Here is a 57671-nt window from a genome sequence, read left to right as displayed (position 1 = left end):
TTCAATATTTAATGCATATAACTCTATTGAAAGAGTTGCAGCTGCAGATGGGTATAATGTTTCAAATCTATTAGATGATGATTTAGATGATATTTTTAATTATGCTGGTGATGCGGGTATTACATTAAGTGGTACTGAAACAAAAGAAGAGTTGCGAACAATTCTAGGAGCTGATGTTACTGAAGCAGAATTGTTAGCTCGTGGCTTAAAAAGAAGTGATTTTAATATGAGAGTTGGGCAATCTAAGGTAAGAGGAGCGCAATTTTTTGCGAACATGGAAATCCCGTTAGGAAATGAAACGTTTATTTATGGTAATGCTGGCTTAAGTTATAAAAATGGTAATGCGGCAGGTTTTTATAGGTTGCCAAATCAATCTAGAGCATACACTCCAGCATATATGAATGGATTCTTACCAGAAATAAATTCTAACATTCAAGACAAATCGTATGCGGTTGGAATAAAAGGAAAGTTAGGTGATTGGAATGTAGATTTTTCAAATACATTTGGTAGAAATGAATTTAACTATTTGATAAGCAATTCAAGTAATGCATCTTTAGGTAATTCAACGCCTTTTGAAGCGAATTCAGGTGGGTTTTATTCATGTGAAAACACAACAAATATTGATCTTAGTAAGTTTTACGAAGACGTAATGTCTGGTTTAAATATAGCTTTTGGTGCTGAATATCGTTTAGAAAATTATGGTATCGTAGCAGGAGAGGAAGCATCCTACGCGCAATACAATACATTAGGTAATGTACATGATCCGACAGACCCTAACTCAATGGTTCCTGAAGATTTTTTTGGTAACTCAAGACCAGGGGGTATTCAAGTGTTTCCCGGATTTAAACCAGAAAATGAAGTAAACTCATTTAGAAATTCTATAGCTGGTTACATAGATGTAGAAGCAGATGTTACAGAGTCTTTTTTATTAAGTGGAGCTGTACGTTATGAGAATTTCTCAGATTTTGGAGGTACTTTAAATGTAAAAGTAGCATCTAGGGTAAAAGCTTCTAAAAACTTTAATTTAAGAGCTAGTTTACAAACAGGGTTTAGAGCACCATCACTACATCAAATATCTTATAGTTCAACCAGTACCTTGTTTGTAGATGGTATACCAAATGAAGTTGGGGTGTTTTCAAACACTTCGAGAGTTGCAAGGATTTTAGGAATAGGTAAATTAAAAGAAGAAACTTCTTTTGGATTTTCGGCAGGATTTACAGCAAAAGTGCCAAGTGCAAACTTAAAGTTTACAGTTGATGGATATATAATAAATATTGATGACAGAGTAATATTAACAGGAAGTTTTGATGATAATGGAGACGCTGAGTTAGAAAGATTGTTCCAACAAGCAAATGCTACACAAGCAGCATTTTTTGCAAATGCTGTAGATACTCAAACAAAAGGAGTAGATATTGTTGTAGATCACAAAGCAGATCTTTCTGATAAGATGAAGTTAACTAATACTTTAGCATTTACATTTTCGAAAACGAATGTAGAAGGAGTGAATATTCCAACTGCTATAGAAAACGCTGGATTGTCTGATGTTTATTTTGACCCAACAAGTAGAATTTATTTAGAGTCCGCAGTTCCTACAACAAAAGGGAATTTATCACATAATTTAAGTGTTAATGATAAATGGAATATCTTTTTAAGAAACAGTTATTTTGGAGAAGTTGAAGAAGCAACTAATAATGACAGTCCTAATGTAGATACAACATTTGGAGGAAAAGTATTAACAGACATTTCTTTTGGGTATAATTTTAATAAGACTCTAAGTTTAACATTAGGAGCAAATAATTTATTTGATGTTTATCCAGATGAGAACGATCCTGCTTTTAGGTCTAGTGGACGTTTTATCTACTCAAGACGTTCTGTACAGTTCGGAACTAATGGTAGGCATTTGTTTGCTAGATTACGTTTTGTATTAGATTAATACTAGGATAAACCATAAAAAAAGCACCTTTTCGAGGTGTTTTTTTATGAGTTATATTTTTTTAAAACTAACTTATCATTCTCAAAAACAGCATAGGTATAATACTGAATCCAATCACCAGTGTTAAGGTAAACACTGTTGTCTTTAAGTTGAATTTCTAGAGGAAGATGCCTGTGTCCAAAAACAAAATAATCGTGGTGTTTAGTTTCTAGTTTGCGCTTACAATACTGTACTAACCACTCATTATCTTCACCTAAAAATTTAGCATCTTCATCACCAGAAATCAGTTTGTTTTTTACGGACATATATTGTCCTAATCGCACACCTAAATCTGGATGCAACCAACGAAACATCCATTGAAATAGCGGAAATGTAAACACTTTTTTCATGCGTTTATATCCTTTATCCCCAGGGCCTAATCCATCACCATGACCAATTAAAAACAATTTATCGTTGATTTTAAATTCTTGAGGAGAATGATACACAGGAATATTTAATTCTTTTTCAAAATAATCACGCATCCATAAGTCGTGGTTCCCAACAAAAAAGTAAATCGGGATACCACTATCTTTTAGTTCAGCAAGTTTACCTAAAACGCGAACAAAGCCTTTAGGAACGACAGTTTTATATTCAAACCAAAAATCGAATAAATCACCTAAAATAAAGATAGCCTCAGCATCTTTTTTAACTTCGTTTAACCATGCAACAAATTTTTGTTCACGAGGAAAACTAGCTTCAGATGTTGGAGCTCCTAAATGTTGATCGGAAGCAAAATAAACTTTTTTATTTTCAGAAGTGTTGATTGAAATCAAATTGTAAATTTTGGTAAAAATAAGTATTTTACTTAGAGTTAGCACAAACAAATTTTGGCTACATTTGTTTAAGAACTTACATGAATCCACATATATGAATCCGTTTGACGACATCTACTTTATGAAAAAAGCCTTACAAGAAGCGGAGATAGCTTTTGATAAAGGAGAAGTTCCTGTGGGAGCGGTCATTGTTTTTAATAACCAGATTATAGCGAGAGCACATAACTTAACGGAGTTATTAAACGATGTTACAGCACATGCCGAAATGCAAGCTTTTACTGCAGCAGCAGACTTTTTAGGTGGAAAATATTTAAAGGACTGTACCTTGTATGTTACATTAGAACCTTGCCAAATGTGTGCAGGAGCGAGTTACTGGACGCAGATAGGGAAGATAGTGTATGGAGCAAGCGAGCCTAAATTAGGATTTTCTGTGTTGCAAACTAAATTGCATCCAAAAACTAAAGTAGTTTCAGGGGTTTTAGAGGAGGAATGTGGATTTTTACTGAAGAAATTTTTTATTGAAAAACGGAACTTAAATTGACGATAATCATTCCGAACTTGTTTCGGAATTTCATTATGAGAAGTTGAAATTAAGTTTAACTAAAGAACTTAAAATAATGTTTGTTGTTTTGCTCCGCTTTCGTGCTCCAATAGCCATTTTTTACGCCAAACACCGCCTGCATACCCTGTTAACGAGCCATCAGAACCTACAACTCTGTGACACGGAATAACGATCCAAATAGGGTTTTTACCGTTAGCAGAAGCTACAGCACGAATTGCTTTTACATCACCTAATTGTTTGGTTTGTTCTAAGTAGGTTCTAGTTCTTCCAAAAGGAATGTTTAATAATTCATTCCAAACCGATTGTTGAAAGCTTGTTCCTTGTGGATTCAATTGTAGATCAAAATCTGTTCTTTTTCCAGCAAAATACTCATCCAATTGCATAACACAATTTTGTAAACATGATGGAGTCTTTTTATGAAAGCTAATTGTAGGCAAAGCATTTTCATCCAATACTGAAATCGACTGGACTCCGTTTTCATCACCTTCAATTTTGGCAATCCCGATAGGAGTTTTATAATATGTGGTTTGTAAGTTAGACACCAAAAACGTCTTTAGAGTTCTGTGTTGTAATTTCCGAAATTTCATCGAAAGTCAATCCATAAATATCTACTAACTTATCCACAACATTAGTAATGTAGCTGCTTTCATTACGTTTTCCTCGGTATGGAGTAGGTGCTAAGTATGGCGAATCGGTTTCTAAGACAATGTGTTTAATGTCTATTTGGTTTAAAAACTTGTCAATTTTTCCATTTTTAAATGTCGCTACACCACCAATTCCTAATTTCATATTGTAGGAAATTGCTTTTTCAGCTTGCTCTAAAGTTCCTGTAAAACAGTGAAAAATTCCATATAAATCATCTCCTTTTTCAGTTTCTAGTACTTCAAAAATCTCATCAAAAGCATCACGACAATGGATAACAATCGGTAGTTTTTTCTCTTTTGCCCACTGAATTTGAGTACGAAAAGCTTCTTGTTGTTGTGGTAAAAATGATTTATCCCAATACAAATCGATACCAATTTCACCAATCGCATAAAAATCACGTTGGTCTAACCATTCTTTTACATGAACTAATTCTTCTTGATAGTTTTCTTTTACTGAAGTTGGATGTAACCCCATCATTAAAAACACATCTTTCGGATAGTTTTTTTCCAAGTCAAACATACGTTCAGTATAAGAACTATCAATCGCAGGAATAAAGAAACGAGAAACTCCAGCTTCTTTAGCACGTTGTATCATTTCATTTCTGTCTTCGTCAAACTGACTTGAATATAAGTGGGTATGTGTATCTGTAATCATTTATTGCCGTATCTTTACGAGACAAAAGTACAAGAAATGGCAAGTTTGAAAAAAGTATTACGAAAAAAGAAATACATTAAAATAAAACTCAAAAAAATGATTACAAATCATTTAGAGTTAGATGCGGAGATAAATGGTGTTAAAGGAAGGTTTATTTTAGATACAGGCGCTTCTAATTCGTGTGTTGGATTAGATTTAATAGAGCGTTTCAAGCTTATTTCTGAAGAAAGTGAAGTAAAAGCTGCAGGAGCAGGAGCGACGGATATGGAAACACATAAGTCAGGAAATAATTCTCTTAAAATAGGAAAGTGGAAAGCGAATGAGTGTGATTTAGTATTGTTTGACTTAACACATGTAAATACAGCTTTAAAACAACACGATGCTGATGAGGTAGACGGAATTATAGGGGCAGATATTTTAGAGGAAGGAAAAGCCTTTATTGATTATAACAAGAAGGCATTGTATTTAAAGAAGCTTAAAAAGAAAAAAGTAAGGAAATTAAAAGTTCCTTTCTAATGTTGTGGCTCTATGTATAAATTTTTATAATGTAAATAGATTCAATACTAGAATGAAAACTATAAAGATATTTTGAATATTTTTATAATAAAATACTGTGATAGCTATGAAAAGAAATAAATTGTTTTTTAACTATTTTGTTTTAGTTTGGGTAATATTTGGTTTGCTTATTTATGTGTGGGAGCTTTCTTCCCTTATCTATAATAAGCAGTATGATGAGTTTTTTACTTATCAGAGATTAAAAACAACATTTTTGCCTTTGTCAATTATTGTTTTATATATTGTTACTTTCTTTAAAAAAAATAAAAACGAAGAATCTAATTAAGAAGTCACTAGGTCTAAGAAATGTGGTTTGGATGTAATGAGGAAAAACAACATTTTTAGTAAAATAATGTTATTCATAAATTATATCAAACTTATATACAGGGTTGTCGCTATCATATTCAAAAACTCTAGCATAATCCATAACGTTAGCTATTTCTTCGAGTTTACATAGTTGTGAAACTACAGCGCATAAACCATTAAATAACCTCTCTTTATCGGTCGGATTTTGAGGTTTTGGATTATAATGACATAAAGGAACAGTAAAACCGCATGCTTCTAAAAACACCCTCTCAATCTGTAGTAATTCAAGTGGAGTGTAACCATTAAATTTTCTACCTAAATTTTGATGAACCCTACCCACATAGCTTAGTTGCAATGAGCCATGATCATTCGTGAGATGTTTCCAACTATCTCGATTGTCTAATATATTTCCAACCGCACATGCTGAGCAACATTCAGGGTTCAATTCATCGTTGTGAAAAGCATTATAAAGCTTTATAAGTGCTTGTTCTAATCGTTTAGGTATTTCCATAATCAAAAAGGATTTACTCCCTTAAATATACAAAATATTGGTTGTACCTTTGCATCAAATTATTGTTAATGACGACTTTTCAAGATTTAGAATTATCAAATCCACTAAGAAATTCAATTGAAGAATTAGGTTTCGTAAATCCAACACCTATTCAAGAACAAGCATTTCCTGTAATTCGTTCAGGAAAAGATGTGGTAGGGATTGCACAAACAGGTACAGGTAAAACTTTTGGGTACTTACTCCCAATATTACGTGATTTAAAGTTTTCAAAACAACAACACCCAAGGGTGATGATATTAGTACCTACACGAGAATTAGTGGTTCAGGTGGTAGAAGAGATAGAAAAGCTAGCTAAATACATCACTTTACGAACTGTAGGTGTATATGGCGGAGTTAATTTAAATCGCCATAATGAAGCAGTAATGCAAGGAGCTGACATTATTGTTGCCACACCAGGACGTTTGTACGATTTAGCGTTAAGTAACGTATTAAAATTAAAGTCTATTCAAAAATTAGTCATTGATGAAGTAGATGTAATGCTTGATTTAGGTTTTCGTTTTCAGTTGTTAAACATCTTTGATTTATTACCTCAAAGACGTCAAAACATCATGTTTTCAGCAACTATGACTGAGGATGTTGAAGCATTAATTGATGATTTTTTTATTGCTCCACATAAAATAGCAATTGCAGTAAGTGGAACACCATTAGATAACATTCAGCAAATAAGCTATGATGTTCCTAATTTTTATACAAAAGTCAACTTATTAAACTATTTATTATTTGATAAATCAGAGTTTAGTAAAGTGTTGGTGTTTGCACCTAATAAAAGAAATGCAGACAGACTATTTGATTGTGTAGTCGAAGAATATCCATCACAAGCCTGTGTAATTCATTCAAATAAAACACAAAACTACCGTTTGCGCTCTATAGAACAATTCAACAAAGGAGAAAAACGAATCTTAATAGCTACCGATGTAATTGCACGTGGATTAGATTTAGAAGAAGTAACACATGTAATCAATTTTGATGTGCCACACTTCCCCGAAAACTATATGCACAGAATTGGTCGTACAGGTCGTGCAGAAAGAGAAGGAAAAGCAATTTTATTCGCTACGGAAAAAGAGCAGGAAGCAAAACAACGAATTGAGGAATTGATGGATTACACAATTCCAAAGGAAGAAATTCCAGAACAAGTTGAAATAACCAAGCAATTAACGGAAGAAGAACGTCCGAAAGAAGAAAGAGAAGTAAATAAAAACAGAACTTCTCAAGAATACATTCCAGGTCCCGCTTTTCACGAGAAAAAGGAAAAGAATAAAAAAACAAACCAAGGAGGTTCTTATAGAAGAGAGCTTGCCAAGAAGTACAAAAAGCCAAAAACAAGAGGAGATAAAAATTATAACAAACGCAATAAGAAACGTAAATAATGCAAGAACTTACTAAGCAAGAACTTCACAATTTAGGAATGAATATTGTGGGTAAAAAACTGCAAGAAATGGGATATGAATTTGTTGCAATAAATAGCGAGTTGAAAAAGCATCCACAGTTTGTGTTGTTTAAAAAAGGAGAGCCTACCATTTTTGTATTAGTAAAAACTACGAACAATATACAGTCACCCCAAGAATATGATGTATTGTGGATGGAAACTTTTAAAAAACACGCAGAAAAACAAAATGCAAAGGTTTGGTATGCAGGTATAGGAATAGCAAATGCTGAAAGTGTAGATTTACCTGTGTTTAAAGATAAACCTTATTATGTTGCTTTTGATGATTTTATAAAGATCTCATAAAAAATCAAAACATTTTTTTAACCTGTTAAAAAATAGGTTTTTAATAGGTTGAAAAGGGCGAAAAACCTATTAGCCATCAAGTAGTTGTATGTTAATTTTACCTAAGGGAAATTAATAAAATATCTAAAAAATGAAAAGACAACTACTAATCAAAAAAGGAAAAAGATTTATGAAAACTATTATGGCATTTTTATCAGATTTAGGTAATGGTGCTAGTTATGCAATTAATAATTAAGGTTTAAATAGTTAGAATCTAAAAAACACTCGTTTTATGATGTAAACGAGTGTTTTTTTATACATAAATAGTAACTTTACAGTGTGGAGAATCTGTTAAACGAAATAAAAAACTGTAAGATTTGTGAGAAATATATAGAACCCAATCCTGTAGTTCTTGCTAGTAAAAAATCCAAAATCATTATTGTAGGTCAAGCACCTGGAACCAAAGTACATCAGTCTGGGATTCCTTGGGATGATGCTAGTGGAAAACAGCTTAGGAAATGGTTGGGTGTTACTGATAAGAAGTTTTATGATACCAATAACTTTGGAATAATACCTATGGGTTTCTGTTATCCAGGAAAAGGAAAATCAGGAGATTTACCACCAAGAAAAGAATGCGCTCCACAGTGGCATCAACCTTTATTAAAAGAAATATCAGAAGTTAAGCTGATTATTTTAATAGGAATGTATGCTCAAAACTATTATTTGAAAGAGAAAGCAAAACGTACACTTACAGAAACAGTAAATACTTTTGGAGAATACTTACCTAAGTATTTTGTATTACCCCATCCATCACCAAGAAATCGATTTTGGTTGACCAAAAACCCATGGTTTGAAAAAGAAGTTTTACCTATGTTAAAAAACACGGTAAAAAAGCTGATATAGTGATTTTAATACTAAAAGAAAGTTAAATACATGCATTGATAAATTTGTATTTTTGCAATGTATGATAGAAACAAGAGAAGCCATATCAGAAAAAGCGGTTTTAATAGGTATTATAACCCAGCATCAAGATGAAAAACAATCAGAAGAATATTTAGATGAGCTAGAGTTTTTAACACTTACAGCAGGAGGAGTAGCTGTAAAAAGGTTTGTTCAAAAATTAGATAAACCCCATCCAAAAACTTTTATTGGAACAGGTAAACTAGAAGATGTAAAAGCGTATATAGATTCCAATGATATTGGAACAGCTATTTTTGATGATGAGCTGTCACCTGCGCAACTTAGAAATGTTGAACGTTTTTTAGATTGTAAAATTTTAGATAGAACCAACTTAATACTTGATATTTTTGCAAGTAGAGCACAAACAAGCTCAGCAAAAGCTCAAGTAGAATTAGCACAATACCAATATTTATTACCTCGATTAACCAGAATGTGGACACACCTTGACAAGCAAAAAGGAGGTATTGGTATGCGTGGTCCTGGAGAAACAGAAATAGAAACTGACCGACGTATTATTCGAGATAAAATTTCGTTGCTAAAAAAGAAATTAGTAACTATTGACAAGCAAATGTCTATACAACGAAAAAATCGTGGAAAAATGGTGCGTGTTGCTTTGGTAGGATATACCAATGTTGGTAAATCTACCTTGATGAATGTTGTTAGTAAAAGTGAGGTTTTTGCAGAGAATAAACTGTTTGCAACATTAGATACTACAGTTAGAAAGGTGGTAATAAAAAATATTCCTTTTTTAATGACAGACACCGTTGGGTTCATTAGAAAATTACCAACACAATTAGTAGAGTCGTTCAAGTCTACTTTAGATGAAGTTCGTGAAGCAGATTTATTATTACATGTCGTAGATATTTCACATCCAAACTTTGAAGATCATATAGCTTCTGTAAATAAAATTTTAGATGAAATAGATAGTAAAGATAAGCCGACAGTTATGGTATTTAATAAAATAGACGCTTATACTCATGAAACTATTGATGAAGATGATTTGATAACAGAAAAAACAAAAGAACATTATACATTAGAGGACTGGAAAAAAACCTGGATGAATGACTTAGAAACGGAAAGTATTTTTATTTCAGCTTTAAATAAAGATAATTTAGAAAATTTTAAAGAGAAAGTATATGAGGAGGTAAAGAAAATACATATTCAACGTTTTCCATATAATGATTTTCTATATCAAGAATATTAGTTTACAGTAAAAAAACGCAAACATAACTTAAAAAGGACTTAAATAATTAAAACTTTAAGTTCTTTTTTGTTATATTTATAATCCCTAATGTTGCTTTTTATATGTTTTATAAAGCATTGTAAATTATATTTTTAACCATTTTATCCCCCTGAAAATGAAAAATAATAAAACTTCACAAACAATATTTAGACGATTCTATTCATATTTATTAACTAACAATAAATTAAAAGCCTTAACGTAATTAATTTTATTAGTATAATGCCATACCTAGTAATTATAATCTTTACTTACAAAGTATGTATAGTTAAATGAAGTGTTTACTCTTTTGAGTTATCATGTATTAACCTGAATAGATCATGATGAAAAAAATAATCCCCCTTTTATTATTGTATTTCAGTATGCAAGCTGTTAGTGCGCAAGAGAAATGTACATCTGAAAGTATTCATTCAGTAGATGTAAATATAGTTCACAAGTGTTTAGCAGAAAAGAAAGTAGAAAGCAATAATACAGAAGCTTCAGTTATAGTAACTACTGTTCCTAGTAGAAGGCACGTAAGAAAACGTATTTATTTTGAGAAAGTAATTAGTTTTGCAGAAGGTATTGAAGCAAAAAGTTTAAAGAGAATAAATACATTAAATGAGCTAGCTGAATGTAGTTTAGGAAATGTTTATCCTATTATAAAAGAAACAACAAAAAAATCAATTTCTTTTGATGTAGTTGAAGAAATTCCTGCATTCTTGTCATGCAAAGAATCATTAAAAGAAAAAGAAGATTGCTTTAATTATAAAATGCAAGACCATATAATGACCACCTTAGTTTATCCAGAAGAAGCTATAGAAAAAGGGTTAGAAGGAGAAGTTTTAGTGAGTTTTGTTATAAATGAAATGGGTAAGGTGACTGAGGTTAAGACAGAAGGAATTAATGTGCCTAAAATATTAAAAAAAGAAGCAAAAAGAATTGTACTACTATTGCCTGATTTTATTCCAGGAAAACAACAAAGCAAAAATGCTAGAGTGTTATATCGCTTTCCTATGATTTTTAGTTTAAACAGTTCTGATTATTAGAGTGTTAAAATAGTTTATTTTATGTAAAAAAAAGAATACCTTTGCATGCCAAATTTTCATGAGTAACAAGTGTAATTGTTTGATTGGAAAAATGTTAAACCTTTAAGGCATGAGAAAAATTATTTTATTAATTACGTTAGTTTGCTTTTATGTAACCAATGTAATGTCGCAACGAGAAGTATGTGAGACGCCAGAAGAGTCTTTAGTAGATTTAAATAGTATAACAAAATGTACTATTGCTCCAAAAGACAAAAAAAATAAAGGAACAAGACAAATCTCTGTAAAAGTATCTGCCAATAGAAGGTATTTAAAAAAGAGAGAAATTTCGAAAAAGAAAGTAGTTTCAAATGCTACAAATTTGTCAGGAGCAGGAACGGCAGCAATAAAAAGTACAACTTCGCAAACAGAGTTAAGTAAACCTTTAACTTTTAAAAGTAACCTTGAAAACTTAACAAGTAAATTATCAGCAGAAGAAGTACGAAAAGCAGAAAAGTTCTCTACTGTAGACAAAATACCTCTGTTTACTGCATGTAAAAAAGCAAAAAAGAACGAAAGGTTAGATTGCTTTAATATGGAAATGGTAAAACACATTCAAAAACATTTTAGATATCCTAGTCAAGCAGTAAAAGAATCTATACAAGGAGAAGTTTGGGTGCGTTTTATTATTGATAAAAATGGTCAGGTTAAGAATATTAAAACTTTAGGACCTAAAAATGGAGAATTATTAAATAATGAAGCTGTTCGAGTGGTATCTCAATTGCCACAATTTATTCCAGCAAAAAAATCAGGAGGAGAAACATCTGTAAAATATGGTTTCCCAATCATGTTCGCTCTTGATGAATAACATAAGTAACTCAATACAAAAATAATTAAAATAAACAATATGTTTAAAAAACTACTAACCATGTTTTTGGTAATTTGTAGTGTGTCAATATATGCGCAAACTACAATAAACGGAAAGGTTTACGATGAATATTTAGAGCCGTTTTCCAATGCAGTAGTGCTAATAGGAAGTGATAGAACTACTTCGAGTTCTGATGGAACTTTCATATTAGCTACAAAATCAAATTACCCTTTTATAATTCAAGTTTCAGCTTTCGGCTACAAAACAGAATTAATTGAAGTAACTTCTAAAGAGCAAGAAATAAATATAATTTTAAAAGAAAATACAGCATTAGATGAAGTTGTAATCTCTGCATCTCGATCTCCAGAACGAGTTATTGAATCGCCAGTAACTATTGAAAGAATAGGTATAAATGATATAAAAAAGAATACTTCTGTAACCTATTATGATGGAATGGCAAACTTAAAAGGAATAGACCTTAGAGAAAGTGGTTATGGTTTCAAGTCAATTAATACAAGAGGTTTTTCTTCATTTGAAAATACACGTTTTGTACAGTTGGTTGATGGAATGGATACTGCGGTTCCTGCATTAACTTTCTCTATGGGGAATTTAGCAGGTACGTCTGATTTAGATGTAGAAAGCGTTGAAGTCTTACCAGGTGCAGCATCTGCTTTATATGGAGCAAATGCATTTAATGGAATTATGCTTCTTAAAAGCAAGAACCCGTTTAAACATTCAGGAATTAGCACTTATTTTAAAACAGGATTCACATCACAAGATGCGGCAGGAAATAATCCTTTTTATGATTTTGGTATTCGTATGGCCTATAAATTTAATGAGAAGATAGCAGGTAAGGTTAATTTAACCTATTATAAGTCAGAAGAATGGCATGCGAATAATACAGGGAACTCTACAGGAATAGGTGGAGTTGCTATTGGAGGAGATAGAACTTTACCTGGATATGACGGTATAAACGTGTATGGAGACGAAGTAGGAGCTACTTTAAAACAAATTGCAACTGAGGCAAGTAAAACAAACCCTTTAATTACCCCGGCAATCATAAACAGTTTACCTGATGAAAAAATAACAAGAACAGGTTATGATGAATCAAGTTTAGTAGATTATGACTCAAATGGTTTAAAGTTTGATGCTTCTTTGCATTACCGTCCTTGGGAGAATGAAAATTTAGAAATTATTTGGAATTCAAGATTTGCAAGAGGAAAAAATATTTATCAAGGAGCTAATAGATATGTTCAAGACGGATTTTCGTTTGAGCAACATAGATTAGAGTTCTTAGGAAAGAACTTTTTCTTAAGAGGATACTATTCAGCAAATGATTCAGGAGACTATTTTGATTCTCGTTTTAAAGCAATTAATATTAACAGGGCTTGGAAGAGTGATAAAGATTGGTTTGGAGATTACCTAAATGCTTATCTAACACAAGGAAGGAGCCATGGAAAAGCTAGAGACTTTGCTAATATAGGACGTTTTGAACCTGGTTCAGTAGAGTTTAATGCAGCGGCTAATGATGTAGCTTCTAAAACAGTTCCTGAAGGAGGAGCGAAATTAACAGACCAAACGTCATATTACCATGCAGATGGTAACTATAATTTCCGTGATATAATTAAGTTTGGTGAAATCCAAATTGGTGGTTCATATAGAAAAATTAATTTAAATTCTCAAGGTTCTGTTTTTACAGACGCAAATTCTAAAATTTCTTTTGATGAATTTGGTGTTTATACTCAGTTACAGAAGAAGTTTTTAGAAGAAAGACTGAAGTTTACAGGTTCGATTCGTTATGATAAATCGACAAACTTTAAAGGTAATTATTCTCCAAGGGTGTCTTTAAATTATGCCTTAGGTGAAAATAAAGATCATGTAATTAGAGCCTCTTATCAAACAGGATTTAGAAACCCAACATTACAAGAGCAGTACTTTGGACTTCCAATTGGTACAGGTCATTTAATAGGAGGAGTTGATGAAAACTTAGATCGTTACATTGTTAATATTGGAGGAGGTAATACCTTAACAGGTAGAGATGCTTTTGAAAATTCATTCTCAAGAGCTGAATTAGACAGAGGAAACCTTGTAAAATCTCAGTTAACCACAATCAAACCCGAGAAGGTAATTTCATATGAATTAGGGTATAGAAGTATTGTTAATTTAAGCTCCAATAAAATTTTAGAATTAGATGTAAATGGGTATTATAACAATTATGAATCTTTTACAGCAATTAAAGATGTTCTTGTTCCTCATTATGGAGGGTTTAATGCAGATGGAACTCCAAATGCTCAAGCCTTATTAGCGCTTCAAAATAATGATGTAACAGCTTTCTCAGTAAACACAAACTCTAAGGCAGATGTTACCTCGTATGGTGTAGGTGTAGGAATGTCAACTAAGGTTTTTAAAGGCTTTGATTTAGGTTTGAGCTATAACTATGCAAAATTTGATTTTGAAAAAACTTCTGATCCAGATTTTGAGCCGGCATTTAACACACCGGAACATAAGGTTAAAGTTCAATTTGGTCATCCAAATTTATTTAAAAACTTTGGGTTTAATATAAATGCCCGTTGGCAAGATGAATACTATTGGCAATCTTCTTTTTTACAGGGATTAGTAGATGCTAGAACAGTAATAGATGCTCAAATAAATTATACAGTACCAGCAATTAAATCAAGATTTAAAATAGGTGGTACAAACCTTACTGGTAAGGAGTATTTTATAGCTCCTGGGGCTGGAGCAATAGGTTCTTTATATTACATTTCTTGGACAATTAATGACTAGAAATAGTTTAAATTATAAAATAAAAAAGAGGCGTGAATTTGTTCACGCCTCTTTTTTATTTTATAGACTAAAGTTATTATTCATTTTCATAATCATTAATAATTCCTAGTCGTTTAGCGCGTTGTTCCCAGCTTTTTCTAGCTAAGCTTTGTAAATTAGCAACGTTATCACTCTCATCCATTATTTCATAACCTAAAAGAGTCTCTATAACATCTTCTTGGGTTACTAAACCGCTAACAGCTCCATATTCATCTACAACTAAAGCTAAATGTTCTCTTTGTTCAATTAGTTTTTCAAATAAATTAGGAATAGATAACTCTCTACTAGCTATTATAATTTCCCTTTTAATTGTTTTTAAAGGTTCATTTCCTTTATTATCAACCAAAGAAAGTAATAATTGGTCCTTTAGAACATATCCAGTTATATTATCTGGATTTTCAGCATATACAGGTATTCTAGAAAAGCGTAAAGGTCTGTTTTCATTAAAAAAAGATTCAATACTTTGGTTTTCATCAGCAGTAGTAAGTACTGTACGAGGTGTCATAATATGTTTAGCTTGAACTTCTTTAAAGTTAAGCATGTTTCTAATTACTTTACCTTCACTTTCATGAAAAACACCTTCTTGCTCAGCAATATCTGTCATTGCAGAAAAGTCTTCTCTACTTAAAACACTTTCTCCATGTGCTCCTTTACCAAATAGTTTAGTAAATAATTGAAGTATCCATATGATACCGGTGTATTTACAAAAGAAAATCAGCACATTTAAAGCTTTAGTTGTAAAGCCAGCTAAAGATTTCCAGTAAGTAGCGCCAATGGTTTTAGGAATAATTTCAGAGGCAACTAAAATCAAAATTGTCATTATAGCAGAAACGATAAAAACACCGTTTCCTTCATCACTAAATATTTTTTTTGCTTGAGCACCAACAAGTATAGCACCTACGGTATGAGCAATTGTGTTTACAGTTAAAATAGCAATAAGAGGTTTGTCTACATCTTTCTTTAATGTTTCAAGATCGCTTGCATAAGCTTTTTCTTCTTTCTTTTTTACATTTACAAAGGTAGGAGTTACACTTAATAGTACAGCTTCTAGTATGGAGCATAAAAAAGAGAAAAATATAGATAAGGTGGCGTAAACAATTAATAAAGTCATTTGTTAAAATTTTTAGGCTAAAATACGTAAAAAAGAAAACCTCAAGAACACGTTCTTGAGGTTTTACCTTGATGTTTTATTTTTTAGAAACCGTAATTTACTCCTAGACCAAACACTTCTCTAGTTTGGAACCCTTTGAAAGCATTGTCGTCATAAATAGCTTGCATAGAAAGGTTTGCAGAAAGGTATTTATTAACTTTCATTACCACATTAACAGTGTAATCTATATCAACATTTTGAAAATCTTCTAAGTAGTTACTGTATAAGTTTAGTATATTTTCAACAGACACATTTTTCATAACGTCTAATTTATAGTAAGCATTAACCGCAGCACCTAGTTCATAACGAGTAGTCTCGTTTTGTTCTACTCCAAAAGCAGGTCCTAAGTCTGTTAGGTGTTTGTGTACATAAATTAGTTTAGAAGTTGCAGGAGCGATGTTTACTTTTAAATTGTCGTGTTTTTTCCATAACATACCTGGTCCAAATTGGAAGTAGGCAGGAGAAAAGAAATGAGATGTTTGCTCGCCAGAAACATATGTAGAAGACATTTGAGTCTTAAAGTTAAAAAAAGTAGAATAATACCAATACCCACTAGCTTTTTTACCTAATAAAGAGTTTAACTCTAAACGGTCATCTGTTTTTTGCATTGCTTCTCCTTTTAACTTTGTTAAACCATAAGAAGCAATTAGTTTATTATCCCAAGTCCAGTCACCTTTGGTGTAATTAAAATCATAATTTAACCCAATGGTACCAGAAATATTATTTGTTCCACCAGCTAACCAGTTATTAAAAGCGGACTGATTGAATAGAAAAGAGATGTTACCACTCCTTTTCCATCCTTCTTTAGGCTCTTCTTTTTTTTCTTCTTGAGCATTAGCTGTTAAAGCTCCAAACATAACAGCAATAGCTAATAATTTTTTCATTTTAATAGTTTTAAATTAAAGTGTATAAATGTTTAACATAGAAGTTAGACAATAATATTGTATTAAAAGTCACGTTTTATGAAAAATATAGTTTAAACCAAGCCCAAAAACTTCTTTAAACTGTACTCTGCTAGAGGCATCATCATCAATAATAGTATGCAAACTGAGATTGGTAGATAGGTTTTTATTAATTTTAACAAAGAAGTTTAACTGATAATCAATATCTATATTTTGAGGTTTGTTTAAATAATCTGAATACACAGCAACTATGCTTTCCATAGTAACGTCCTCCATTATTTCGCTTTTAAAATAGGCAGATAAGTTAAAACCTAAACTAAAGCTAGTATTTTTACCTTCATCTACACCATATTTTCCCGAAAATTCGTCAGAAACAAAAGTATAACGAGCAGTTGCGGGAGCTATGTTTATTCTAGCGTCATCATTCCGTTTCCATAACATACCAGGTCCAAAACTCCAATATGCTGGAGAAAAGAAGTCTGAAACCGCTACTTTAGGTTCTTGTTTGTAATCATAACCTTTGGTATACTGTGTTTTAAAGTTACTAAAAAAAGATAAAAACCATAATTTTGAAGTTTTAAACCCTAAAAGAGAATTGTATTCAAACTGATCTTCTGTTTTTCTTATACCTTGACCATCTATATAACTTAATCCATAGGCTGATATTATTTTATTATCCCAGTTCCATTTTTTCTTTTTGTAGTTAAAGTCATAACCAAGTGTCATATTTCCAGCAACGGTATTGTTACCACCTGCTGCCCAATTTGAAAAAGATGATTGATTAAAAAGAAAAGTGTATTTTCCAGTTACAGTCCATTTTTTTGGTGGATTTTTCTTAACTAAAGGCTCTGCAAACACTCGCTTGTTAAATATGTAGAAAGCAAAACTAGTGTCTAAAGGGGAGTTTTGTAAACCTAAAGTTGAGATACTATCTTTTTTAGTTTCTTGTGAAACTAAAGAAAAGGAGTAACAAGAAATTAAGATTAAGAACAGCTTTTTCATTTGTGATTAAGTTGAGGAATTATACGAGTCTAATTATTTTTTCTCTTATAAAGTGGTACTGTTGAACAAGCCTCTCCAAACATAATGGTTTTAGCTACAGGTTTAATTTTTTCAATTAGTAAGGTGTATGCTGATGGTGGTATAGGCTTATTTGCACATCCTTTTATTATTACAGGCTTATCTTTATATTCAGAAGTGTCTAACTGTTGAATTATTTCTTGATATACTACAGTTTCTAATAATGTTAAGTCGCCAACAACAATCTTTTTAGCAAAAGGGGTAAGTTCAGTGGTCAGTAAAAGATAAACCCATGAAGGAATAATAGCATCAGTAGAACAAGTTAAAGAAACATAACTATCTAGATATTGAGACCAGTCATGGTTTTTTACAGTCTCTCTAAAATCTTTTTCACGAAGAATTAATTCTTCAAATAACCAATCCTTAATATCAAATATTACACGTTTACCCTCAGGGTAAAAATCTTCAAGGTCTATTGTAGTAAGCTTACTATTAGCAACTCTATTTATAATTTCTTCTGACATATTTTTTAGTTGAAAAGGTTAAAGTTATATTAACTGCTCTATAACATTCCTAATTCTAATTTAGCTTCTTCACTCATCATATCTTGAGTCCAAGTAGGATCGAAGGTGATTTCTACCTCGCAATTGTTAATCTCTTTTAAAGTTTTTACTTTTTCTTCTACTTCAACAGGTAAAGTTTCAGCAACAGGACAGTTAGGAGAAGTTAATGTCATTAATATTTTGGCATCATTTTCTTCTGATATAAAAACATCATAAATTAGACCTAACTCATATATGTCAACAGGTATTTCAGGGTCATATATGGTTTTTAATACACGTACAATTTTATCTCCTAATTCTTCTAATTTGTCTTCAGTCATAATTCTAAACTTCTTTTAATTCGCTAATTTGCTTTGCTGTGCAATTGCGTACATTTTAATTTGTTTTACCATGGATACTAAACCATTAGCACGTGTAGGGCTTAAATGTTCTTTCAGGCCAATCTCATCAATAAAATCAGTATCGGCGTCTAAAATAGCCTTAGGTGTTTGGTTAGAAAATACCCTCAATAATAAAGCCACAATTCCTTTTGTTAAAATAGCATCACTATCGGCAGTAAACTCAATAGTATCACCTTTTAATTCAGAATGTAACCATACTTTCGATTGGCATCCTTTAATTAGGTTTTCATCCAATTTGTAAGTTTCACTTATTAAAGGTAGCGATTTTCCTAGCTCTATTATGTACTCATAACGCTCCATCCAGTCTTCAAACATAGAAAACTCGTCAATAATTTCTTCTTGTATTTCTTTGATAGTCATTTTTTAAAACTATTTTTGCAAAGTCAAAAAGACCGTTTTTAATTAAAGACGCAAAATTACGACAAAAAAGGCAGTTGACATGAGAGTTTAAGCCTTAATGAGTATAATTAGTAAAAATTTAAGTCTTAGTAATTTATAAAGACTTAATGAAACAAATACATTTCTTCAGTTGAAGAAATATTAAGTAGAGTTATGAGTAAATTATTAGCAGTAGGAACAGTAGCATTTGATGCTATAGAAACACCATTTGGAAAAACTGATAAAATCTTAGGAGGATCAGGAACATTTGTAGGATTAGCAGCTTCACAATTTGGAGTGCAAACAGGAGTTGTTTCTGTAGTTGGAGGAGATTTTCCACAATCATACTTAGATATGATGAACGATAAAGGAATTAATACTGATGGAGTGGAAATCGTAAAAGAAGGAAAAACTTTCTTTTGGAGTGGAAAGTATCATAATGATATGAATTCTCGTGATACTTTAGTAACTGAACTAAATGTATTAGAACATTTTCAACCAGTGGTTCCAGAATCGTTTAAAGATGCACCTATTGTAATGTTAGGTAATTTACATCCATTAACACAAGCATCGGTATTAGATCAAATGAATGAAAGACCTAAGTTAGTAGTGTTAGATACTATGAACTTTTGGATGGATATAGCATTAAACGATTTGCATGAAGTATTAAAGCGTGTAGATGTTATTACAATTAACGACGAGGAAGCACGTCAGTTAAGTGGAGAATATTCTTTGGTAAATGCAGCAAAGAAAATTCATGAAATGGGGCCAAAATACGTGGTAATTAAAAAAGGGGAACATGGAGCTTTATTATTCAATGAAGGAAATATGTTCTTTGCACCAGCATTGCCATTAGCAGAGGTGTTCGACCCAACTGGAGCTGGAGATACTTTTGCAGGAGGTTTCTGCGGATATTTAGCTAAAACCGAAGATATTTCATTCGAAAATATGAAGAGTGCAATTATATATGGATCTAACTTAGCATCGTTCTGTGTTGAAAAATTCGGAACACAGCGTATGGAGGCATTAACTAGCGAAGAGGTACAAGTACGCTTAAAAGCGTTTAAAGAATTAACACAATTTGATATAGCATTATCATAAGCTATAAATCCGCGCTTTTTGCTGCGGATTTTTTTATACAACACACAAAACTACAACACAACTAAATACTTGAAATTAAATGAGTGACGCTATTAAACACGAATGCGGAATTGCAATGGTTCGTTTAAAGAAGCCATTACAATACTATAAAGACAAATACGGTACCGCGTTTTATGGTGTAAATAAAATGTACCTGTTAATGGAGAAACAGCACAACCGGGGGCAAGACGGTGCTGGATTAGCAAGTATAAAATTTAATGTAGAGCCTGGAACAAGATATATAAGCAGAATCCGTTCCAACCAATCACAGCCGATTCAAGATATCTTTGGTAAAATCAACCATAGAATCAATGGAGTTTTTGATGAGAACCCAGATAGGGTTGATGATGTAAAATGGCAAGAAGAAAATGTACCGTATATTGGAAACCTATTTTTAGGACACGTTCGCTACGGTACTTTTGGTAAAAACTCTATAGAGAGTGTACATCCTTTCTTGCGTCAGAGTAACTGGAAACATCAGAGCTTAATTGTTGCTGGTAATTTTAATATGACTAATTCTAAACATTTGTTAAATGATTTAATTGAATTAGGTCAACACCCTAAAGAGTCTACTGATACTGTAACAATTTTAGAAAAAATAGGACACTTCTTGCAGTCGGAAGTTTCAGATTTATATTTGAAAGCTAAAGAAGAAGGATTTAATAAAAAGGATGCTTCTCCTTACATAGAAGATAACCTAGATATTCAACGAATTTTAAAACGTTCGGCTAAAAACTGGGATGGTGGATATGCTATGGCAGGTATGCTGGGGCATGGAGATGCGTTTGTGTTGAGAGACCCATCAGCTATTCGTCCAGCTTTTTTTTATGAAGACGATGAAGTAGTTGTGGTTGCTTCTGAACGTCCAGTTATTCAAACAGTTTTTAACGTTGATATAGAGTCAATAAAAGAGGTTGAAAGAGGACATGCGTTAATAATCAAAAAGAATGGAGAGACAACAATGTCGCCAATTTTAGAACAGCGTCCCAAAAAAGCATGTTCATTTGAGCGTATTTATTTTTCAAGAGGAAGTGATGCATCAATTTATGAAGAACGTAAAAACTTAGGGAAATATGTGTTTCCTGAAGTTTTAAAATCTATTGATAGTGATATAGAAAATTCAGTGTTTTCTTACATACCAAATACGGCAGAAACATCATTTTTTGGAATGATGGAAGCTGCTGAAGATGTATTAAATCAGCAAAAGACTGATGCAATTTTAGCGGGTGAAGGAAAGCTTTCAAAAGAAAGAGTAATTGAAATTCTTTCTAAAAGACCACGTTTTGAAAAAATAGCGATTAAAGATGCTAAACTACGTACTTTTATTACAGATGATAGTAGTCGTGATGATTTAGTTGCGCATGTTTATGATGTTACTTACGGAGTTGTAAAACCAACAGATAATTTAGTAATTATTGATGATAGTATTGTAAGAGGTACTACCTTGAAGAAAAGTATTATTAAAATCTTGGATCGATTGAATCCTAAGAAAATAGTAGTAGTTTCTTCTGCGCCTCAAATACGTTATCCAGATTGTTATGGTATTGATATGGCTAAGATTAACGATTTTATTGCTTTTAAAGCTGCGTTGGAATTGTTAAAAGAAACAAATCAGTATCATATTGTTGATGAAGTGTATCAAAAATGTAAGCAACAAGAAAACAGTGAAGATAAAGATGTGATAAACTACGTTAAGGAAATTTATGCACCTTTTACAGATGAAGAAGTTTCTGCAAAGATTGCACAAATGTTAAAAACTGCAGAGATAAAAGCTGATGTCGAGGTGATTTTTCAGCCAGTAAGTGGTTTACATAAAGCTTGTCCAGACAATTTAGGAGATTGGTATTTTACTGGAGATTATCCTACTGATGGAGGTCATAGGGTGGTAAATCAGGCATTTATAAATTTTTATGAAGGAAATGATAAGAGGGCTTATTAATAATTAATTAGCCAGTAAATAAAAAAGAGTAATCGTTTTTTCGATTACTCTTTTTTTATGTGATAAAATATGTTTAATTACATAGGTACTACAATGGCACCAGAGAATTTTTCTCGGATTTCATTTAAAGCCCTATCAGCATGTAAGCGTGTTTTATAATTCCCTACTTGTATTTTCCATTCAGGTTGTTTATAAATTAGTTTTGTGTAAACATCAGGGTATTCAACTTTAAACCTATTACGGAGGCTTCTAGCGCGTCTTTCAAGTCCATTGTATAGTTGGATTCTGTACCCGTTTCCATTGCTCTTGTTGTAGGTTCTTTTCTTTTCTATCAGTGAAATAATGTGCTTGTTGTCAGTAAGTTTTTCTTGAGCATTAGCTTTGAGTGCAAAAGCAGTAACAAGAAATATAAAAGTAATAATTAAGCTATGTTTTTTCATTTTGATGAATCTTTTTACAAAAGTAATGACTTGTGAGTTAATACGTTGTTAACGCTAGTTATTTAGAATTGTTATAAATTATAGATTAGGATTCTCTTAACATTTCACAATTTAGACAGAAGTAGTACTTTTGTGCAACTTTCTGTGTGCTAATTTTAAAATTAGTATAACAGAAAAAATTGTACCAAAATAGATACAAAACTTATATTTTTATAGTATGAAAAGTGTGAATCATCACAGTAGATTAACTAAAACTCTAGCAAAGAGTTTAGCTTTCTTTTTAGTTTTCTTAGTAAGTTTTTCGGCGTTTTCACAAGATATTGATGAGGCGCGTCAAAAAGAAGGGAAAAAATTGTTTAAATCTCTTTGTGCATCTTGTCATAAGTTAGATAAGAAGCTGGTTGGTCCTGCTTTGGCTGGGATTGAAGAGAGAAGAACCAATGAATGGTTGAAAGCATGGATAAAAGATAATGCTGCTTTAAGAGCTTCAGGGGATAAAGAAGCAATTGCGATTTTTGAAGAGTATAATGGTTCTAATATGACTGCTTTTCCGCAGTTATCGGATCAAAACATTGATGATATCCTTTACTATACCACGGTTGGTGAGTTAAAGAAGACTCCAGCAGCAGGAACTGATATTGAAGGAGTTGGATCTCAAGGTGATCAGGCACCAAAATGGTTGATATATATATTGGCTGCAGCTATTGTTGTGGCATTCTTAATTATTGGTAGTTTGTTAAAAACTATTAGTGAATTAAAAGGCGCTCCAAAAACTCCAGGTTTAATGGGGCAAACTGCTGAGTTGTGGCAAGGAATTAAACAGAATACTTTCTTAAAAGTGTTAACCGTTATTTTTGGAGCTTTAATTGCTGCTTATTTCTTGTTTGGAACTTTGTTTAAAGTTGGTGTTGATGAGGGGTATCAGCCAATTCAACCAATAGCTTTTTCACATAAAATTCACGCAGGAGATAATAAGATAGATTGTCAATACTGTCACTCTGCAGCAAAACATAGTAAGCATTCGGGTATACCATCTGTAAATGTTTGTATGAATTGTCATAAGAATATTTCTGAAGTAGCAGACGATACAAAAGTTGTAATGGATGATCATACATTAGTAAAAGCTGATTTAGATAAAGAAATCGCTAAGATTTATGAAGCAGCTGGTTGGGATGCAGAAAAATTAGAATATACTGGAAATACTAAGCCGGTTAAATGGGTGAGAGTTCATAACTTGCCAGATTTCGCATATTTTAACCATTCACAACACGTAACTGTAGGAGGAATTGCATGTCAAAAATGTCATGGTCCAGTAGAGGAAATGGAAGAAGTATATCAATATTCGCCATTAACAATGGGTTGGTGTATTGACTGTCATAAGGAAACTAAGGTTGACTTAAAAGGTAATGAGTACTATGCTAAAATTCATGAAGAACTAGCTAAGAAGTACGGTGTTGAGCAAGTAACTATTGCTCAATTAGGAGGAAAAGAGTGTGGTAAATGCCACTATTAATCAATTTAGAAAGTAGAAAAACACATATATAAATGGCTTCAAACAAAAAATACTGGCAAAGTGTTGAAGAACTAAAGGGTAGTTCTATTGTTGAAACGCTACGTAATAATGAGTTTGTACAAGATATTCCTACAGATGAATTTTTAGGCGACAAAGATACCTTAGAAACATCATCAACTTCACGTAGAGACTTCTTGAAATATGTTGGATTTACCACTGCAGCAGCTTCTTTAGCAGCTTGTGAAGGTCCAGTAAGAAAATCAATTCCTTATGTAGTGCAACCTAATGATATCGTAGTAGGCGTTGCTGATTGGTACGCAACTACAATTGCAGACGGTTTTGATTTCGCAAACGTATTAGTAAAAACACGCGAAGGACGTCCAATTCAAATCATGCCAAATAAAGAGGCAGGAGGTGTAACTAGCGCACGTACTCAAGCGTCAGTTTTATCATTATACGATGAAAAATTACGTTTAAAAGAACCAAGAAAAGGAAAAACTCAAATCTCTTGGGCAGATGCAGATAAAGAAATTATCGCAAAATTAAACGAATTAAAGAATGCTAATGAACCAGTAGTATTATTAACAGGAACTTTAGCGAGTCCTTCTACTGAAAAAGTAATAGCAGATTTTATTACAGCTTACCCAAATGTTAAGCATGTGGTATATGACGCAATTTCTGAAAGTGCAACTGCTGATGCTTTTGAAGCCATGTATGGTAAAAGAGCATTGCCAGATTACGATTTTAGTAAGGCGGAAGTTATCGCGTCCATAGGGGCAGATTTTATTGGTGATTGGCAAGGGGGATACGAAAAGTCTTATGCAGAAGGTCGTAGAGTAGAAACTGGTAAAATGTCATACCATGTTCAAATAGAAGCTAACATGTCTTTAGCGGGAGCAAATGCCGATAAAAGAATTGTAGCCAAACCATCTGAGCAAGTTTTCGCTTTAATAAACTTATACAACCAAATAACAGGAAATAGCCTTCCTTCAAAAGCAACAACTTTTGATGTAGAGGTAAAGCAATTAGCTAAAGACCTTAAAAAAGCAGGTTCAAAAGGGGTTGTTGTTACAGGTTTAAATGATAAAAACGCACAATTAATTGCATTAGCAATCAATAAAGCGTTAAATAGTGAGGTAATAGATACTGAGGCGGTGAATTTAAAGCGTCAAGGTAACGATACCCAAGTAGCTCAATTGATAGCAGACGTTAAAGGAGGTAAAGTAAAAGGTTTAATTACTTATAATGTAAATCCTTTATACACTTTAGCAAATGCAGTTGATTTAGCAGAAGGAATTAAAAATTTAAAATTATCTATAGCTCTATCTACTCAAGATGATGCTACAGCTAATGCTACACAATATACATTGCCAGCACCTCATAACTTAGAAAGTTGGGGAGATGTTATGGCGAAGCAAGGTGTTTATAGTTTAATGCAACCAACTATACAGCCACTATTTAACACACGTCAAATACAAGACGTTTTGTTAAAATGGTCTGGAAGTACAGTGAACTATTACGATACTTTAAAAGAATTTTGGAGTACAAATGTATTAGGAGGGGCTTCATGGAATCAAGCATTACATGATGGGTTCTTTAAAGTTGAAAAAGTTACTGTAGAAGAAGAAATAGCTTTTGAATCTACTGTAGATATAAATGTAGTAGCAGCGCAATTAGTGAAAAATGCTAATAATGCTTCAGGATTCGAATTAAGCTTATACTCATCAACAGCGTTAGGAGACGGTAAACAAGCAAATAACCCTTGGTTACAAGAATTACCTGACCCTATTACAAGAGCTTCTTGGGATAACTACTTGACTATTTCGATTTCAGATGCAAAAGAATTAGGTTTTGAAAACCCAGTAAAAGATAATGGTGCTATTGATGGTAATTATGCTAACGTAACAGTAAATGGCATAACAATAAATAAAGTACCAGTACTTATACAACCAGGTCAAGCAAAAGGATCAGTAGGTTTAGCATTAGGATACGGTAGAACTCAAGGATTAAAATCAGAAATGCAAGTAGGTGTCAATGCCTATCCATTCTACCAAAATGGAAACAATGTTCAGTATAATGTTTCTATTGAAAGAACTTCAGGATGGCACAAGTTTGCTTGTATGCAAGTACAAAGTACTTTAGCAGGTCGCCACGATATATTAAAAGAAGCTTCATTAAAAGAAGTAAACGATAAAAAATTAGATCCTAAGCATACTTGGAATAAGCCATTTATGGTCTCTTATGATCATCAAGAAGTTGAAGGAAGTAAAATTGACTTATGGGATGAGCATGACAGAAGTTTAGGACACCACTTTAACTTATCTATCGACTTAACATCTTGTACAGGTTGTGGAGCATGTGTTATTGCATGTCACGCAGAAAACAACGTACCAGTTGTTGGTAAAGATGAAATGAGAGTTGGTAGAGATATGGCTTGGTTACGTATTGATCGTTATTATTCTTCTACTGTGGAAGATAAGCAACATAAGGCTAAAATGACATTGGAGGAGTTCAAAGCTCAAAATCCAAACATAGCTAACCAAGAAATTGAAAGACGTTATACTGAAAAAGTATTAGAGCTAAGCAAAGGAGATTTATTTGATGCTTTAGAAAACCCAGCAGAAAATCCACAGGTTGCTTTCCAACCAATGATGTGTCAGCACTGTAACCACGCACCATGTGAAACAGTATGTCCGGTAGCAGCAACATCTCACGGTCGTCAAGGTCAAAACCAAATGGCATATAATCGTTGTGTAGGTACTCGTTACTGTGCAAATAACTGTCCATATAGAGTTCGTCGTTTCAACTGGTTTAATTATGCTGAAAACAACGAGTTTGATTTTAACATGAATAACGAGTACGGTAAAATGGTGTTAAACCCAGACGTAGTAGTTCGTTCTCGTGGTGTAATGGAAAAGTGTTCTATGTGTATTCAAATGACACAAGCTACTATCTTAAAGGCTAAGAAAGAAGGTAGAGCTGTTAAAAAAGACGAGTTTGAAACAGCATGTTCAGCAGCATGTTCTACTGGTTCTATGGTGTTTGGAGATATAAACAACACTGAAGATACAGTTACAGCATTAAAAGAAGATAAAAGAGCTTTCCACGTTTTAGATTATATTGGTACAAAACCAAACGTAGTGTATCAAGTGAAAGTAAGAAATACAAACGAAGCTTAATAGTAAAATTAATAAGTATATAGATTTATGTCGTCTCATTACGAATCATCTTATAGAGAACCTTTAATACTTGGTGACAAGAGTTACCATGATATTACTGAAGATATTGCTAGACCTATTGAAGGTAAAGCAAACAAAAATTGGTATATAGCATTCTATATCTCTTTAGCAGCAATGTTATGGGGATTTGGATGTATCTTTTACACCGTAGGAACAGGTATTGGTGTATGGGGATTAAGTAAAAACATCGGTTGGGCATGGGATATTACCAACTTCGTATGGTGGGTAGGTATTGGTCACGCAGGAACACTTATTTCTGCAGTACTTTTATTATTCCGTCAAAAATGGAGAATGGCAATTAACCGTTCTGCAGAAGCGATGACAATCTTTGCGGTATTCCAAGCAGGATTATTCCCAATTATTCACATGGGACGTCCATGGAACGGATACTGGGTATTACCAATTCCAAACCAATTTGGATCATTATGGGTTAACTTTAACTCGCCATTATTATGGGATGTATTCGCAATTTCTACGTATTTATCGGTATCATTAGTTTTCTGGTGGACTGGTTTATTACCTGATTTTGCAACGATTCGTGATAGAGCTGTTAAACCTTTCCAAAAGAAAATTTATGCATTATTATCTTTCGGGTGGTCAGGTAGAGCAAAAGACTGGCAACGTTTTGAAGAAGTGTCGTTAGTATTAGCAGGATTAGCAACACCATTAGTACTTTCTGTACACACAATTGTATCGATGGACTTCGCAACTTCTATCAACCCAGGATGGCACTCAACAATTTTCCCTCCTTATTTCGTAGCAGGGGCGATATTCTCTGGATTTGCAATGGTACAAACCTTATTAGGTATTATGCGTAAGGTTACAAATATGGAAGCATATATTACACGTTTACACGTAGAGTATATGAACATCGTAATCATTTTAACAGGAGGTATCGTAGCAGTAGCTTATGCAACAGAGTTCTTTATTGCATGGTATACAGGTTCTCCTTACGAAAACTACACATACTTATCATTTGGAGCAGAAGCAGGAGCTTACGGATGGGCATTTTGGTCGTTATTAATTTGTAACATTTTCACACCACAGTTATTATGGATCAAAAAGATTAGAAGAAGTTTTATTTGGTCTTTTATTATCTCGATAGTAATTAACATCGGTATGTGGTTTGAGCGTTTTGATATTATTGCAATTGTATTAAGTAAAGGACAGTTACCATCTACATGGTGGCGTTTTGAACCAACGTTCGTAGACGTAGGTATCTTTATAGGAACTATCGGATTCTTCTTTGTATTATTCTTATTATATGCAAGAACTTTCCCAGTAATCCCTACAGCAGAGATTAAGACTATTTTGAAATCATCAGGTGAGAATTTTAAAAAATCAAGAGAAGAGAACAATGAGCACTAATAAAGTAATTCACGCATTATATAATGATGATGATATCTTAATGGATGCCGTTAAGAAAGTAAAAGCAGAAAATCATCATATTGAAGAAGTATTTTGTCCTTTTCCAGTTCATGGATTAGACAAAGCAATGGGATTAGCACCAACACGTTTAGCAATTACCGCTTTTTTATATGGTATTACAGGCTTATCAGTAGCAGTTTGGTTAACATGGTATACTATGATTGCTGATTGGCCTCAAGATATTGGGGGAAAACCAAACTTTTCATGGGCTACCAATATGCCAGCTTTTGTTCCAATATTATTTGAATTAACAGTGTTTTTTGCAGCACACTTAATGGTAATTACTTTTTATATGAGAAGTAAGATATGGCCATTTAAAGAAGCTGAAAACCCTGACCCAAGAACTACAGATGATCACTTTTTAATGGAGATTCCTGTTAAAGGGAGTGAAGAAGAGTTGGTGTCATTATTAGAGAAAACTGGAGCTGTAGAAATTAACGTAGTAGAAACGCACTAATAAAGAGATATGAAGAATTTAAAAATAATTATCGCTTTAGCTGTAGCAGCAACAAGCTTAAGTTCTTGTAACGATAAACGAAAACCACAAGTACAGTTCATGCCAGATATGTATGTATCTGTACCCTACGATGCAAATGGAGCCGAAGGTATTAATAATGAAGAGGTAAATAAATTACCAGTAGCAGGTACTGTAAGCAGAAACGGAGTTGTAGCTTATGATATTCCAGACACTAATGAAGGATATGAAAAAGCAAAAGCTGAATTAAAAAACCCATTACCAACTACTGAGGCTAACTTAGAAAAAGGTAAAGAGTTATATGACATATACTGTGCTTCTTGTCACGGAACAAAAGGGGATGGTAACGGAGTGTTATCGCAAAGAGATAAATTTAATGGTATCCCAAATTACGCAGACAGAGAGTTAACCCCAGGGAATATTTATCATGTAATTATGTATGGTAAAAACTTAATGGGATCTCATGCATCACAGTTAAGATACAATGAGCGTTGGCAAGTTGTACAATACGTAGAAAAATTAAGAAGCGAATTAAAATAAGTCTATAATAGATAGTTAAGATATGTACCAGTTTTCAGGAAAATTAAAAATGCTAGCTATTGTTTTAATGGCTGTAGGACTTTTAGGAACAGGTTATAGTTTCTTTTCAGCGCCTAAAACATTAGAAGAAGCAAAAGAAATTTTAGCAAAACAAGATGCACATCATGGAGGTCATGAAGCGAAAGCAGATCATGCTGATGTAGAGCATAAAGAAGAAGCTAAAATTGAAAATCACGAAGAAGATACAACAACTGAAGAGCATGTTGCAGATAGTACTGCTACACACACTGAAGAAGTAGCACACAACGGTGAACAAAATCATTCGGAAGAAGCTATTGAAAATACACAAGCAAAAGATAGTTCGGCAGTACATGTAGCTGAAGATGATCATAAAGAAACTGCAACTGATGAAGCTAATGAAACAACTGAAGCACATACTGAAGTAGCTGCTCATGGTGAAGATCACGGAGATGCTCATGCAGAACACGCTTTACACCAAATGCAAAATAGACCTTGGTCTGCTTTGTATGTTGCTTTATTATTCTCTTTAGGTATTACATTGTTAGTGCTTGCTTTTTATGGTTCACAAATTGTTGCACAAGCAGGATGGTCTGTAGTATTGCACAGAGTAATGGAAGCTATTTCATCAAATTTACATTATGTGAGTTTAATAATGTTAGTATTCTTAATACTTACAGCAATGCATATGAATCACCTGTTTACTTGGATGGGAGAAGGAGTAACTGACCCAACAAGTCCAAATTATGATGCTATAGTAGATGGAAAAAAATGGTGGTTAAATACTCCAGGTTGGTTAATAAGAAGTATTGTTTACTTAGCAGGTTGGAATGTTTATCGTTTTCTAATAAGAAAGTGGTCGTTAGCTCAAGATAACGGAGATTTAAAGCAGCATAAGAAAAATTATAATGCAACAGTTATATTTCTTATATTCTTCATGATTACTGAAAGTATGGCTTCTTGGGACTGGATTATGGCAATAGATCCGCACTGGTTCTCAACATTGTTTGGATGGTACGTATTAGCTACTTTCTTAGTGTCTGCTTTAACAGTTATAGCAATGGTAACTATTTACTTACGTTCAAAAGGAGTATTGCCATTGGTAAATGATAGTCATATTCACGACTTAGCTAAATTTATGTTTGGTTTCTCAGTATTCTGGACATATTTATGGTTCGCACAGTTTATGTTAATTTGGTATGCAGATATGCCAGAAGAAACAACTTATTTCTTATTACGTTTTAACGAATATAAAGTACCATTTTTAGCAATGGTTGTAATGAACTTTATTTTCCCAGTATTATTATTAATCAACAGTGATTTTAAGAGTAGACCTTGGTTTGTAATTTTAGGAGGAGTTGTAATCTTAGCAGGTCATTATATTGACTTATTTGTAATGGTTATGCCAGGAACAGTAGGTGGTCAATGGGCATTTGGAATTGGAGAGATAAGTGGGGTACTATTCTTCACAGGATTGTTTATTTTTGCTACGTTTAATGCGTTTGCAAAAGCTAATCCAGTGCCAAAAGGTAATCCTTATTTACACGAAAGTGAAACCTATCATTACTACAACATCGAACACACAGGAGAAGATAGTAATCATCATTAATAAAAAGAATTAATAAACAAATAGTTTAGATAATATGCTCGCTTTATTTTATATTTTCATAGCAGTTGCAATCGGAGTAAGTTTTTGGCAAATTACTCGTATAATGAATTTCCGTTCTGTAATTGCTACAGATGAAGACAACGAAAAACAAGCTAAATATTCATTAGCTTTCCTAGCATTCCTTTATGCAATGATGATTTACTGCTTAATTGCCATGAATGTAATTATGTTACCAGAAGCTGCTTCTTTTGAAGGAGAGCATGATGACAACCTTTTTAATATCACTTTTTGGTTAATTGGAATAGTTCAGTTTGGAATGCAGTTTTTAATTTTCTTCTTTACTTACAAGTACAGAGGAAATAAAAACAATAAGGCATTATTTTATGCAGATAGTCATAAGTTAGAATTAATTTGGACAACTATTCCTGCAGTAACAATTGTGTTATTAATTGGATATGGTTTATGGGCTTGGAATAACATTATGTATGTTGGAGACGATGAAAACCCTATTGTAATTGAAGTATACTCTCAACAATTCCGCTGGGATGCACGTTATGCAGGTGAAGACAACCAATTAGGTTTAGGTAATGTAAACTTTATCAAAGGAATTAACACTATGGGGGTCGATATGTCAGACCCAAGTGCACAAGATGATAAGCAAGTAACAGAATTATACTTACCTAAAGGGAAGAAAGTATTATTCAAGTTCCGTTCGCAAGATGTATTGCACTCTGCTTATATGCCACACTTTAGAGCACAAATGAACTGTGTTCCAGGTATGGTAACTCAATTCGCATTTACGCCAAAGTATACCACAGCAGAAATGCGTCAAAATTCTGAGGTAATTGCAAAAACAGAAGGAATTAACAAAATTAGAAGAGCTAAAGGAGAAGACCCATATGAGTTTGATTACTTATTATTGTGTAACAAAATTTGTGGAGCATCTCACTACAATATGCAAATGAAAATTACTGTTGTTGAAGAAGAAGAGTACAACAAGTGGTTATCAGAACAAAAAACATTAGCTCAAGTTATTAAATAAGATATTTTTTTAAAGTATATATAGATTATGTCAGATCATCATCACAAAGAAACATTTGTAACTAAATACATCTTTAGTCAAGATCATAAAATGATCTCGAAACAATTCCTTGTTACAGGTATATTTATGGGTATCATAGGAGGTTTCATGTCTATGTTATTTCGTTTACAAATTGCATGGCCAGATACATCGTTTTCAATTGTTGAAGCATTCTTAGGAAACCATCAAACAGATGGAATTATGAACCCAGATATGTACTTAGCGTTAGTTACGATTCATGGTACAATCATGGTATTCTTTGTACTAACGGCAGGTTTAAGTGGTACATTCTCCAACCTATTAATTCCGTTACAAATTGGAGCTCGTGATATGGCTTCTGGATTCTTAAATATGGTATCTTACTGGTTATTCTTCTTATCATCAGTAATAATGATTATCTCATTATTTGTAGAAGCAGGACCAGCATCGGCAGGATGGACAATTTACCCTCCATTATCAGCATTACCACAAGCAATTCCAGGCTCAGGTACAGGTATGACATTATGGTTAGTGTCGATGGCAATTTTCATTGCATCATCGCTAATCGGGTCATTAAACTATATCGTAACAGTTTTAAACTTACGTACAAAAGGATTGAAAATGACAAGATTGCCATTAACAATGTGGGCATTCTTTATTACAGCGATTATTGGTGTAATTTCATTCCCGGTATTATTATCAGCAGCCTTATTATTAATCTTTGATAGAAGCTTTGGTACTTCATTCTACTTATCAGACATCTTTATTTCTGGAGAAGTATTACATTACCAAGGAGGGTCACCAGTATTATTCGAACACTTATTCTGGTTCTTAGGTCACCCAGAGGTATATATTATCTTATTACCAGCATTAGGTATTAGTTCAGAAGTAATTTCAACAAACGCACGTAAACCAATTTTTGGTTACCGTGCAATGGTTGGTTCTATTATGGCAATTGCATTCTTATCTACGATTGTATGGGGTCACCACATGTTCGTTTCTGGAATGAATCCATTCTTAGGTTCTGTATTTACATTTACAACAGTATTAATTGCAATTCCATCAGCAGTAAAAGCATTTAACTATGTTACTACACTATGGAAAGGTAACCTACAGTTAAATCCTGCAATGATGTTCTCAATCGGATTAGTTTCTACGTTTGTAACAGGAGGTTTAACAGGACTAGTATTAGGAGATTCAGCTTTAGATATTAACGTTCACGATACATATTTTGTAGTGGCACACTTCCACTTGGTAATGGGTGTATCCGCTTTATTAGGGATGTTTGCTGGTGTTTATCACTGGTTCCCTAAGATGTATGGTAGAATGATGAACAAAACATTAGGATATTGGCACTTTTGGTTAACAATAATCAGTGCTTACGGAGTATTTTTCCCAATGCACTTTATAGGGTTAGCTGGTTTACCACGTCGTTATTATACAAACACAAACTTTCCAATGTTTGATGATTTGGCAGATATAAACGTGTTTATGACTATCATGGCTATTCTTGGAGGTTTAGCACAGTTAATCTTCATAGCAAACTTCTTTATTTCTATGTATAGAGGTCAAAAAGCAACACAAAACCCTTGGAATGCAAATACACTTGAGTGGACTACTCCAGTTGAACATATTCATGGAAACTGGCCAGGAGCAATTCCTGAAGTTCACAGATGGGCTTACGATTACAGTAAAACAGATGAAAATGGTGAGTATGTACACGGAAAAGACTTTGTACCACAAAACGTACCATTATTAGATGGCGAAGAGCCTTCTTAAAAAAGATAAATTATAAAGCCTCCCAAAACTGGGAGGCTTTTGTTTTCTATAAGTATTAGTAGATCTTGTAATAATTTTTTAGCATAAAATATTAGTTAAGTAACTTATATTACAATGTGAACATTTTATTTCAAGTATATTTGCAACAATATGAATGAAAACTTAAACCCTGAAAACACAAATTATTCAAATGAAGAATTAGATGTAGAAAAAAAACTGCGTCCGCTTTCATTTGATGATTTTACTGGCCAAGATCAGGCAATAGATAATTTAAAGGTTTTTGTAGAAGCAGCGAATCAACGAGATGAAGCGTTAGATCATGCCTTATTTCACGGCCCTCCAGGATTAGGAAAAACAACATTGGCTCATATTTTAGCTAATGAATTAGGAGTTGGAATAAAAGTAACTTCAGGGCCTGTACTAGATAAACCTGGAGATTTGGCGGGTTTACTAACCAATTTAGATGAACGAGATGTTTTATTTATAGATGAAATACATCGATTAAGTCCAATAGTTGAAGAATACCTGTATTCAGCAATGGAAGATTATAAAATCGATATCATGATTGAATCTGGTCCAAATGCACGTACAGTTCAAATTAACTTAGAGCCATTTACTTTAGTAGGAGCAACTACTCGTTCAGGATTACTCACAGCGCCTATGCGAGCTCGTTTTGGTATCAGTAGCCGATTACATTACTACTCAACAGAATTATTAACAACCATCATACAACGAAGTGCATTTATTTTAAAAGTGCCTATTTCTATGGAAGCAGCAATTGAAATTGCAGGAAGAAGTAGAGGGACTCCTCGTATTGCTAATGCATTACTACGTAGAGTGCGTGATTTTGCTCAAATTAAAGGAAATGGTACAATTACCATAGAAATAGCCAAATATGCCTTAAAAGCTTTAAATGTAGATGCACATGGTTTAGATGAAATGGATAATAAAATTTTATCTACTATTATTGATAAGTTTAAGGGTGGCCCAGTAGGAATTACTACGTTAGCTACTGCTGTAGCAGAAAATTCAGAAACAATAGAAGAAGTTTATGAACCTTTTTTAATTCAGCAAGGGTTTATTATGCGTACGCCAAGAGGAAGAGAAGTAACTGATTTGGCATATAAACATTTAGGAAGAATTAAAGGAACTAGTCAAGGAGAGCTCTTTTAAATAAATGAAACTATTAAAAAAACTCATACCTATATTAGAATGGATACCTAACTATAAAAAGTCACAGTTAAAAGGTGATGTAGTTGCAGGTATAACCGTTGCTATTGTGCTAATTCCTCAAGGTATAGCGTATGCACTTATTGCAGGTTTACCACCAATTTATGGGTTGTATGCTGCGTTAGTGCCTCAATTACTATATGCTATTTTTGGTACTTCACGTCAAGTAGCAATTGGTCCTGTAGCAATGGACTCATTAATTGTAGCAACAGGAGTATCTACCTTAGCATTAACAGGTTCTGAAAGTTATATAGCTATAGCAATATTACTCGCGCTAGTAGTAGGGACTATTCAGTTTTTAATGGGAATTTTCCGTTTAGGATTTATTGTTAACTTTTTATCAAGACCTGTAATAACTGGGTTTACCTCTGCAGTAGCTTTAATTATTGGATTGAATCAATTTAGGAATTTATTCGGAGTAGATTTTGTACAAAGTGATCAAATCCATGTATTATTAGAAGATATTCTCTTCAGACTTAAATATTTTAAAACAAATACAACAATAATAGGTTTAATAGCATGTGCTATTATTATAATTTTTAGAAGAATTAATAGAAAAATACCCAATGCGTTAATCGTTGTTATATTGGGTATAGTAAGTATCCGTTTTTTTGGAACAGAATTTTCAGATGTAGCCATTGTAAAAGATATTCCATCAGGTTTACCTAAATTTTCAATGCCAGTAATTGATGTAGCTTTAATACGTGAATTAATGCCGATAGCGGCAACTTTGGTTATGGTAGGATATTTAGAAACTATTTCTATCGGAAAAACTTTGGAAGCTAAGCAAGATGAGTATAGAGTAAGACCCAATCAAGAATTAGTAGCTTTGGGTTTAAGTAATATGGTTGGATCGTTATTTCAATCATATCCGTCAGCATCAAGTTTTTCTCGTTCGGCAATTAATGCAGAATCGGGAGGAACTACAGGAGTTTCCGCAATAGTTTCCGCAATTTTGGTAGTGTTTACCTTACTTTTTTTAACACCTGTTTTTTATCACTTACCAAAAACTATTTTATCAGCAATTATTATAGTTGCAGTTTTTAACTTAATAAATTTAAAAGAAGCAAGAAGGCTATGGAAAGCAAATAATTTAGATTTCTGGCTACTCTTAGCTACTTTCTTAGCAACTATTTTCTTCGGAATTGAATATGGAATTTTAATCGGGGTAGTTTTATCATTAATTGTTTTAATTTTTAGAACTTCAAGACCCTATGTAGCGGAGTTAGGAAAAGTACCAAATTCAGATTTCTATCGTAATAAAAGCAGGTTTAAGGAAGTCATTCTAGATGATGAAATTTTAGTATTTCGCTTTGATGCACAACTTTTTTATGCTAATTCAAATTACTTTAGAGATAAGTTAGATGAAATGGCATCAGAAAAAGGAAAAGCATTAAAGTTGATTGTTTTAGATGCTGAAAGCATAAACAGAGTTGATAGTACAGGAATTGATATGTTAAAAGAACGTATTATTTATTTTAACAAGCATAACATTCAATTTTACTTTGCAGGAGTAAAAGGACCTGTAAGAGATGCCTTTTTTAGAGGAGGCTTATTAGACGTTGTGAGTTTAGACCACTTTTTTATGCGTGCCAATGGTGCCGTAAATTTTTATAAAACAGGAGATAATCAAAATCAGAAAAAATACGCACAGTATATACATCAAGCGTATAAATAATATATAATATCATGAAAATAGAGCAAATTTATACAGGTTGTTTAGCACAAGGAGCCTATTATATTGAAAGTAATGGAGAAGTAGCAATTATAGATCCATTACGTGAAGTTGATCCTTATATAAACAGAGCTGAAAAAGATGGCGCTAAAATCAAATATATTTTCGAAACTCACTTCCATGCAGATTTTGTAAGTGGTCATGTTACACTAGCTGAAAAAACAGGAGCAACAATTGTATACGGACCAACAGCAAAAACAAATTATGAAGCTCATATAGCAACAGATGGAGAAGTATTTAGATTAGGAGAAATTACAATTACTGTATTACATACTCCAGGACATACAATGGAAAGTACTTCTTATTTGTTAAAAGATAAAGACGGAAAAAATCATGCAGTTTTCAGTGGAGATACTTTGTTTTTAGGTGATGTTGGACGTCCAGATTTAGCACAAAAAGCAGCAAACTTAACGCAAGATGAATTAGCAGGATTATTGTACGATAGTTTACGTACAAAAATTATGACGTTGGAAGATGAAGTAATTGTATATCCGGCACACGGAGCAGGATCGGCTTGTGGTAAAAACTTAAGCAAAGAAACAGTAGGCACAATTGGCGATCAAAAGAAAACCAATTACGCATTGCGTGCAGACATGACCAAAGAGGAGTTTGTAAAAGAAGTAACAGACGGGTTACTACCTCCACCTGAATATTTTCCTTTAAATGTAAAAATGAATAAGGAAGGATACCAATCTATCGATGAAGTTATCAAAAATGGAGCAAGAGCTCTATCAGTAACAGATTTTGAAAAAATAGCAAACGAAACAGATGCGTTGATTTTAGATGTACGTCATCAATCAGAATTTATTAAAGGATTTATTCCTCAATCAATTTTTATTGGTTTAGGAGGAACATTTGCTCCATGGGTAGGAGCATTGATTAAAGATGTTACTCAACCAATTTTATTAGTTACTCCTAAAGGAGAAGAAGAAACTACGATTACACGTTTATCTCGTGTTGGTTTTGATAGTGTGTTAGGATATTTAGATGGAAGCTTTGCAGCTTGGAAAGAAGCAGGAAAAGAAGTAGATACGTTACGTTCTGTTTCTGCAACTATTTTAGCAGAAGCAATAACAAAAGAAGCACCTGTTTTTGATGTTAGAAAACCAGGAGAATATGCAAATGAACATATTGTAGATGTACCAAGTACACCGTTAGATTTCTTAAACGAGCATGTTGAAGAGTTTCCAACAAAAGAAGACTTTTATGTACATTGTGCTGGAGGATACCGTTCAGTAATTGCAGCGTCTATTTTAAAAGCCAGAGGATTTCATAACATCATTGATGTTGCTGGAGGGTATAAGGCTATTAAAGAAACTGATATTCCAAGGACAGCAACGGTATGTCCATCAACTTTAAAATAAGCAATATGAACAAAGGCGTTTTTTTAGTAGGTTTATTTTTAACAGTGATATTGTCGTGTAAACCACAAAAAACAGAGGTAAATAACATTACTATAGATAACTTACAAGTAGTTTTACAGAATGAAAATAATGCACAGTTATTAGACGTTAGAACCCCAGAAGAGTGGTCAAGAGGAGTTATTGAAAACCCAATTAAAATAGATGTTACAGGTAATGATTTTGAAGGAAAAGCTCTGGAGAAATTAGATAAAACAAAACCGGTATACCTTTATTGCCGTTCAGGCGGAAGAAGTTTAAAAGCAAGTGAGTTACTTGCTCAAAAAGGTTTTAAAGTATACAATGTTTTAGGAGGTTATCTAGAATGGACAGAGAAAAATAAAGAATAAAGAAAATCCCGAGTAGTATACTCGGGATTTATTTATCTTAAAGGCGCTTCGTCCTGAAATAGCGTTGTATTAAGAACAAGTGTAATGAATAATAAGTATAAAAAACATACTCAAAAAGAGTAACCAGTAAGTTTTAACTTTAGTACTGTACAAGAAGTAGAGTAGGACTGTTTATCAATATTTCAGGCTTATGGTATTCAGTGTAGAAAAACCATTTGTGAACTGGCTTGAAAAATAAGATAGCTTTGATTATAGGAAAGCCAAAGCTATGTGTCAGATCAAATGCATAAACAAGGTAAAATTAAAAACTTATAAAAAGAAAATCTCTCAACAAACAACTGTTTATTGAGAGATTTTTATAACTCTAGCCCTAATGAAAGCTGTAACGTTTTTTAGGACGGTACAATTGTTTAAATTAATTAGCTTAAAACTTCTTTTATTCTTTTAATTGCTTCACGTAATTGTAATTCAGAAGCAGCATATGATAAACGAACACAGTTTGGTGCACCAAAAGCTTCACCAGTTACAGTAGCTACATTTGCTTTTTCTAATAATAGCATAGAAAAATCATTTGCATTTTTAATTTCTTTTCCTTGGATAGTTTTTCCGAAGAAATAAGAAATGTCTGGAAATACGTAAAAAGCACCTTCAGGTACGTTTAATTTAAATCCATCAATTTCTCCTAATAACTGTAACACTAAATCTCTACGATTTTTAAACTCATCTACCATGTACTGTACTTTTTCTGGCGATGCTTTTACAGCTGTAATTGCAGCACGTTGTGCAATACAGTTAGTTCCTGAAGTAATTTGACCTTGCATTTTAGTACAAGCCTTAGCAATCCACTCAGGAGCACCAATGTAACCAATTCTCCATCCTGTCATTGCAAAAGCTTTCGCTAAACCGTTCACGGTAATGGTACGATCGTACATACTTTCAATAGCAGCAAAACTAAAAGGTTTTGTTCCGTAGTTAATGTGCTCATATATTTCGTCAGATAAAATATAAATATCCGGATGCTTCTCTAATACGTTAGCCAATGCTCTGTATTCTTCCTCGCTATAAATTGTTCCACTTGGGTTGTTTGGCGAGTTAAAGAAAATCATTTTTGTTTTTGGTGAAATAGCGGCTTCTAATTGTTCTGGAGTGATTTTGAAATCGTTTTCAATAGAAGAAGGAATTTCGGTAAACTTAGCCTCACACAAAGTTGCAATTGCAGAATAACTTACCCAATATGGAGCCGGTAATAATACTTCATCACCAGGGTTTAATAACACCTGAGCTACGTTAGCAATAGATTGTTTTGCTCCTGTAGAAACAACTACTTGGTTTGGAGCATAAGTTAAGTTATTATCACGTTTAAACTTCTCGCAAATAGCTTCTTTTAACTCTACATATCCATCAACTGGAGTGTAAGAGTTATAATCTTGATTAATAGCTTCAATTGCAGCATTTTTAATAAAATCAGGAGTGTTAAAATCTGGTTCTCCTAAACTTAAACTAATGATGTCTTTACCTTGAGCTTTTAATTCTCTCGCTTTAGCAGCCATTGCTAAAGTTTGCGATACTGGTAAACTTTGAATTCTGTTTGATAATGCGTTTGACATTGTGTTGTTATGTTGTATGTTGATTTATGCTAATTGCGGTTTTTTTCCTAATTCAGCTAAGTGTCTAAAATGCTCTATAACTGCTTTACGTGTAGTTTTATACTCATTATAAGGAAGGTTAAATTCCTTAGCAGTTTCTTTTACAATTTGAGCTAATTTATTATAGTGAATATGAGAAATATTTGGGAAAATGTGGTGTTCTACTTGGTGATTTAATCCACCTGTGTAAAAGTTAATAAACCAATTTTTAGGAGCAAAATTTGCTGTAGTATATAATTGGTGAATAGCCCAAGTGTTTTTCATATTACCATCTTCATCTGGTAAAGGAGTTTCTGTTTTAGGAACAATGTGTGCTAATTGGAAAACCACGCTTAAAATGATTCCTGCAGTATAGTGCATTACAAAAAATCCGATTAATACTTTCCACCAAGCAACATTCATTACTGCAATTGGTAATACAATCCAAAGTGAATAATAAATAACTTTCGAAACCACTAGTTTTGTCCATTCTTTAGCTGGATTTGGAAATTCTCCATACGATAACTTTCGCTTTAAGTAACTGTGCATTTGTTTAAAATCAGTAGTAATTGCCCAGTTAATCGTTAACAATCCGTATAAAAAGATTGAATAATATTTTTGGAATTTATGAATCCATAACCATTGTGTGTGTTTTGAAAAACGGATAATTCTACCAGCATCCATATCTTCATCATGATCTTGAATGTTAGTATAAGTATGGTGTAATACATTGTGTTGTACTTTCCAGTTATATACGTTACCTGCTAAAATATAAATACTGCTTCCAAAAAGCTTATTTACCCATTTTTTACTAGAAAAAGATTCGTGATTGGCATCGTGCATCACATTCATTCCAACTCCAGCCATTCCAACGCCCATTACAATAGCAAGAGCTAATTTTATCCATTGCGACATATCAACAGTTAAAATTAATATGAATGGAACGATAAACGTAGCTAACATAATGATAGCTTTTGAATATAGTTTCCAGTTACCTGTACGCTTAATGTTGTTTTCTTTAAAGTAAGTGTTAACTCTTTTATTCAGAGTTCTAAAAAACTTGGCTTTGTCTATTCTTGAGAAGTTTACTGTCTTCATTTATTGTTTGTTTGTACCGCAAAAATAAACGTTTTTGGTTCACGGTTATTGCTAAAGCTTAACTTTTTAACTAGATTAATATCTTTTGCAGAAAAATTAACAATACCAATTAGTTTTTTATTTTTGCAACGGAAAAAATCACTTCATGGAATCCTCCTATAGAGGAATTATTGAATAGACAGAGTCTGTTGTAATACCAAAAGAGAAGAAATTTTATAGTAGGTAGTATTTTGTACTGATTAATATGTCTCAATAGGTTACCTAAAAAAGTAAGTGCTTAATTTAAATACAGATTGGTTTGAAACTTGTAAAAAAATACTTTGACAATTTATCGGAAACACAATTAGAGCAATTTTCTAAGTTGCAAGAATTGTATGAAGACTGGAACTTAAAAATTAATGTAGTTTCTCGTAAAGATATTGATGAGTTGTATTTACGTCACGTATTACATTCGTTAGGAATTGCAAAGGTGATGGAGTTTAAAGCTGGAGCCAAAGTGATGGATGTAGGTACAGGAGGAGGTTTTCCAGGAATTCCGTTAGCTATTTTATTTCCTGAAACCCAATTTCATTTGGTAGATTCTATCGGAAAGAAAATTAAAGTAGTAAATGAAGTTGCTGAAGGTTTAGGTTTACAGAATGTGAAAACAACTCATGGGCGTGTTGAAGAAGTTGATGATACGTACGATTTTATAGTAAGTAGAGCAGTAGCGCAAATGGAAACATTTCACCGTTGGGTGAAAAATAAAGTGCATAAAAAACAAAATCATGCACTTAAAAACGGAATTTTATATTTAAAAGGTGGTGACCTTACGGAAGAACTTGCGAACTTTCCTAAAGCCACCATTTATGATTTACCAGACTTTTTTGAAGAAGATTTCTTCGAAACTAAAAAAGTGGTGCATTTACCTATGAAATATAAAGGTTAAGCTTTTACAGAAGAAAAAACATAGTGCATTTCAGCAGCAATTTGTAGGCTACGCTCTAAGTATTTCTCTTTTTCTAAAGGTGTACCATCATGTAGTTTAGGGTCTTCATAAGTAACAGGTACTCTTTTATCAGCACCAGCAATGAATGGACAACCCTCATCGGCTTGTGAACAAGTCATGATAGCGCAAAAAGCTGAGCTTGGATTAAAGCCATTATCATACTTTTTAGAAAAACCTATAATAGGTGATGCGTTATCAGCATATTTTACCGCGTATATAGGATTTGTTCCATCAGATAATTGTTGAATTTGAAATCCGTTATCAACCAAAGTGCTTACTACTATTTCGTTCATCTCTGTAGCTTCTGTACCGCCAGAGTATGCGTTTACATTTGGTATTTGATAATAAAAAGTTATCGTTTGTGCCCATACTTGCGACAAATGACTTCTTCTTGAATTATGAGTACAAATAAAATTCAGGTTTATAAGTCCTTTATTATCCAGTTTTTCTTGAATGTAACTTATAAGCGGTTGTAAAACTTGTTTTCGCTCTTCCGAAACAGTTGGTAAACTTGAAAGAGTTTGTTGTATTTCAGTAAATAGTGTTGAGGTTTGTGTTTTCATATTAGCAGCATCCAGAGTTAGGTTCACAAGTAGTTTGTTTTTGTAAGTCAGATAGCTTTACTCTTGGTTTTTCTTGTGGAATTCCGCAGTTATCTTTCGCCAAACAATCTGTTTGTTTTGTTGTTAGTAAAAAGTAGGTTCCGTCAAAATCTAGCCCGTATTTACCAATCGTACTTCCTTGATATTCCACTTCAATTTCTAAGTTAGGTGAAATGTTTAATGTCTTTTCAGATAATTCTATAATAGATATTAGTTTCTCAGGGTGTAACCGATGATCATAATCATTTGCGTTCCAAAGCTGAAAGTTAACCACTTCTTCATTTCTTACCACTCCACCACAATCGATAAAGTTTTTAGTAACTCTACCAACTTCCGTTACATGAAAATGGTTAGGGACCAAACTACCATCAGGAAGTTGAAAAGCAATAGTTTTTAAGTTTTCTAGATGTTTTTTTATTTCAGATAAATTCATTTTAATATATTTTTATATTGCAATATTACGATTAATGAGTTTAAATTTTTTTAGCAGCACGACATGTCTTTTATGTCAAGATTTAAAAATGAAGATAATAAAGTTTTTGTTTCTTGCCATTTAGCTGGATTTATGCAATAACAAACACTTGTGCCTTCAATAGTTCCTTTAATAATTCCTGTTTTTTTTAATTCTTTTAAATGTTGCGAAATAGTAGGTTGCGCTAAACCTATTTCATTTACTAAATCACCACAAACACAAGAATTTAGTTTGAATAAATGTTGTAAAATGGCAATACGAGCAGGGTGTCCTAATACTTTCGCAATAGAGGCCAATTGGTTTTGCTCTTCAGAAAAAATTTCAGATTTAGTTAATCCCATTTATTAAAAATTTAATTGCAATATTACGATTAAGTAATGGTTTTTACAAAACTTTAAAAGTTAAAATTTTTATAAAAAGTTTAATACCAGCGTTTTTTCTTCTTTTTAGAAGCTTCTGATTTTCTTCCTTTTTTATGTTTGCTAATGGTATTGGGTTGTTTTTTCTTCTTTGGTTTAGCTAGAGGGAATGGATGGGCTTCTATAATTTTTATAGTTCTATCCATAAACTTTTGAATAGCTTTAATGTACGAAGTTTCATCGGCACTACATAGCGAAAAGGCGATTCCAGATTTACCTGCTCTACCAGTTCTACCAATTCGGTGTACGTAGGTTTCAGGAATGTTAGGTAAGTCAACATTAATAACCGCATCTACTTTACTAACGTCAATTCCACGAGCAGCAACATCGGTAGCAATTAAAATGTTGGCTTTGTTGTTTTTGAAATCCTCAATAGCTTGGTTTCGTAAGTTTTGTGACTTATCACCATGTATACTGGTAGCTTTGTATCCGTTTTTTTGAAGAGTTTTCTCCAATTTGTCAACCCCAAATTTGGTACGACGAAATATAATAATACGACCTTTTATGGTGTTGCGTAATAAGTGCAAACACAAATCGACCTTATGCTTTTTAGGAGTGTAATACAGTAATTGACCAATGTTAGTTGAAGTGGTTTCTGCAGGAGAAATATCTACCTTTTCTGGCTTGTACAACATTGATTGAGCCAAGTCACTTACTTTGTCAGGCATTGTTGCAGAAAACAGTAAGGTTTGCTTTTTACGCGGACATAATTCTTCAATCTTTCTTACATCGTCAATAAAGCCCATATCTAACATTAAATCAGCTTCATCTAAAACAAAAGTTTTCAGTTGGCGAACATCAATACTACCTTGTTTATGCAAGTCGATAAAACGACCTGGTGTAGCGATTAAAATATCTACCCCTTTTTCTAACACATCTTTTTGAGGTTGTGTAGACATACCACCGTATATAACAGTACTTCTTAAGTTGGTGTACTTACTGTATGCTTTAAAATTTTCTTCAATTTGAATAGCTAGTTCTCGAGTAGGACTTACAATTAAAGCTTTGATTTTTTTTGCTCTTTTTTCAACATCATCTTCCTTAGAAAGCTCATGAATGATAGGTAACGCAAAAGCAGCAGTTTTACCAGTACCTGTTTGTGCAGCTACAATCACATCTTTTTTATTGAGTACTAACGGAATTACTTTTTGTTGTACTAAAGTTGGTTTGTGATGCCTTTCTTCCGTAAGCGCTTTTAAGATAGATTTATTGAGTTGTAAGTCTGTAAACTGCATTCAAATATTTTTTTGCAAAGGTAGGCTAAAACAGAGAATGAAAAATTTATTTTATACTGTTGTGTGTTTTAGTAAATTATCTAGTATAATAGGAGTGATAGAGATTATGATATTGTGCACTATTGAGCTGCTTTATTGGCTAAGTTGGTTGTAGTATTTCTATGGTTAACAGATTTTTTGTGATGAATTAGTACTTTTAAGTTGGTTAAATACGTTTAATTTCTTCCATGAACTGGAATAATTTTAAAAGACCTTTTGAACTATCAACTTTTAAAAGATCATTATGGAACTCAGTCAAGGTTTCAATGGCATTTGTAAAAATACTTATACGTTGATTAGCAATTTCATATCCTTTTTTAGCTTCTCTTAAAGTTGGGTTTTCAATTGTTTTAGTTTTATAATGAACCAAGTCATTTCTTTCTTTTATGATTTTTATCATGGATTCATAATATTGGGAATCAGTTTGAAGAGATTTTGAATAAATCAATTTTAGAACTATTTCCCATTTTACTAAAACTTTTAAATTATCCAGATTCTTCTTAAAGTATGTAGAGCCTAATTCAATTCTTCCAATTTCATTTATTAAAGCTTCGTAATAGGAAGACAAAATTATAATTCCTTCAATACTACTTTTATACTTTTCTTTTTCAAGAGTAGAAATACGCATTGAAAGTCTAGTTTTTTCTATTGGAGGAAATAGTCCTTCATCTACATGAGCAATCGAATCATTTTTTTTTCTTAAATCAATTAACTCATTTTCGTATTTCAATAATCTATGATATATATCGATTGAAATTTGTAAAAACAATTCTACATGCCCTCTTCTGAATCGACCTTTAGAGTCTATATATGATTTTTCCAATTAGTTGATTTTAGTTTGTGTGATTTTTTAGATACAAACCTGTTTTAATAACTGATGTTCAATATTTGTAAAGTTAGTTTAAATCTGATAAAAATCAAACCTAAAAAATAGACTGTTCAGAAAGGGTGGTGAACTCTTCTAAGAAGCGCATGCCTCTATATGAGTTTCCTTTTTTATTCAATTTGGGGCTCCATACTGCAATCGCATATTGATTAGGGTGTATGGCAATAATACCACCACCAACGCCACTTTTCCCTGCGAGTCCAACCTTAAAAGCAAATTCACCCGATTCGTCATAAAAACCACAGGTTTGCATTAAGGCATTAATTCTTTTCGATTGGCTCTTAGTCAATATTTGCTTGCCTTGTCTGGTTTGTCCGTTATTGGCTAAAAAGAAAAACAATTCAGAAAGCTGTTCGCAAGTCAATTCCAGCGAACATAAATCGAAATAGAAATCTAGCACCACTTCAGGGTCGTTGTATATGTTCCCATAAGACTTAATAAAATTACACAAGGCAACATTTCTGTATCCTACCGATTTTTCAGAAGCTGCAATTTTTGCAGAGTAGTCAATGTCTTTATTTGTCGAAAGGCTCTTGATAAAATTCAATAAATCTTCCTTCGGGTTTACCAAACTACTTATTAAAACATCAGCAATTACAATAGCACCTGCGTTGATAAACGGATTTCTAGGAATACCATTATCGGTTTCCAGTTGTATTAATGAATTAAAACTATTACCCGAAGGCTCTACACCTAATCTGTCCCATATTGATTCACCAAGATGTTTATATGCCAAACAAAGTGATAATACTTTAGCAATACTTTGAATTGAAAACTTTTCTTGAAAGTTTCCTAATCCAAAATTAGTATTAGCAACAGTTGAAATATGTACGCCAAATTTTTCGGAATCAATGGTAGCCAATTCAGGAATATAGGTAGCTAACTCTCCTACATTTTCAATAGGAGCTATTTTTTGATATACAGTTTCAAGTATTTCTTTGTAATTCATTGTTTCTAAATACTAATATGTGTTAAACGAAATTAATTGAATTCTGTTTGAAAACAAAAAAGAAAGCAACCTCATTTGAGGTTGCTTTTTTAGGACGACATAATTAGAAAAACTATTAAAAACTTCTAGTGTTTTTAATTACGTAATCTATAAGTTTTTGATTATTAAAGTTTAAGCTTAATACTTTGGTCTCAGTTCTTTTTGGTGTTGGGGTAAAATCTGTTTCTTTTGTTTTAAAAATAAACTCAAGTTGACTTGTGTTTTTTTTATTTTTCATTTTGGAGAGTTTTGTTTTTTCTTTCTGATAAATAATGTACAGCTTGTTGTTCAAGCGTAGATAAGGCCTGTAAAGATTTAGTTTTTTTTGGTTTTAACTTTTTTAAATCCCTCTTTATTAACTTTCCTTTATTTTTTCTTTCTGCGAAGTTAGTAAAAAAAGTTAAATAGTTCCTTGGTGCAACTCCATCAAACATTAAGATTTTTACTTTTCCTTCAATTTTTTCATTTTCAGTCATTGCATCATTATGTAAGGTCAAACATAAACTTTTCACGTAAGGTTCAATATAATAAACCTCTTTTATTCCTGCAGCAATGATATGTCTGGCGCAATTGTGACAAGGATAGGTAGTGCAAAATAACTTTCCATTTATTATCTGACTTCCATAAGTTTGACTACTTTGTATTATGGCATGCATTTCAGCATGGACACTTCTTGAAAATTCAATTAAATCTTTAACTTTACTATTGCGTAAGTTGTTTTTTACCCTTTCAATTAAAGAGTTGTTTAATTCATTTTCTTCTCCATTTATTTTTTTTTCAAATAGCTTTTTTATTTCAGGATCTGAAATAAGAGACTCTATAATATTACCTACTAACTTGTCTTTTTGGGAATCATTACTACAGAACCCTTTTTTATAACATCTGTTATCTAAACTTTCATAATCAGAAGTATATAGGTTTCCTCCAAATTTAGGTACATCATTCCAACCAGTAGATAAAGTATTGTTGTTTTCATCAATTATACATGCTCCAACCTGTCTTGATAGACAAGAAGAATTACCAGAAGCTGATTTGGCAAGGTACATAGATTTTTCTTCTACAGTTGGTGTTATTATGCTACTTTCAAAAATTAAATCAAAAAAACGTCTTAGTTTTTTGTTAGTTACATGAGAGTTTTCTTCTGATACCCTCATGAAAAAATCCCCATCTACAAAAGTTCCTCTCACGTTTTGACCATAATTGAAATTTTGTTTGTCGTCATTTTCAATTATTTCTTCAATTTCTGAATTTTTGAACCCTTTGTTTCGTAAATTGTTCTTTCTATCATCAAGAGATGAAAATAAACTGATTAAATAAAAATTCTCTGTATAAACTTTCCTAAACAACTCTAACTCATCTTTAGATTTTATAGAATCAATAATATAGCATATTCTTCTAGATTTGAAATCTTCTGCTTTTGGTTCTTCTATTCCCTTTTTTTTAACTTCAGAAAGTCTTTCTAGATGTATTTCTTGTATTGCGTTTTCAGCTAAGAAAGCATTATTATTATTTTTTCTTATCTGATTTCCTTTTTCGATTTTATTGAAATACTGATTAAAGATTTCAGTGTTGTTTTTTGTAGAAGTTGTTTCGGTTGTGGTAATATTTATTTTGTCAATATACTTACTTAGTTTTATTACCTTATTATCATAATTGAAATTAGTTTTTAAAATATCTTTAATATTTTCTATTATTATCTCTTTCATAGATCCTATTGGGGAACATATAGCTATGAATAATTCTTCTGTTAAGGTTTCATCTACTTTTTGAGTTGTGTTTTTTGTGTTTTTGTTAGGTTCTTTTTTGTCTACAATTTTAAGAGCTTCCATTAGCTTAGTTTTTTAGCAATATAAAATAATTATTTGAAACTAAAAAAGCAACCTTACTTCGGCTACGCTCAGTAACCAAAGGGGTTGCTTTTAACTTATAGTAAATTTCCGTAATCGGAATATTTTATCCTAAGAAAGGGTAACGATAATCGGTTGGAGAAACAAATGTTTCTTTGATTAAACGAGGAGAAACCCAACGTAATAAGTTTTGAGCAGATCCTGCTTTGTCGTTTGTTCCTGAAGCCCTTGCTCCACCAAATGGTTGTTGTCCTACAACAGCACCTGTTGGCTTATCGTTTATATAGAAGTTTCCAGCACAATTTTCTAAAGCCTTTGTAGCTTCTGCAACCGCATAACGATCTGTAGAGAATACAGCACCTGTTAAAGCGTATTCAGAAGTTCCGTCAACTAACTTTAACGTATCAGCCCAATCTGCATCTTCATACACATAAATAGTTACTACAGGGCCAAATAATTCAGTTTCCATAGTAGTGTACTTAGGGTTGGTTGTTAAGATAACCGTTGGCTCAATAAAGTATCCTTTCGATTTATCGTAGTTACCACCTGCAATAACTTCAGCGTCAGCATCAGCTTTAGCTTGATCGATATAGCTAGCTAATTTATCAAAAGATCCTTCGTGAATTACCGCAGTAATAAAGTTACTCATATCTTCTGGAGAACCCATTTTAAAAGAAGCGATGTCTTCTTTTACATAGTTCAAGGTTTCTTCAGCTAACGATTTTGGTAAGTATACTCTTGAAGCCGCAGAACATTTTTGACCTTGGAATTCAAAAGCACCACGAGAAATACCTGTAGCTACTTGTTTTGGGTTTGCAGAAGGGTGAGCAATGATAAAATCTTTACCACCAGTTTCTCCTACAATTCTTGGGTATGTTTTGTAAGTGTGAATGTTTTCACCAATCTTTTTCCATAATTCCTTAAATACATAAGTAGAACCTGTAAAGTGGATTCCAGCGAAATCAGGAGAAGATAAAACTACATCAGTAATTTCAACAGGATCACCATAAATTACGTTGATAACACCGTCTGGTACACCAGCTTCTTTAAATACATCTACAATTACTTTTGCAGAGAAAATTTGGCTATCAGATGGTTTCCATACTACAACATTCCCCATCATTGCAGCTGATGCAGGCAAGTTTGCAGCAATTGCAGTAAAGTTAAATGGAGTAATTGCATATACAAACCCTTCTAACGGACGGTATTCAACACGGTTCCAAATTCCGTCGTCAGAGTTTGGTTGTTCGTTGTAAATTTCAGACATATATTCTACGTTAAAACGTAAAAAGTCAATTAATTCACAAGCAGCATCAATCTCAGCTTGGTGAACAGTTTTAGATTGCGCAATCATAGTTGCAGCGTTAATCTTTGCACGGTAAGGACCCGCAATTAACTCAGCAGCACGTAAAAAGATAGCAGCTCTTTGTTCCCATGGCATTTGCGCCCATTCCGTACGAGCTTCTAAAGCATTAGCAATTGCTTTTTCTGCATGTGTTTTGTCTCCAATATGATATTGTCCTACCACATGTTGGTGGTCGTGTGGAGGTGTCATATTACGAGTATTTCCTGTTCTAACCTCTTCGTTACCGATGTACATTGGTACATCTACAGATCCGTTAAAATATTCTTTGTATTGTTTTGAAACGGCTTCGCGCTCTGAAGATCCTGGAGCATATCCTTTTACCGGTTCGTTAATGGCAGTTGGTACGTGAAAAAATCCTTTTCCCATTTGTATGTTGTTTGTTGAATTAAATTTCTTTCTTTGTTATTGAAAAGTCTATCTCAGACTTTCCTAAATGACAAAGTTACGGTTATTTTAGGAATATTTAAATGGACATAAGGCTGGAATTATATAAAAGTAAAACAATATGTGTACGGTAACTTATTTACCTTTAGGGAATAATAATTTTATATTAACATCAAATAGAGATGAAGACCCGAAACGAAAAACGATTGCACCAAAAACGTATGTTGAAGAAGGAGTGAAGTTAACATACCCTAAAGATGAATTAGCTGGAGGTACATGGATAGGGTTAAGTGAAAAAAATAGATTGATTTGTTTGCTAAATGGAGGGTTTACAAAACACCAAAGAGCAGAATCGTACCGAATGAGTAGGGGAGTGATTGTAAAGCAGTTATTAAAAGTTGATGATCCTGTTGAAATTATCAATCACTTTGACTTTGAAGGAATTGAGCCTTTTACCATTGTGTTAGTTGATTGGAATAATGGGTTGCAAGCGTATGAATTGGTTTGGGATGGAGTTAAAAAACATTTTCAAGAGCTAGGTAAAACTCCTAAAATATGGTCATCATCTACACTATATACTGATGAAATGAAACAGCTAAGAAAAGAGTGGTTTGCAGATTGGTTATCCAACAACAAAGAGTTTCATCAATCAGGTATAATTAATTTTCATCAAGATGAAACTAGAGGTAATAAAGAAGTGTCATTAAAGATGAAGCGTCAAAGTGTAGAAACTGTTAGTGTAACTTCAGTAATAAAAAAAGAAAAGCAACTTACCATGAGCTACTACGACCTGCATTCAAATATTAACAAAATAGGAGTCGAAATCATTAGTTTGTAATAAAAGCGATTTAATATCTTTGCAAAAAAAGTTTTTATGAATAAAAAAATATTATTGCTATTTTCTACAATTTCTATCCTTTTATTTACTAGCTGTTTTGAGTTTGTTGAAGAAGTGAGTTTTAATAAAGATGGCTCAGGAAGTGCTGTACTTACCATTAACTTAAGTAAAAGTAAAACAAAGCTAGCTTCTATAATGCTACTTGACAGTATTAATGGCTATAAAGTACCTTCAAAAGTAACTATAAGAAAAAAAGTACAAGAAATAGTTTCTAAAATTAAAGGAACAAAAGGAGTTCATAACGTAAAAAACACGTTAGATTTTAATGAGTTTATTGTTACAGTTTCGTGTGATTTTGATAATGTAGAAGCTTTAAATGAAGTAATAGCTAATTTTAGCTCAAAGAAACATATAGAAGCTATTAAAAAGAACAAGCATTTTACCTTTAATGAAAAAAGTAAAATATTTACACGCAGCCATCATTTTGATCTAGGAAAAGAGTTTAGAAAAACAAAAAATCAAGACCGTAAAGTATTTGAAACTGCAACTTACACCAGTGTGTATAGGTTTGAAACACCTATAAAATATACAGAAAACAACCAAGCAAGAATATCAAAAAGTAAAAAAGCTATTATGTTGCATTTACAGGCACAAGACATCATAGCAAACAAACAAACAATCAAAAATAAAATACAATTAGAGAATTAAATTTAGGATGAAAAAAATTATTGCTACACTACTGTTTTTAAATATACTTACAGTTATACAGGCTCAACGACTAGAGTCTAAGATACCTAACAACATAGATGTGTTAGTTTCTGCAAACGCAGAAAATTTATTTAAATTGATAGAAGTATCAGATATTGACAAAAATGCTATTGGAAAAGAAATTTTAAAGGATATTAATAGAAGACGTGATGAAGATAAAGTGTCTTCAGTTGCTAATGCTGGCATTGATATTAAATCAAACGCGTATTATTTCTTTACTAAAACAGATAGCATTTCATATCACAATTTTTATGTGGAGTTGAAAGATAGAGAGTTGTTCGAATCAATGTTAAGTAAACGAAATAAGAAGAAGATAAGAAGAATGGAGGGGTATAATATTATTGAAGGACGAAGTGATATTAGAATATGGAACGATAATTACCTTTTATTGGTAAACGGTGATGCGTCAAGAGGATATTTCTCAACTCATAAAGAACGTCTAGATAAGCTTAAAGAAGAAGGAGAGTTTGGTTACAACTTCAGAAAAAGAATAGGTAAAGATTGGACAAAAAAATATGTGCTAGACCTATTTAATAAGAATGTTATAATGTCTATTGCTACTAATAAAAAGTTTCAAAAGAGTAAAAAGAAAAATGCATCGGCAACACTTTGGATTCGTAACTATGGAATGTTAATGACAGACTTATTTAAGTCTTTTGGAGGTTATCTATATCCTATGTATGCTGAAGGAGGAAATCAAAATATTTATGGAGTTGAAGAAGTAACTGCTAATTTGTTTTTTGATAAAAGTGATGCAAGAATTTTATTAGATATGTCGGTTAGTTCTGATATGAAGAAATCTTTTAAGAAGATTTATAATAAAAAAATGAGTAGCAATTTAGTTAATAGCTTTGATCATGATAAAGCATTAGCTTTTTGGAGTATTTCTATAGATACTGAAGAAACATTAAAGGAATATCCTGAATTATTACATAAGATGTACGGAGGTATTTTACCTAAATTTCAAGAAGAAATGGAACTTGTAGGTGATTTATTTTCTTTAGTTATAGATGAAAAAGCAGTAGGTAGATTAGTTACTGGAGATGCTCTTTTAGTATTGAACGATTTTTCTAAACAAGAAGTAGAGTACACTACTTACGAATATGATAAAGATTATAAGCGTAAAGAAGTAACAAAAACAAAAGAAGAGTTCATTCCTGATTTTACGTTGATGATTGGTTCAGAAGAAGAAGATTTATTGAATAAGTTTTTCAAATTAGGGGAAAAGCATAAAGCAGTTGAGATTGAAAATAACGTAGTAAAGTTTAAAACTAAAAAGTCTGATATACCATTTGATTTATATTCAGTAGTTAAAAATGATGTATTGTACTTAACTACATCAAAAACGAATGCGTTAAGCATTGCTAGTGGTAATAATAACTTTAATACAAAAAAACACAGTAAGTTGGTTAGAGACAACTCAACAGTGCTTTTTGTAGATGTAAATGCGGTTTTAAATAAAATTCCTAATAAATGGATGAGTAAATCGGAAAAAGAGGCAATGCGCTTTTCAACAGATAACTTAAACGATGGAGTATTTAGAGTGTCTAGAATGAAAGGAAACACAATTTCTTCTGAATTAAAAATATCTACACAAGGAACAGAAGAGAACACGTTAAAATTATTGTTAGAATTTATCAATACAGTAGCGAAATAAGCTAAATGATAAAAAGAATAGCATATATACTTGTAACAGTATGCTGTATTATAGTTACGGTTGGATTTTTTAGATATAATCCAACCGTAATTTATGAAAAAAAAGTACCAACTTCAGCTGAAACTATAGTTTACCTCAATCTTAGAGAAATAGAGTATAGTATACTTAGTAGTTTTTTAAAACATCCACTTTCTCAGTTAGACTTCAAGAAATCTACAAGCAAAAAAGCAAAAAATAAAACAACATGGTTAGATGAGGTAGAAGTGCCTCCTGGTTTGTTTTTTTATACTAATGAACAAGAGTTTAAAAACTTTTTTATTAGTAGTCCAATAGTTGTAAAACAAAATTTTGAAGAAGCTTTAAAAGAAGAAGGATTTGCAGTCAAAAATATAAATAAGACAACTGTTTATAGTAAAGGGGTAATAAGTTGTGTAGTGAAAGGTAATTCTTTGCAAGTACTATTAAAAAAATATAAAGGAGCACAAATACTCCCTCAGTTATTATCTAAACTAAGTCATGAAAACTATTTTTCTGAAAACGACTTAATCTTAAGGCGGATAAAGGATAGTAAACAGCCAATAGTTATAAGTACTTTGCAAGGAGACTTTTTTGAATTTTCTGCAGATGGAGGTGGTTTAAAGATTCAAGGAGAGTTAAGTGAAGAGAATAACTTGTTTAAGCCATTTAAAGCGTCTTCAGTGGGTAGTTCGATAGTAACTGTGTCAGGGAAATTAAACACCGAAGTATTAACAAGTAGATTAGGTGTAGATTTTAAGAAAAAGTTTAAAAAGCTAACAACATTGTCATTAGATTCTGTTACTAATAAATGGGATGGAGTGATAGATTTTAATCTTAGTTCTTTCGTAGAAAAATTAGATACGATTGTAACTTATGAGTACGATGATGATTTTAATAAGGTTGAAAAGAAGGAAATTCAAAAAATAATAACACCCAAAGTGATTTTAGAAGTTGATGGAGATGATTTGTGCAGGTATTTAGAAGAAAAAAGAGCAATTCAAAAACTAGATAATGAAGACATTCTAACATTAATGCCTTTTTTTACTACCTATAGCTTTTGCGAAGAAGAAGGTTTAAGGTTTGTGTCAATAAAAGGAGATAAGCAAATTAAAGAGGTTAATAAAAAGAATAAATTTTACTTCTTATTTAACGTGGCTGATTATCAGAATAGGGATAGAGGTATTTATTCTATTAAAAATAAATATTTAAGTAAAGTGAAAACAATGCAGTTATTAGTAGCTAATAACAACGAGTTAAAGGCGACTGTAGAGTTAAAAAACACTTCAAAAAACTTTTTTTTACAAGCCTTGAATTAATACAGGGCAAATGCAGCAAATGATATAGCGGCTGATCCAAGCATGGCTAGAATAAAAAACATCGTATTTGCAAGCATATATTTAGTAAATGTTTTAAAATATCCTTGATTGTAAAACCTTTTCATGGCAATGTATAGGTAAACCATAAAAAGTAATAAGAAAATAGAAAGAAAGTTATTAGAGTGTTTAAAAAAGTCTATAATATAAAAAATTGAAAAAAGAAGAAATAGCACAGTTTGTACATGAAATACAAAAACTAGATGCTCTACGTAAGTATATTTTTTTCTAATATAAATAAATTTTAAAAATAAAGTAAATAAAGGCAGTAGAACAAAAAGTGCTATAGAAGCATATGATAGTACCTGACGGAAAAACTTCTTTGCTTCATCTCTATCTAAAAAAATTGAATTAAAAACTTTAGCGCGAGAATACCAAAAACGATTGCTAAAATTTTTGGTAACTTGTAAACTGTCCAAAGCAGCATCAATAGAGGTTTTTGGATGCGTCTTTTGAAATTTCATAAACTCTATAATATCAAAAGAATTACTAAGATTTGATTTAACTGTTTTTGGTTTTATATTATACGAAACTTTAGTAGAATCAGTTTCAGTTTGTTTAGTGTCAATAGAGTCTTGTTCTTCAAGTTGTTTAAAAACGATACTTTGGATAGAGTCCAAATCTACTTGAATATCCTCTGAGTCATCATTATTTATTTTGATATTAGATGAACGTCCAATCCTTAATTCTTCAAACTTTTTGTAACTGTCTGTTAAGCTTATGATTAAGAAAAAAATAATAGATGTAGCTAAATAGAACCGAAAAGGATTTGTGTATTTAATTCTTTTTCCTTCTATATAGTCTTTTGAAACTTTTCCAGGGCTTATTAGTAAAGGGATTAGTGTTCGCCAAAACTTAGTATCTAAAGAGAAAAAACCAGCAAAAAGTTCACGAAGAAAAACACTTAGTGTAATTTTCTTACCTCTATTCTTTTGTCCGCATTCAGGACAAAACTTTTCGTTATTAGTAAAAGGACATCCGCAATTTAAACAGTTAGCATCTTTAATAACCGGAACTTTATTTTTCTTAATCATTAATTTAAAATAGAAGAGGTGGTTAATTGAAAAGTAGGAATAATTACAAGAAATTCCTCAAAAGTTTCTACGTTAATCATCTTATAATTGCCGCCCATAGCACCTGTAGTAGATAGTAAAAAGCAATTTGATCTGTAATTATAAATATCGTTAGGTCTTAAGATTGGAGTTTCACCAACGACACCTTCACCTTCTACATATTCAGTATTGTTAAGAGCATCAAAAATAACCCAAAAACGTTCCAATAGCTTTACAGTTTCTTTCGAACTATTTTCTATGGAAACATAATAACTAAAAGCGTAGTATTGCCGATGCTCTCTGTAAACTGAGCCTCTAAAAGACGTTTTTACAGAAACCTTAATACCTTTTGTAATTTGCTGAAACATATGATAAAGATAGTTCTTTTTCAGTTTTTAGTCAACGTTTACATAAATACCTTACCTATTTTGGTTAAAAAAACCGTAACCAACACCAATTACTCTATCGTAAATTTCACCAAAAGGTCTGTAATAAACAATTACGGTATATTCATTCTCAGTTTGATAAAAAGAACCGTTAACCTCGTGTAAGTCAATGTTTTTTTTCTTGTTTAAAGTAGCGTAGCTATAGTTGTAGAAGCCTTGTTTAAAAGGTAAAATTGCCTTGTAAATTTTCTGAGAAGGATCATAGGTCATTTTATTTTCTTCAGACAATTCGTAGTTGTTAAAAGCTCCATAAACATAAACTTCCTTGTTTTCGTAAGGCTCAAAAGCATCTAAAGAAAAATGAACTAAAGAATAATCAGCCTCAGTGTTATCTCTGTTGTCAATAACATCACGTTCAGTGGTTCTTATAACAAACTGTCCGTTAATATCAGGGTTGTAGGTATATGTTTTATCAGCCCTAGGCTCGTCTGTGTAGAGGTAGCTGTGGTATACGTTTTTGCGTTCTACTTTAGCAACATTTAAACTAGAGTTTCGTATCAGTTTAGTGTCAAAATTTAAAAACTCATTTCCCCCCCAGAAATTAGTTTTTACAGTGTGATTATATAAAAGTTGTTGAGGTTTTATAAAAATAGGTTGAAGATTAGTAATAGCTGTATTCC

Annotated in this window: 54 protein-coding genes (2 of these 54 cut by a window edge); 29 read left to right on the top strand and 25 right to left on the bottom strand. The window is 32.4% G+C overall.

Going from position 1 to position 57671, the window contains the following annotated elements; genetic code table 11:
• Nucleotides 1-1933: the 3' portion of a TonB-dependent receptor gene (locus tag D6200_RS09595; RefSeq protein WP_073182505.1), read on the top strand. The gene continues 932 nt to the left of window position 1, outside the view; the window shows 1933 of its 2865 coding nt (coding positions 933-2865); its start codon lies off the left edge, out of view; its stop codon occupies nucleotides 1931-1933.
• Nucleotides 1934-1977: 44 nt separating this feature from the next.
• On the opposite strand, the gene D6200_RS09590 is transcribed toward D6200_RS09595, so the two are convergent.
• Nucleotides 1978-2736: a UDP-2,3-diacylglucosamine diphosphatase gene (locus tag D6200_RS09590; RefSeq protein WP_125064458.1), complete on the bottom strand. Its 759-nt coding sequence runs from the start codon at nucleotides 2734-2736 to the stop codon at nucleotides 1978-1980.
• A 103-nt stretch (nucleotides 2737-2839) separates the two neighbouring features.
• Here D6200_RS09590 and D6200_RS09585 point away from each other — a divergent pair, with 103 nt between their 5' ends.
• Nucleotides 2840-3286, top strand: coding sequence for a nucleoside deaminase (locus tag D6200_RS09585; protein ID WP_047788279.1), 447 nt, complete (start codon nucleotides 2840-2842; stop codon nucleotides 3284-3286).
• 68 nt (nucleotides 3287-3354) lie between these two features.
• On the opposite strand, the gene D6200_RS09580 is transcribed toward D6200_RS09585, so the two are convergent.
• Together D6200_RS09580 and D6200_RS09575 are read right to left on the bottom strand one after the other, a co-directional pair.
• On the bottom strand, nucleotides 3355-3849 hold the full coding sequence (locus D6200_RS09580) for a methylated-DNA--[protein]-cysteine S-methyltransferase (protein WP_240627172.1): 495 nt from the start codon (nucleotides 3847-3849) through the stop codon (nucleotides 3355-3357).
• Nucleotides 3842-4606 carry a TatD family hydrolase gene (locus D6200_RS09575; RefSeq protein WP_073182507.1) on the bottom strand — a complete coding sequence of 255 codons (765 nt, stop codon included), beginning with the start codon at nucleotides 4604-4606 and terminating at the stop codon, nucleotides 3842-3844. Before D6200_RS09575 ends, D6200_RS09580 begins: the two co-directional genes overlap by 8 nt.
• 36 nt (nucleotides 4607-4642) lie before the next feature.
• Between D6200_RS09575 and D6200_RS09570 the strand changes: the two genes are divergently transcribed.
• Entirely contained in the window at nucleotides 4643-5122 is a 480-nt protein-coding gene (locus D6200_RS09570) for a retropepsin-like aspartic protease (protein WP_073182508.1), read from the top strand.
• Between the two features lie 394 nt (nucleotides 5123-5516).
• Here the strand turns inward: D6200_RS09570 and D6200_RS09565 are convergent, their stop codons facing one another.
• Nucleotides 5517-5978 carry a Na(+)-translocating NADH-quinone reductase subunit F gene (locus tag D6200_RS09565; RefSeq protein ID WP_073182509.1) on the bottom strand — a complete coding sequence of 154 codons (462 nt, stop codon included), beginning with the start codon at nucleotides 5976-5978 and terminating at the stop codon, nucleotides 5517-5519.
• 68 nt (nucleotides 5979-6046) lie between these two features.
• Between D6200_RS09565 and D6200_RS09560 the strand changes: the two genes are divergently transcribed.
• The 7 genes from D6200_RS09560 (at nucleotide 6047) to D6200_RS09530 (ending at nucleotide 14602) form a co-directional block, all read left to right on the top strand.
• Nucleotides 6047-7405, top strand: coding sequence for a DEAD/DEAH box helicase (locus D6200_RS09560; RefSeq protein ID WP_073182510.1), 1359 nt, complete (start codon nucleotides 6047-6049; stop codon nucleotides 7403-7405).
• The gene (locus D6200_RS09555) at nucleotides 7405-7767 is read left to right on the top strand and encodes a Na(+)-translocating NADH-quinone reductase subunit F (RefSeq protein WP_073182511.1); all 363 of its coding nucleotides are present in this window, start codon (nucleotides 7405-7407) and stop codon (nucleotides 7765-7767) included. The genes D6200_RS09560 and D6200_RS09555 overlap by 1 nt, the downstream gene beginning before the upstream one ends.
• A gap of 318 nt (nucleotides 7768-8085) precedes the next feature.
• Complete coding sequence (locus tag D6200_RS09550) at nucleotides 8086-8649, top strand: uracil-DNA glycosylase family protein (protein ID WP_073182512.1); 564 nt, start codon at nucleotides 8086-8088, stop codon at nucleotides 8647-8649.
• Nucleotides 8650-8710: 61 nt separating this feature from the next.
• Nucleotides 8711-9910, top strand: a complete 1200-nt coding sequence (hflX, locus tag D6200_RS09545) for a GTPase HflX (protein ID WP_047788288.1) — start codon at nucleotides 8711-8713, stop codon at nucleotides 9908-9910.
• A 356-nt stretch (nucleotides 9911-10266) separates the two neighbouring features.
• Entirely contained in the window at nucleotides 10267-10974 is a 708-nt protein-coding gene (locus tag D6200_RS09540; RefSeq protein WP_083574790.1) for an energy transducer TonB, read from the top strand.
• Between the two features lie 109 nt (nucleotides 10975-11083).
• Entirely contained in the window at nucleotides 11084-11818 is a 735-nt protein-coding gene (locus D6200_RS09535) for an energy transducer TonB (RefSeq protein WP_053056633.1), read from the top strand.
• Between the two features lie 39 nt (nucleotides 11819-11857).
• Nucleotides 11858-14602, top strand: coding sequence for a TonB-dependent receptor (locus tag D6200_RS09530; protein ID WP_073182514.1), 2745 nt, complete (start codon nucleotides 11858-11860; stop codon nucleotides 14600-14602).
• A 76-nt stretch (nucleotides 14603-14678) separates the two neighbouring features.
• Here D6200_RS09530 and D6200_RS09525 read toward each other — a convergent pair whose 3' ends face one another.
• The 6 genes from D6200_RS09525 to D6200_RS09500 all read right to left on the bottom strand — a co-directional run bounded on the left by D6200_RS09525 (nucleotide 14679) and on the right by D6200_RS09500 (nucleotide 19037).
• Entirely contained in the window at nucleotides 14679-15752 is a 1074-nt protein-coding gene (locus D6200_RS09525; protein WP_047788290.1) for a CNNM domain-containing protein, read from the bottom strand.
• A gap of 83 nt (nucleotides 15753-15835) precedes the next feature.
• The gene (locus tag D6200_RS09520) at nucleotides 15836-16675 is read right to left on the bottom strand and encodes a DUF3078 domain-containing protein (protein WP_073182515.1); all 840 of its coding nucleotides are present in this window, start codon (nucleotides 16673-16675) and stop codon (nucleotides 15836-15838) included.
• 69 nt (nucleotides 16676-16744) lie between these two features.
• The gene (locus tag D6200_RS09515) at nucleotides 16745-17695 is read right to left on the bottom strand and encodes a DUF3078 domain-containing protein (RefSeq protein WP_083574791.1); all 951 of its coding nucleotides are present in this window, start codon (nucleotides 17693-17695) and stop codon (nucleotides 16745-16747) included.
• A 29-nt stretch (nucleotides 17696-17724) separates the two neighbouring features.
• Entirely contained in the window at nucleotides 17725-18237 is a 513-nt protein-coding gene (locus D6200_RS09510; RefSeq protein ID WP_073182516.1) for a DUF2480 family protein, read from the bottom strand.
• Nucleotides 18238-18275: 38 nt separating this feature from the next.
• Complete coding sequence (locus D6200_RS09505) at nucleotides 18276-18596, bottom strand: DUF59 domain-containing protein (protein WP_047788293.1); 321 nt, start codon at nucleotides 18594-18596, stop codon at nucleotides 18276-18278.
• A gap of 15 nt (nucleotides 18597-18611) precedes the next feature.
• A complete protein-coding gene (locus tag D6200_RS09500; RefSeq protein ID WP_047788294.1) occupies nucleotides 18612-19037 on the bottom strand; it encodes a SufE family protein in 426 nt (141 codons plus the stop codon).
• A 192-nt stretch (nucleotides 19038-19229) separates the two neighbouring features.
• On the opposite strand from D6200_RS09500, the gene D6200_RS09495 reads away from it, so the two are divergent.
• Nucleotides 19230-20156 carry a PfkB family carbohydrate kinase gene (locus D6200_RS09495; protein ID WP_073182517.1) on the top strand — a complete coding sequence of 309 codons (927 nt, stop codon included), beginning with the start codon at nucleotides 19230-19232 and terminating at the stop codon, nucleotides 20154-20156.
• A gap of 79 nt (nucleotides 20157-20235) precedes the next feature.
• Nucleotides 20236-22134 (top strand): amidophosphoribosyltransferase, encoded by a 1899-nt coding sequence (locus tag D6200_RS09490; RefSeq protein ID WP_073182518.1) that lies wholly within the window; start codon nucleotides 20236-20238, stop codon nucleotides 22132-22134.
• Nucleotides 22135-22211: 77 nt separating this feature from the next.
• Here the strand turns inward: D6200_RS09490 and D6200_RS09485 are convergent, their stop codons facing one another.
• Nucleotides 22212-22574, bottom strand: coding sequence for an SPOR domain-containing protein (locus D6200_RS09485; protein WP_073182519.1), 363 nt, complete (start codon nucleotides 22572-22574; stop codon nucleotides 22212-22214).
• A 217-nt stretch (nucleotides 22575-22791) separates the two neighbouring features.
• Between D6200_RS09485 and D6200_RS09480 the strand changes: the two genes are divergently transcribed.
• The 12 genes from D6200_RS09480 (at nucleotide 22792) to D6200_RS09425 (ending at nucleotide 38950) form a co-directional block, all read left to right on the top strand.
• Nucleotides 22792-24087 (top strand): c-type cytochrome, encoded by a 1296-nt coding sequence (locus D6200_RS09480; RefSeq protein ID WP_073182520.1) that lies wholly within the window; start codon nucleotides 22792-22794, stop codon nucleotides 24085-24087.
• 32 nt (nucleotides 24088-24119) lie between these two features.
• A complete protein-coding gene (locus D6200_RS09475; protein ID WP_073182521.1) occupies nucleotides 24120-27266 on the top strand; it encodes a TAT-variant-translocated molybdopterin oxidoreductase in 3147 nt (1048 codons plus the stop codon).
• A 27-nt stretch (nucleotides 27267-27293) separates the two neighbouring features.
• Nucleotides 27294-28694 carry an NrfD/PsrC family molybdoenzyme membrane anchor subunit gene (nrfD, locus tag D6200_RS09470; protein WP_028891351.1) on the top strand — a complete coding sequence of 467 codons (1401 nt, stop codon included), beginning with the start codon at nucleotides 27294-27296 and terminating at the stop codon, nucleotides 28692-28694.
• Nucleotides 28684-29211, top strand: a complete 528-nt coding sequence (locus D6200_RS09465; protein ID WP_047788300.1) for a DUF3341 domain-containing protein — start codon at nucleotides 28684-28686, stop codon at nucleotides 29209-29211. The genes nrfD and D6200_RS09465 overlap by 11 nt, the downstream gene beginning before the upstream one ends.
• A gap of 9 nt (nucleotides 29212-29220) precedes the next feature.
• A complete protein-coding gene (locus D6200_RS09460) occupies nucleotides 29221-29769 on the top strand; it encodes a c-type cytochrome (RefSeq protein ID WP_172644827.1) in 549 nt (182 codons plus the stop codon).
• Nucleotides 29770-29791: 22 nt separating this feature from the next.
• On the top strand, nucleotides 29792-31396 hold the full coding sequence (locus tag D6200_RS09455) for a quinol:cytochrome C oxidoreductase (RefSeq protein ID WP_073182522.1): 1605 nt from the start codon (nucleotides 29792-29794) through the stop codon (nucleotides 31394-31396).
• Nucleotides 31397-31430: 34 nt separating this feature from the next.
• Nucleotides 31431-32438: a cytochrome c oxidase subunit II gene (locus tag D6200_RS09450; RefSeq protein ID WP_073182523.1), complete on the top strand. Its 1008-nt coding sequence runs from the start codon at nucleotides 31431-31433 to the stop codon at nucleotides 32436-32438.
• A 27-nt stretch (nucleotides 32439-32465) separates the two neighbouring features.
• Nucleotides 32466-34235 (top strand): cytochrome c oxidase subunit I, encoded by a 1770-nt coding sequence (locus D6200_RS09445; RefSeq protein WP_073182524.1) that lies wholly within the window; start codon nucleotides 32466-32468, stop codon nucleotides 34233-34235.
• A 150-nt stretch (nucleotides 34236-34385) separates the two neighbouring features.
• Complete coding sequence (gene ruvB, locus D6200_RS09440) at nucleotides 34386-35408, top strand: Holliday junction branch migration DNA helicase RuvB (protein WP_073182525.1); 1023 nt, start codon at nucleotides 34386-34388, stop codon at nucleotides 35406-35408.
• 4 nt (nucleotides 35409-35412) lie between these two features.
• The gene (locus tag D6200_RS09435) at nucleotides 35413-37143 is read left to right on the top strand and encodes a SulP family inorganic anion transporter (protein ID WP_047788305.1); all 1731 of its coding nucleotides are present in this window, start codon (nucleotides 35413-35415) and stop codon (nucleotides 37141-37143) included.
• A gap of 11 nt (nucleotides 37144-37154) precedes the next feature.
• Entirely contained in the window at nucleotides 37155-38564 is a 1410-nt protein-coding gene (locus D6200_RS09430; protein WP_073182526.1) for an MBL fold metallo-hydrolase, read from the top strand.
• A 5-nt stretch (nucleotides 38565-38569) separates the two neighbouring features.
• On the top strand, nucleotides 38570-38950 hold the full coding sequence (locus D6200_RS09425; RefSeq protein WP_053056634.1) for a rhodanese-like domain-containing protein: 381 nt from the start codon (nucleotides 38570-38572) through the stop codon (nucleotides 38948-38950).
• Nucleotides 38951-39369: 419 nt separating this feature from the next.
• Here the strand turns inward: D6200_RS09425 and D6200_RS09420 are convergent, their stop codons facing one another.
• Together D6200_RS09420 and D6200_RS09415 are read right to left on the bottom strand one after the other, a co-directional pair.
• The gene (locus tag D6200_RS09420; protein WP_206337261.1) at nucleotides 39370-40557 is read right to left on the bottom strand and encodes a pyridoxal phosphate-dependent aminotransferase; all 1188 of its coding nucleotides are present in this window, start codon (nucleotides 40555-40557) and stop codon (nucleotides 39370-39372) included.
• 24 nt (nucleotides 40558-40581) lie between these two features.
• A complete protein-coding gene (locus tag D6200_RS09415) occupies nucleotides 40582-41673 on the bottom strand; it encodes a fatty acid desaturase family protein (protein WP_047788307.1) in 1092 nt (363 codons plus the stop codon).
• A gap of 298 nt (nucleotides 41674-41971) precedes the next feature.
• Here D6200_RS09415 and rsmG point away from each other — a divergent pair, with 298 nt between their 5' ends.
• Nucleotides 41972-42601 (top strand): 16S rRNA (guanine(527)-N(7))-methyltransferase RsmG, encoded by a 630-nt coding sequence (gene rsmG / locus D6200_RS09410; protein ID WP_047788308.1) that lies wholly within the window; start codon nucleotides 41972-41974, stop codon nucleotides 42599-42601.
• On the opposite strand, the gene D6200_RS09405 is transcribed toward rsmG, so the two are convergent.
• The 9 genes from D6200_RS09405 to pruA form a co-directional block, all read right to left on the bottom strand.
• A complete protein-coding gene (locus D6200_RS09405; protein WP_073182528.1) occupies nucleotides 42598-43224 on the bottom strand; it encodes a low molecular weight phosphatase family protein in 627 nt (208 codons plus the stop codon). The two genes, rsmG and D6200_RS09405, sit on opposite strands and share 4 nt — an antisense overlap.
• 1 nt (nucleotide 43225) lies before the next feature.
• Entirely contained in the window at nucleotides 43226-43696 is a 471-nt protein-coding gene (locus D6200_RS09400) for a DUF6428 family protein (RefSeq protein ID WP_073182529.1), read from the bottom strand.
• 50 nt (nucleotides 43697-43746) lie between these two features.
• Entirely contained in the window at nucleotides 43747-44076 is a 330-nt protein-coding gene (locus tag D6200_RS09395) for an ArsR/SmtB family transcription factor (RefSeq protein ID WP_073182530.1), read from the bottom strand.
• Nucleotides 44077-44156: 80 nt separating this feature from the next.
• Nucleotides 44157-45389 (bottom strand): DEAD/DEAH box helicase, encoded by a 1233-nt coding sequence (locus D6200_RS09390; protein ID WP_073182531.1) that lies wholly within the window; start codon nucleotides 45387-45389, stop codon nucleotides 44157-44159.
• Nucleotides 45390-45594: 205 nt separating this feature from the next.
• Nucleotides 45595-46251 carry a hypothetical protein gene (locus D6200_RS09385; protein WP_125064409.1) on the bottom strand — a complete coding sequence of 219 codons (657 nt, stop codon included), beginning with the start codon at nucleotides 46249-46251 and terminating at the stop codon, nucleotides 45595-45597.
• Between the two features lie 100 nt (nucleotides 46252-46351).
• Complete coding sequence (locus D6200_RS09380; RefSeq protein ID WP_073182533.1) at nucleotides 46352-47263, bottom strand: glutaminase; 912 nt, start codon at nucleotides 47261-47263, stop codon at nucleotides 46352-46354.
• 115 nt (nucleotides 47264-47378) lie between these two features.
• The gene (locus tag D6200_RS15315) at nucleotides 47379-47540 is read right to left on the bottom strand and encodes a hypothetical protein (protein WP_159432118.1); all 162 of its coding nucleotides are present in this window, start codon (nucleotides 47538-47540) and stop codon (nucleotides 47379-47381) included.
• Complete coding sequence (locus D6200_RS09375; RefSeq protein ID WP_073182534.1) at nucleotides 47530-49131, bottom strand: anti-phage dCTP deaminase; 1602 nt, start codon at nucleotides 49129-49131, stop codon at nucleotides 47530-47532. The genes D6200_RS15315 and D6200_RS09375 overlap by 11 nt, the downstream gene beginning before the upstream one ends.
• A 124-nt stretch (nucleotides 49132-49255) precedes the next feature.
• Complete coding sequence (pruA, locus tag D6200_RS09370) at nucleotides 49256-50881, bottom strand: L-glutamate gamma-semialdehyde dehydrogenase (RefSeq protein ID WP_073182535.1); 1626 nt, start codon at nucleotides 50879-50881, stop codon at nucleotides 49256-49258.
• 139 nt (nucleotides 50882-51020) lie between these two features.
• On the opposite strand from pruA, the gene D6200_RS09365 reads away from it, so the two are divergent.
• The 4 genes from D6200_RS09365 to D6200_RS09350 are packed head-to-tail and all read left to right on the top strand — an operon-like array spanning nucleotide 51021 to nucleotide 55496.
• A complete protein-coding gene (locus tag D6200_RS09365) occupies nucleotides 51021-51737 on the top strand; it encodes an NRDE family protein (RefSeq protein ID WP_047788316.1) in 717 nt (238 codons plus the stop codon).
• 36 nt (nucleotides 51738-51773) lie between these two features.
• Complete coding sequence (locus tag D6200_RS09360; protein WP_073182536.1) at nucleotides 51774-52445, top strand: hypothetical protein; 672 nt, start codon at nucleotides 51774-51776, stop codon at nucleotides 52443-52445.
• Nucleotides 52446-52452: 7 nt separating this feature from the next.
• Nucleotides 52453-54162 (top strand): hypothetical protein, encoded by a 1710-nt coding sequence (locus D6200_RS09355; RefSeq protein ID WP_073182537.1) that lies wholly within the window; start codon nucleotides 52453-52455, stop codon nucleotides 54160-54162.
• Nucleotides 54163-54167: 5 nt separating this feature from the next.
• A complete protein-coding gene (locus D6200_RS09350) occupies nucleotides 54168-55496 on the top strand; it encodes a hypothetical protein (protein WP_073182538.1) in 1329 nt (442 codons plus the stop codon).
• Here D6200_RS09350 and D6200_RS09345 read toward each other — a convergent pair.
• The 3 genes in view from D6200_RS09345 to D6200_RS09335 are tightly spaced (at most 51 nt apart) and all read right to left on the bottom strand, a layout consistent with a single transcriptional unit that may run on beyond the window.
• The gene (locus D6200_RS09345) at nucleotides 55493-56587 is read right to left on the bottom strand and encodes a DUF3667 domain-containing protein (protein WP_073182539.1); all 1095 of its coding nucleotides are present in this window, start codon (nucleotides 56585-56587) and stop codon (nucleotides 55493-55495) included. The genes D6200_RS09350 and D6200_RS09345 overlap by 4 nt on opposite strands.
• Nucleotides 56587-56973: a Co2+/Mg2+ efflux protein ApaG gene (gene apaG / locus D6200_RS09340; RefSeq protein ID WP_047788321.1), complete on the bottom strand. Its 387-nt coding sequence runs from the start codon at nucleotides 56971-56973 to the stop codon at nucleotides 56587-56589. Before apaG ends, D6200_RS09345 begins: the two co-directional genes overlap by 1 nt.
• 51 nt (nucleotides 56974-57024) lie before the next feature.
• Nucleotides 57025-57671, bottom strand: the 3' portion of a protein-coding gene (locus D6200_RS09335; RefSeq protein ID WP_073182540.1) for a type IX secretion system plug protein. It continues 589 nt past the right edge of the window; only the last 647 of its 1236 coding nucleotides appear in the window; its start codon lies beyond the right edge, outside the window; its stop codon occupies nucleotides 57025-57027.

Source organism: Tenacibaculum mesophilum, from assembly GCF_003867075.1.
GTDB lineage: Bacteria > Bacteroidota > Bacteroidia > Flavobacteriales > Flavobacteriaceae > Polaribacter > Polaribacter mesophilus.
The sequence above is the reverse complement of the archived record's forward strand: the minus strand, read 5'-3'. Positions and strand labels throughout refer to the sequence as shown.

What these genes read in the sequence shown, in the direction of transcription:
- D6200_RS09585 (WP_047788279.1), top strand. Translation starts at nt 2,840, where the DNA reads ATGAATCCGTTTGACGACATCTACTTTATGAAAAAAGCCTTACAAGAA.
- D6200_RS09575 (WP_073182507.1), bottom strand. Translation starts at nt 4,606, where the DNA reads ATGATTACAGATACACATACCCACTTATATTCAAGTCAGTTTGACGAA.
- D6200_RS09570 (WP_073182508.1), top strand. Translation starts at nt 4,643, where the DNA reads ATGGCAAGTTTGAAAAAAGTATTACGAAAAAAGAAATACATTAAAATA.
- D6200_RS09565 (WP_073182509.1), bottom strand. Translation starts at nt 5,978, where the DNA reads ATGGAAATACCTAAACGATTAGAACAAGCACTTATAAAGCTTTATAAT.
- D6200_RS09560 (WP_073182510.1), top strand. Translation starts at nt 6,047, where the DNA reads ATGACGACTTTTCAAGATTTAGAATTATCAAATCCACTAAGAAATTCA.
- D6200_RS09555 (WP_073182511.1), top strand. Translation starts at nt 7,405, where the DNA reads ATGCAAGAACTTACTAAGCAAGAACTTCACAATTTAGGAATGAATATT.
- hflX (WP_047788288.1), top strand. Translation starts at nt 8,711, where the DNA reads ATGATAGAAACAAGAGAAGCCATATCAGAAAAAGCGGTTTTAATAGGT.
- D6200_RS09540 (WP_083574790.1), top strand. Translation starts at nt 10,267, where the DNA reads ATGATGAAAAAAATAATCCCCCTTTTATTATTGTATTTCAGTATGCAA.
- D6200_RS09535 (WP_053056633.1), top strand. Translation starts at nt 11,084, where the DNA reads ATGAGAAAAATTATTTTATTAATTACGTTAGTTTGCTTTTATGTAACC.
- D6200_RS09530 (WP_073182514.1), top strand. Translation starts at nt 11,858, where the DNA reads ATGTTTAAAAAACTACTAACCATGTTTTTGGTAATTTGTAGTGTGTCA.
- D6200_RS09525 (WP_047788290.1), bottom strand. Translation starts at nt 15,752, where the DNA reads ATGACTTTATTAATTGTTTACGCCACCTTATCTATATTTTTCTCTTTT.
- D6200_RS09520 (WP_073182515.1), bottom strand. Translation starts at nt 16,675, where the DNA reads ATGAAAAAATTATTAGCTATTGCTGTTATGTTTGGAGCTTTAACAGCT.
- D6200_RS09515 (WP_083574791.1), bottom strand. Translation starts at nt 17,695, where the DNA reads ATGAAAAAGCTGTTCTTAATCTTAATTTCTTGTTACTCCTTTTCTTTA.
- D6200_RS09510 (WP_073182516.1), bottom strand. Translation starts at nt 18,237, where the DNA reads ATGTCAGAAGAAATTATAAATAGAGTTGCTAATAGTAAGCTTACTACA.
- D6200_RS09505 (WP_047788293.1), bottom strand. Translation starts at nt 18,596, where the DNA reads ATGACTGAAGACAAATTAGAAGAATTAGGAGATAAAATTGTACGTGTA.
- D6200_RS09500 (WP_047788294.1), bottom strand. Translation starts at nt 19,037, where the DNA reads ATGACTATCAAAGAAATACAAGAAGAAATTATTGACGAGTTTTCTATG.
- D6200_RS09495 (WP_073182517.1), top strand. Translation starts at nt 19,230, where the DNA reads ATGAGTAAATTATTAGCAGTAGGAACAGTAGCATTTGATGCTATAGAA.
- D6200_RS09490 (WP_073182518.1), top strand. Translation starts at nt 20,236, where the DNA reads ATGAGTGACGCTATTAAACACGAATGCGGAATTGCAATGGTTCGTTTA.
- D6200_RS09485 (WP_073182519.1), bottom strand. Translation starts at nt 22,574, where the DNA reads ATGAAAAAACATAGCTTAATTATTACTTTTATATTTCTTGTTACTGCT.
- D6200_RS09480 (WP_073182520.1), top strand. Translation starts at nt 22,792, where the DNA reads ATGAAAAGTGTGAATCATCACAGTAGATTAACTAAAACTCTAGCAAAG.
- D6200_RS09475 (WP_073182521.1), top strand. Translation starts at nt 24,120, where the DNA reads ATGGCTTCAAACAAAAAATACTGGCAAAGTGTTGAAGAACTAAAGGGT.
- nrfD (WP_028891351.1), top strand. Translation starts at nt 27,294, where the DNA reads ATGTCGTCTCATTACGAATCATCTTATAGAGAACCTTTAATACTTGGT.
- D6200_RS09465 (WP_047788300.1), top strand. Translation starts at nt 28,684, where the DNA reads ATGAGCACTAATAAAGTAATTCACGCATTATATAATGATGATGATATC.
- D6200_RS09460 (WP_172644827.1), top strand. Translation starts at nt 29,221, where the DNA reads ATGAAGAATTTAAAAATAATTATCGCTTTAGCTGTAGCAGCAACAAGC.
- D6200_RS09455 (WP_073182522.1), top strand. Translation starts at nt 29,792, where the DNA reads ATGTACCAGTTTTCAGGAAAATTAAAAATGCTAGCTATTGTTTTAATG.
- D6200_RS09450 (WP_073182523.1), top strand. Translation starts at nt 31,431, where the DNA reads ATGCTCGCTTTATTTTATATTTTCATAGCAGTTGCAATCGGAGTAAGT.
- D6200_RS09445 (WP_073182524.1), top strand. Translation starts at nt 32,466, where the DNA reads ATGTCAGATCATCATCACAAAGAAACATTTGTAACTAAATACATCTTT.
- ruvB (WP_073182525.1), top strand. Translation starts at nt 34,386, where the DNA reads ATGAATGAAAACTTAAACCCTGAAAACACAAATTATTCAAATGAAGAA.
- D6200_RS09435 (WP_047788305.1), top strand. Translation starts at nt 35,413, where the DNA reads ATGAAACTATTAAAAAAACTCATACCTATATTAGAATGGATACCTAAC.
- D6200_RS09430 (WP_073182526.1), top strand. Translation starts at nt 37,155, where the DNA reads ATGAAAATAGAGCAAATTTATACAGGTTGTTTAGCACAAGGAGCCTAT.
- D6200_RS09425 (WP_053056634.1), top strand. Translation starts at nt 38,570, where the DNA reads ATGAACAAAGGCGTTTTTTTAGTAGGTTTATTTTTAACAGTGATATTG.
- D6200_RS09420 (WP_206337261.1), bottom strand. Translation starts at nt 40,557, where the DNA reads ATGTCAAACGCATTATCAAACAGAATTCAAAGTTTACCAGTATCGCAA.
- D6200_RS09415 (WP_047788307.1), bottom strand. Translation starts at nt 41,673, where the DNA reads ATGAAGACAGTAAACTTCTCAAGAATAGACAAAGCCAAGTTTTTTAGA.
- D6200_RS09405 (WP_073182528.1), bottom strand. Translation starts at nt 43,224, where the DNA reads ATGAAAACACAAACCTCAACACTATTTACTGAAATACAACAAACTCTT.
- D6200_RS09400 (WP_073182529.1), bottom strand. Translation starts at nt 43,696, where the DNA reads ATGAATTTATCTGAAATAAAAAAACATCTAGAAAACTTAAAAACTATT.
- D6200_RS09395 (WP_073182530.1), bottom strand. Translation starts at nt 44,076, where the DNA reads ATGGGATTAACTAAATCTGAAATTTTTTCTGAAGAGCAAAACCAATTG.
- D6200_RS09390 (WP_073182531.1), bottom strand. Translation starts at nt 45,389, where the DNA reads ATGCAGTTTACAGACTTACAACTCAATAAATCTATCTTAAAAGCGCTT.
- D6200_RS09380 (WP_073182533.1), bottom strand. Translation starts at nt 47,263, where the DNA reads ATGAATTACAAAGAAATACTTGAAACTGTATATCAAAAAATAGCTCCT.
- D6200_RS15315 (WP_159432118.1), bottom strand. Translation starts at nt 47,540, where the DNA reads ATGAAAAATAAAAAAAACACAAGTCAACTTGAGTTTATTTTTAAAACA.
- D6200_RS09375 (WP_073182534.1), bottom strand. Translation starts at nt 49,131, where the DNA reads ATGGAAGCTCTTAAAATTGTAGACAAAAAAGAACCTAACAAAAACACA.
- pruA (WP_073182535.1), bottom strand. Translation starts at nt 50,881, where the DNA reads ATGGGAAAAGGATTTTTTCACGTACCAACTGCCATTAACGAACCGGTA.
- D6200_RS09365 (WP_047788316.1), top strand. Translation starts at nt 51,021, where the DNA reads ATGTGTACGGTAACTTATTTACCTTTAGGGAATAATAATTTTATATTA.
- D6200_RS09360 (WP_073182536.1), top strand. Translation starts at nt 51,774, where the DNA reads ATGAATAAAAAAATATTATTGCTATTTTCTACAATTTCTATCCTTTTA.
- D6200_RS09355 (WP_073182537.1), top strand. Translation starts at nt 52,453, where the DNA reads ATGAAAAAAATTATTGCTACACTACTGTTTTTAAATATACTTACAGTT.
- D6200_RS09350 (WP_073182538.1), top strand. Translation starts at nt 54,168, where the DNA reads ATGATAAAAAGAATAGCATATATACTTGTAACAGTATGCTGTATTATA.
- D6200_RS09345 (WP_073182539.1), bottom strand. Translation starts at nt 56,587, where the DNA reads ATGATTAAGAAAAATAAAGTTCCGGTTATTAAAGATGCTAACTGTTTA.
- apaG (WP_047788321.1), bottom strand. Translation starts at nt 56,973, where the DNA reads ATGTTTCAGCAAATTACAAAAGGTATTAAGGTTTCTGTAAAAACGTCT.